Consider the following 57446-nt stretch of genomic DNA (forward strand, 5'->3'; position numbering starts at 1 on the left):
GGCGTTCCTCAAGCAGGTGCTGTGAGTTTCCAGCGTCGTGAAAAAGCCGCCCTCGGGCGGCTTTTTTGTGCCTGCCTGGCGGGGCAGCGGCTCTTGTAGGAGCGGACCTTGTCCGCGAAGTCCTCGCACCGAAAAGGAGAGCATCGCGGATAAGATCCGCTCCTACGTTGTTTGCTGGGCTCCCGCGTTCGCAGGGATGACGCAAAGCAACGCGAATCTCACCCCCGTCACTCCCGCGAATGCGGGAGCCTAAAAGACAGTTGCTCCTACGAAAGCGATGTCCTCCTTCACCTGTAGGAGCGGGCCATGCCCGCGTTTCGCGCCCATGGGGCGCTCCAACAAGGGCGCGCGCGGAGCGGCGCCGGAATGGCAATGGGACGAGGTGAATCGGCGTGCAACCGCGAACGGTTGTACGCCCTACCCCGGACGTGGCTTAGCGGGGCAGCAGCTCGATCAGGCAGCAGGCGCCGCCGACCTCGGCCTGCAGCTCGTATGCCGCGAGCTGCGCATCGCCTTCGATGCGCAGGCAGTCATAGCGACCCAGTTGCGCCAGCGAGGCGCCTTCCTGGCGCAGCTCCAGCCCTTGCGCCGCGCTGAACAGCAGCACAGTGGCTGCGGAACTGAAGAAGCGCTGCGGCTGCTCCAGCGACAACCACTGCAGACGCGCGCGATAACGCAGCGGCGAATAGATCAGGTTGAAGTCGCGAATGGCACCGCCCAGCAGGCGGCAATCCACCTCGCTGTCGCCCGAGAAGGCGAAGGCATCGAGCTGGTGCAGCGACCTGGACTGCTCGCCATCGACCGTCAGCTGCATCCCCTCACCTTCCAGCACGGTGATGACCCGCTGGTAACCGGTGAACGCGGAGAAGCCGCCATCGGCGCCGACGTCGGCAATCGACAGGCGCCAGCCGAAACCGTCCAGCCCCGCCCCGGCATCGCGGGCAATCTCCAGCGTGCTGCCGGCACCATTCTTCCAAGGCATTCGCGGATACTCGGCGGCCTTGAAGTGTTGAATCTGCGTCATGAACTGAAACGCCCCTCCAGTCGATGTCGCGAGCCCGGGTGGATCAGGCGCGCGGAAGTAACGGCCTGATTGCCAGACCAGGTGCGTCGGCGGATCAGCAGGCACGGCTCGTTGCGCTCGATCTGCAGCAGCCGGCATTCCTCCGCCTCGGCCAGTACCGCCTCGACCACGTGCTCGCCCTCGGTCAGCGGAGCAACGCGCGAAAGGTAGGCGTATGGCGTCAGGATGGTGAAATCCTGCTTGAGGTAATCGGGCGCCACCGCCGCATTCACGTAGCGGTCCTCCAACTGGACCGGCACTTCATTCTCGTAGTGCACGATCAGCGAATGGAACACCCGCTGACCATTGTGCAGGTCGAGCGCCAGCGCCCGCTCCGCACTGGGCAGCTCTTCGGCCAGGCGAATCACCTTGCAGTGATGGCGGTGGCCACGGGCGGCGATTTCATCGGCAATATTGTTCACCGCGAACAGGGCGGAACGTCCCTTCGGCTCGGCGACGAAGGTCCCGACACCCTGCATGCGCAGCAGCAGTCCATCGGCGGTCAGCTCGCGCAAGGCGCGGTTGATGGTCATGCGGCTGAAACCCAGTTCCTCGACCAGCTCGCTCTCCGACGGGACACGGTGGTGCGCCGGCCAGGCTCCGCTCTGGATCTGCTGGATGATCATCTGCTTGACCTGGGCATAGAGCGGCGCAGGCGTATCGCTGAGCTGGGCCGCCAGCGACGAGGACCTCGACGGCGTTTTAATCACGGTGATTCTCCTTGTCATCCCGAAAGCAGTTTACGCTCGATGCAAACACATGTATATGTATATACAAATAAATATGAGTTACACAGGTAACAGATTATGCCCGCTTTGATTGCACCCTGCGCGTTGCTGCCCGAGGGCTGGGCCTACGACGTGCGCCTGGAGGTCTCCGCTTCGGGCATCCTGGAGAAAATCTCCGTCGGTGGCTCCAGCGAAGGCGCCGAGCGCCTGCGCGGTCCAGTGCTGGCCGGCATGCCGAACCTCCACTCGCACGCCTTCCAACGCGCCATGGCGGGCCTGGCGGAAGTCGCCGGCAACCCCAACGATAGCTTCTGGACATGGCGCGACCTGATGTATCGCCTGGTCGGCCGCCTGTCGCCCGAGCAGGTCGGCGTGATTGCCCGCCAACTCTACATCGAGATGCTCAAGGCCGGTTACACCGGCGTCGCCGAATTCCACTACGTGCACCACGATGCCGACGGCAAGCCCTACGCCAACCCGGCGGAGCTCGCCCTGCGCGTCAGCCAGGCGGCGGCGGATGCCGGCATCGGCCTGACCCTGCTGCCGGTGCTCTACTCCCACGCCGGCTTCGGTGGCCAGGCGCCGAGCGAAGGCCAGCGCCGCTTCATCAACAGCACCGAAGGCTACCTGAAGCTGATCGACGGCCTGCGCTCGCACCTGGCGACCCAGCCGCAGCAAAGCGTCGGCCTGTGCTTCCACTCCCTGCGCGCGGTTACTCCGCAGCAGATCGCCGAGGTGCTCGGCGCCGACTCCACCGGCTGCCCGGTGCACATCCACATCGCCGAGCAGCAGAAGGAAGTCGACGACTGCCTGGCCTGGAGCGGTCGCCGTCCGTTGCAGTGGCTGTACGAGAACGTCGATGTGAACGAGCGCTGGTGCCTGGTCCACGCTACCCATGCCGAGGCCGACGAAGTGACTTCGATGGCCCGTAGTGGCGCCGTGGCTGGCCTGTGCCTGACCACCGAGGCAAACCTGGGCGACGGCATTTTCCCGGCAGTGGACTACCTCGCCCAGGGTGGCCGCTACGGCATCGGTTCGGACAGCCACGTGTCCCTGAGCGTGGTCGAGGAGCTGCGCTGGCTGGAATACGGCCAGCGCCTGCGCGACCAGCGCCGCAACCGCCTCTACGGCGCCAACCAGCCGATGGTCGGCCGCACCCTGTTCGACGGTGCCCTGGCCGGCGGCGCCCAGGCCCTCGGCCAGCCCACCGGCGCACTGACCGTCGGCAAGCGCGCCGACCTGCTGGTGCTCGATGGCGGCGACCCGTACCTGCAGACTGCCAGTGGCGACGCGATCCTCAACCGCTGGCTGTTCGCCGGCGGCGACCGCCAGGTGCGCGACGTGATGGTCGCCGGCCAGTGGCGTGTGCGCGATGGCAGGCACGCGCTTGAAGAACAGAGCGCCCGTGAATTCACCGATGTGCTGCACGAGTTGCTGAACTGACGGAAGCCCAGCTCCTGCGAAAAACAAAACGCCCTTCGGGGCGTTTTTTCGTCAGTGCCGTACGTTCTCACGCCGGCCTTGCCGACGGATCGCGGACAAAGTCCGCTCCTACGCGGGCGCTATAGTCCGTGTTTACCTGTGGTAGTAATTTCATTCGCTATGGATTTCGCGGACAAGGTCCGCTCCTACGGGAACAGGACGCTCTGCCATTGCTCTTGAAGACTTCCAGCGAAACATCCACACGCACCGGAGCGCCCCTTCAGGAGGCCGAGTGGAATCGGAGTTTCAGGGGTTGAGCGGCATGGATGCCGCGAGAGCGTCGTCGGGCCATGGATGGCCCGTCGACGCGTGCCCCTGAAACTCCGATGGAGCGAGGGCATTTTTCGCCTAAGCGAAAAACCGGATGCAGGGGCAAGACCTTTGGTTACTTTCTGTGGGGCGGCCATCCGCAGTTTGAGAAAGTGACTCGCCCGAGGGGGCGAAACGAAATATCTCAGAACATGCCAATGCGGCGCAGAAACGCAGAACAAGACGGCGGATAACGCCTTAGGCGTTATTCGCCCTACGAAGAGCAAGGGCATCGCGGAGAAGCTCCGCTCCTACGGGAGCACTACCCCAGCGCCACCTAATAAAAAACGCCCCGAGGGGCGTTTTTTATTGGCGCGCGAAACACGGTCGCATCGAACCCGGCGCCCGCTCCTGCCGGCTTACTTCAGACCCTGGGCGGAGAACAGCAGCACCTTGTCGCCAGCATACTGGATGCTGATGAAGGTCTTTTCATCACCCCAGGTGCAGCTGGAAACGCCCAGCGCGCCGGAGCACTCGGTCGGCTTGCCGAGCAGGCTCTCGACCTCGGTCTTGGTCATGCCGGTTTTGATCTTGGAATAGTTCTCCTGGTTGATCTTGCTGCAGGCAGCCAGGACGACACAGAACGCGACGAGCGCAAGGCGGCGGAAGGACATCGACAACTCCATTGTTTAGGGGGCATGCCAACAAGCTTGGCACAGGGCGACCGGATCGGCCGCCGTGTTGGAGTCAGAAACGCGAGCCGGGTTCCGTGAGGAATTGCGTTTCCTCGGCAGTAGATGGACGCCCGAGGATGGCATTGCGATGGGGGAAGCGGCCAAAGCGGGCGATCACCGCCTGGTGCTTGCGCGCATAGGCGAGATACCCGGCGAACAGGACCTTCTCACTGTCGCTGGATTCGGCCTGAAGCGCCTCATACAGCCGCACCGCCTGGTCCTGGCTGGCCAGGTCCTCGGCGTGCTCCAGCACGATGTAGACGAATACGCGCTCGACGCGCGGCAGCTTGCGATCGAACCCGGCTTCCAGCCCCTGGCGCACCAGGCGTTGGGCACGGGCGTCGCCGGCGAAGGCGCGCGGGCTGTCGCGGAAGATCATGCGCGGCAGCTGGTCGAGCAACAGGATCAGCGCCAGCCAACCCTGCGGCTCATCGACCCAATCCTGCAGGCCGCCGTCCAGGGCCTGGCGTACCAGGCCGCCGAAACGGTTCTCAGAGTCCACGTCCTGGCAGGCACTTTTGCCGAACCACAGCGCACTGCGCTGCGCCGACACCTCGACGGCGTCCAGCGCGCTGCCGAACCACCAGTCCAGCAACGGCTGCCAGGGCGTAGCGGCCATCAGCCTTCCTTGTGGTAGGCGGTGGCGCGTTCGACTTCTTCCTTGGAGCCCAGGAACACCGCGACGCGCTGGTGCAGGTTCTCCGGCTGGATATCGAGGATGCGCTGGTGGCCGTTGGTCGCGGCGCCGCCGGCCTGCTCGATGATGAAGGACATCGGGTTGGCTTCGTACATCAGGCGCAGCTTGCCCGGCTTCTCCGGCTCACGGGAGTCGCGCGGGTACATGAACACGCCGCCGCGGGTCAGGATGCGGTGCACGTCGGCCACCATGGAGGCGATCCAGCGCATGTTGTAGTTCTTGCCGAGCGGGCCTTCATTGCCAGCCAGCAGTTCGCTGACGTAGCGCTTCACCGGGGCTTCCCAGTGGCGCTCGTTGGACATGTTGATGGCGAACTCGGCGGTGCTGGTCGGAACGGTGATGTTCTCGTGGGTCAGTACGAAGCTGCCCAGCTCGCGGTCCAGGGTGAAGCCCTTCACGCCATTGCCCAGGGTCAGGATCAGCATGGTCTGCGGGCCATAGATGGCGTAGCCGGCGGCGACCTGGGTGGTGCCCGGCTGGAGGAAGGCTTCCTCACGCAGGCTGTCGTTCTGGCTCAAGTACTCGGTGGGGCAGCGCAGCACGGAGAAGATGGTGCCGACCGAGACGTTGACGTCGATGTTGGAGGAGCCGTCCAGCGGATCGAAGACCAGCAGGTAGGCGCCCTTCGGGTACTTGCCGGGGATCTGGTAGGGATGGTCCATTTCCTCGGAGGCCATGCCGGCCAGGTTACCGGCCCACTCGTTGGCTTCCAGGAGGATCTCGTTGGAGATCACGTCCAGCTTCTTCTGCACCTCACCCTGCACGTTCTCGGTGCCCATGCTGCCCAGCACGCCGCCGAGGGCGCCCTTGGACACGGCATGGCTGATTTCCTTACAGGCGCGCGCCACCACCTCGACGAGGAAGCGCAGGTCGGCCGGGGTGTTGTGACTGCGGGTCTGCTCGATCAGATAGCGGCTCAGGGTAACGCGGGACATGAAAGGCTCCGGGGAGAAGGGGAAAAATCAGGGCGCATTCTAGCGTGGAATCGGGCGCGTTGCCTCCTGCACGGTGGTCGCGCCGATTGCTTGGAACCCACCAGCCACGGGCAGTTCCCCGGACCAAAGCGCCGCTGCGGCCTTCAGCCGCGTCCCAGCTCGCCGTTGAGCGAGGCCTGGACGATCTCGACCCAGTAGCCATCGGGGTCGGCGATGAACGCGACGTTCTTCATGCCACGCGCAAGTGGCTTGACGAACGGCACGCCCAGCGCCTCGAAGCGCTCACAGGCGGCCTGGATATCCGGCACCGAAAAGCAGATGTGGCCGAAGCCGCGGGGCTCGCCATTGCCGTTGTGGTACTGGCTGTCGTCGGATTCGGTGCCCCAGTTGTGGGTCAGCTCCAGCACCGACTCACGGCCGAAGGTGTAGCGCTGGCGCTCGCCGGGGTCGTCCGGAACCGCCTGACCTTGGGTGTGGGCGAGGAAGTACAGGGAGAAGCGGCCTTCCTCGAAGTCCAGCCGACGCAACAGGCGCATGCCCAGCACGCGGGTATAGAAGTCCAGCGACGGCGCAGGATTCTTCACCCGCAACATGGTGTGGTTGAACACGTAGTCCTGGGTGACGGCTTCGGGTTCGGCGCAGACGCCCGGCTGCAGTTCGGTGGTGAAGGTCATGGCGGATCCTCGAAAAACGGACCGGCAGTGTAGTGGCGCGCGGGAATGGCGGGGTAACAGCGGGGTATTACGGCGGCAGGTACGGAGAAGCCCGGCGCACGCCGGGCTCCCCTTCCCTCTCAGGCGATCAGAAGTCCAGGCTCAACGCCAGGTTTACCCCTTGCTGCAGGTCGTCGCTGCTGTGGTGCGCGCTATAGCCGCCGCGCAGGGACAGCTCCGGCGTCAACTTCTGCGAGAAGCCCAGCGACAGGCGCTCCATGTGGCTCTGCGGGGTGTAGCCCTGCAAGGTGAAGCCGTTGGCCGGCAGGCTGGTGAAGTTCATCCCGATGTTCTGGGTGTCGTCGGCGTACTCACGCTCCACCGCCACCTCGCCGAACAGCTGGGTCTCGGCGGACAGGTCGAGCTTGCCCTGCAAGCCAGCGCCGAGGCGACGGGAGTAGCGATCCTGCTCGTCGAAGGCCAGCGACGTGGAGTGGCCGCCATTTTCGTCGTAGCTGTCCACCTTCACCCGCGCCCAGTCGGCGCTGACGAAGGGCGACAGGTGCCAGTTCTCGCCACCCTGGGCGATGTCGTAGCCGAGGCGGCCGCTCAAGGCCAGCAGGCTACCCTTGGTGTCGCCCTTTTCCTCAAGGGTGCGGTCGACGAGGGTGAACTTGCGGTTGGCCTCGTCGTAGTCGAGGTAGCCGCCGGTCACCGCGGCATCGGCCCACCAGCGGTTCTGCTGGAACTGCGCGAAGAGGCTGCCCAGGTAGCTGTTGAGCTTGTAGTCGGAGTCTTCGGCGCCGGCCTCCAGCTTCTGCCGGTAGAAGCCGGCAGCAGCGCCGACACGCCAGGCGTCGTCGAGGCGGTAGCTGCCGCCCAGGGTCAGGTTGTAGCCGAAGCCATCGCCGCTGGCGGCACTGTCCTGGTCGTCGTAGTCCAGGTGCTGGCCGCCGCCGCTGATGAAGCCACGCCACTGGCCCGTGCCCTGCCAGTTTCCCCAGTCCGCCAGCCATTGGCTGTGCAGCGTGTCCTGGAAGCCGTTATAGGTACCCAGCGCCATCTCCGGCAGCAAGGTCGCTTCCCACGGCGCGGCAAGCACCGAATAGGCGTAGTCGGCGATCAGGCGCTGGCCGGCGATGGTCGGGTGCACGCCATCGTTGAAGATCAGCTTGGTCGGGTCGGGGGTTGCGCTGTGGCGACCGTAGAGCGGGTTTTCCGGGCAGTTGTTGCCGCTGAAGCAGGTACCCACCAGGTTGGTGCCGGTGGCCAGGCCGTAGGCGCCCGGGTCGGCGAGGACCTCCTTGAGCAACCCCGGGATGTTCAGCGGGATGACGTTGGCGTTGGACGCGGCCAGCTGGTTGACCAGCTCCTCGTTGAAGATGCCCGACAGCTGGGTGCCGAAGGACTGCAACGGGGTACCGTTGGTGGCCGGGGCCAGGCCGAGGTCGGGCAGCAGCCAGACCATGATGTAGCGCGCGCCGGCGTTATGCAGCGCGTCCACGCTGTCCACCAGGCGCCCCGCCGCCGCGCGCGCGGTCGGATCGTTGGTGATGCGCAGCTGGAGGAAATCGTTGCCGCCACCGGTGAGGTAGTAGAGCGCGTTCGGATCCGCCATGCGCCCCACCAGGTAGCCATCGCGGGTCCGGGTGTCGCCCCCGGCGCTGACCACCGAGCCCCCCGGCGCGGTGATCGAGTCGTAGATCTGGTCGGTACGGTAGCCGCCCACCGCCCAGTCGTTGCCGTCCTGGGTGCCGGCGACCAGCGAGGTCGATGGGTTGAGGTCGGCGGCGGCAATGCCCAGCTTGCCGCCAAGGATCATTGGCGCGGTCGGACCGAAGGCTTCGCCGTGACCGTCCAGATAGGTCGGGCCGGTGCGGTTGGTGAAGCGCGTAGCGCCGCCGGCCGGACCACCAGCGTCGGGGAACTGGCCCGAATCGCTGAGGCTGTCGCCGAACACCACCATGGTCGAATAAGGGGAAGGGGCTGCCGAGGCCTGCGAGGCAATCGCCAATACGCAGGCCGCCGCCAACGGGGTGAGCGCCTGTCTGATCATCCTGCTACTCCGTGCTTGTTTTTATTGGGCGGACAGAACGCCCTCACATTAGCAGAGTTTCCCCAGGCAGCGCCTCTATCTCGCGGCTATCTCCGTGAACCTTGCTCAGTTCTGTGGGCGACTGCTACGCAGCAGGCTCAGCGCCATCAGCCCGAGCAGGCCGACACCGGCCAGCAGCACGGCCCACAGGCCGTAGCGCTTCCAGCGACCATCCGCCTTGGGCTCCACGCCCGGCGCCACGGCAACCTGGGTCTGCAGGCTGCCCTTCAGATGCGCCTCGCCCATCGCGGACAAGCGCTTGGCATCGAAGCCCGGCACCAGGGTGGAGAGCGGCAGGCCGCCATCGGTGGCCGACGCGCTGCCGACGGCCAACTGATAGGGCTCGCCACCGCGCGCCAGGAAGACCACTTCGGTGGCGCGCACGCCAATGCTCAGGCTCGCCGTCGAACCGCCCAGGCCGCCGCCTCGGGCATCCAGCTGCAGGCGCAGCTGGCTGACCGCAGAGCCGGGAAGCTCCAGTTCTTCCTGGGTGATCTCGCCGCCCTCGCCGGGTAAGCGATAGAGCACGCCGCGCGCCAGCGGGGTCCACTGCACGTTGCCGTCGTGACGGCCGGAGAGCGCCACCGGCGCCAGGGTATTGGCCTGCTCCAGCAGAATCCGCACACGCTCCACCGGCAGCGCCAGCGGCAGGCTCCAGCTGAAGTCGCCATTGGCATCGGCCTTGGCCGCCAGCGGCGCGGACCACAGCATGGGGATCGGTCCGGCGCTGCTGCGACTGCCGCTCAGGATGGCGCCGCTCAGCTGCGCGGCCTGCTCCGGCGACTCCCACCACAGACGCAGGTAGCGTGCCGTTTCACCAGGCAGGGCGATGGCGCTCTGCTCGATGCGCTGGCCGTTGAAATCCAGCCGCGCCAGCTGTCCCTCGCCAAAGGAGCGCCAGTGCTCGAGATCGTCGCTGGCCTCGATGCGCAGACGCTGGAAGCCGTCGGACTCGGCCTTCCAATCCAGCTGCAGACGATCCAGCGGCAAGTCACCGCTGCCGGTTTCCAGCAACCAGCCGCGCAGCACCTGCTGCGCGTCCTGGGTCGGCGCGCTCGGGGTGATCTCCAGAATGGTGCCCGTGGTGCTGCGCACCACCTTTACGCTGTCGGCGGCGGCTCGGCCGCTTTGCCCACGCAACGGGAAGATCCGCGCCTGCACCTCACTGCCCACACGGCTCTCACTGGCCGTGCCGGTACGCAGGCTGTAAGGCAGTGCCTCACCCTCGGCATTGAAGATGCGCACATCGCGCAGATCCCCATGGCGCGCCGCGAACAGCACGTCGATCGGCAATTGCAGGCGGTACCAGGGGCCCTTGCCGGCGACTTCCAGCGGCACCCGGTTGGCGAAGTCCGTCGGGACCGGCGCAGCGCTGGCGGCGGTAGCAACGAGCAGACATGCGCCGGCGATCAGGCAAAACGTATTCAGCTTCATGCAGAGGGTTGCTCCTGTTGCGGCTGCTCCTGTGAAGGAGGCGGCGGCCGGCGCGGCGGCAGCGGCGCGAAGTAGCCGACGATCAGCATCAGCACGCCGACGCCGATGAAGGAAATGATGCGTTCCAGGCTGCCGCCACTGGCGCGGTCGACGAGGAACAGCTTGATCACCACGACCACCAGCAGCACCGCGCCAACCAGCCAGAAGTCGCGGCGGCCACGCAGGTGTCCGGCGATCATCAGGCCCAGCGCGATCAGCGCCCAGACGATGGACAGCCCGGCCTGCACCAGCATGGACTGACTCAGGAAGTCGAACTCGAACGGCACGCCGCCCCAGTGATGTGCGGTACGGCAGACCGTCATGGTCAACAGGGCGAACAGCGAAGCACCCAGCACGGCCTGCACCGGCAGGCGCAGGGTGGAGTCGGCGAACCCGAGTTGCGGCAGCCCCAGGCGCGTCCACTGGAACACCGCCGCCAGCACGATCAGCATGCCCAGCTCCAGCGGGTTGAGCAGCGGCAGATAAGGCAGCGGCTCCGCCGAACCATCGCTGAACAGGTTGACCAACCAGAACCAGCCCAGCAGCACCACGGCCACCGGCACGGCGGCGATGGCGCGGTACTCGCGCTCGAACGCCGCTACCGGCCATGGCAGACGTGGGAAGCCGCCCATCAAGATCAGGTAGCAGCTCGGCACCAGCGCCCAGCCCAGCCAGCGCCAGGCGTTGTAGTGCTCGGCAAGGGCGAAGAACAGGTAGCGCAGCTCCAGCGCCGCCACCCCGAGGATCAGCCAGCAGCCCAACACATGGGCCACCTGGGCAGCCTTGCGTGGCAGCCAGGCATCGAGCCGGCGCAGTGCGAAGAAATGCACCGCGAACACCGCCAGCCAGCCAAGCCAGCCAAGCTGCGCGAGCGGGTGATATTCCAGGTTCCAGGCGCTGGCCAGCGCCACCACGGCCAGTGGCGATAGCGCCAGGCACAGCAGTGCCAGCGCGCGCCATTGCTCGCGCCGCGCCAGCAACGACCAGAGCGCCACGCTGACGGCGGCGACCAGCAGCGCCACATGCTCGCGCATCTCGGCGGGCACGAAGCGGGCGATCTCCCACAGCGCGGTCAGCGCCCACCAACCGGCGCCCCAGATCAGCAGCAACTGCGACAGTTGCTCCAGGCCCAGCCCACCCAACGCCAGATCACGTTCGTGCTCGCTGGCCCGATGCAGGCGCCAGGCGCCGACCAGCGCCGCCAGCGCCAGCACCGCGGGGGTCCAGAAGCCCATGTGCGCCAGCGGCTTCAGCCCCTCGCTGGGCAGGTCGCCGAACAGCGCCGGGCCGCCGATCAGGAACGCGCCCGCGCCAATCATCTGCAGCACCAGGCCAAAGACGAAGGCGGCGCGCTGCTGCAGTTGCAGACTCAGCCAGAGGATCAGCAGGCCGCTGCCAGCCCAGACGGCGGCCGCTGTGCGCCAAGGCAGCACGAACAACACGGCGAGGTTGATGAACGCCAGGCCCAGCAGCAGGACGACGCTCAGGCCGAGCATCAGCCGGCGGTCGTCGCGCACCAGGGAGTCGCGGGCGGCGATCAGCATGCCGGCGATCAGCGCCAGGCCGATCAGCGAGGCGGTCACCAGCCCACGCCAGCCGGAGCCGAGCACACCGCTCCCCGCCTCGGCACCGCGCAGGTGCAGGAGGAAGACCGCGCCACCGAGCAGCTGCACGGCGAAGGCGCAGGCCAGGAAGGTCCGCGAACGCAGGCGCAGGCCGGCGAACAGGGTGGCCAATCCGGCAACCGCCCAGACCATCGCAGTACCGTCGGCCCCCAGGCACAACGGCGCGATCAAGTAAAGGAAGCCCAGGCCGAAGGTCGCCAGTATGGGGCGAACGTTCGGCTCCCAGCTGCGCAACGTCAGCGGATCGGCCTTGCGCAGGTTCCAGAAGCTGAACAGCAGCGCCACGCCGAGCATCAAGGCGCCCAGCGGCGCCCCCTCGAGCAGGTGCAGCGACAGCGGATCAGAACGCAGGTCGGCGAGGAAGGCCAGCGCTGCACCGATCTGCAGCAGCAGGGCGAAAATGCGTGCCAGCGGCCGCTGTTGACGCAGGCCGAGCCAGAAGATGCCGGCGCCCTCCACTGCCCAGGCGGCGGAGGTCCAGCGTGCATCCAGGCCCAGCGGGATCGCCAGGGTGCCGAACACCACGCCCAGCGCCAGGCAGGTTTCCACCAGCAGCAAGGCGCGGCCGGCTGTGCGGCCGGCCAAGAGGCGCGCGAGGACCATGTAGAACAGGCCCAGCGCCAGGGCGCTGAACGCCGCGCCGAATTCCAGGTGCTGGATGACGCCGTATTGCAGGCCGAAGCCCACCAGCGGCGTGCCGAACAGCACGGTGCCGTCGACATAGTTGGCCTGCCGCGCCGACCAGCGCAGCAACGCCTCGCGGGAGTCGTCCTGCGGGCCGCCGGTTGCCTCATGCAGCCGGCGACGGGCGAACAGCAGACCGATGGCGACGTAGGTGAGGAAGAACAGGATCAGGAACGGCTCGGTGGTGGCGAACAACTCCGGCTTGTAGGCGCGCAGGCCCCAGGCCAGGCCGATACCGAAGGTGCCGAAGAAACCGATCAGGTTGAGCATCCGCCAGGCCTTGAACCAGGCGATGGCGAAGATGCCGGCGTTGAGCAGGGCGAAATAGCTGAACAGCGCAACGTGGTTGCCGCCGCCGGTGGACGCCAGGATCGGCGCGGCGAAACCGCCCAGCGCGGCGGCCGCGGCGAGCCCCAGGGCGTCCTGCAGAATCGCCAGGATCGCCGAGAACAGGGTCACCGCCACCAGGAGCATGAAGCCGGCCTGCGGGTCGATCAGTACCTCGCCGTGGTTCATCGCCGGGTACAGCTTGATGCCGGCGAACACCGTCAGGTACAGCACGGCGATGCCGGTACCCTGCAGGACCAGTGCATAGGCCGGGCGCCGCTGGCGCAGCCACCAGCCCAGCCCAAGCAGCGCCAGCGCGGCCGCGGCGGTGCCAATGTAGGGCCCTTGCGGCGGCATGGTCATGCCTTCGGTGGCGTAGCGCAGCAGGAAGGCCAGGCCGAGGAACAGCAGCACCACGCCGACGCGCAGCACGGTATTGCCACCCAGCAGCCAGTCGCGGGCGGCGCCGAAGGCACGGTCGAACAGCGAAGGTGCCGGCGGCTCGGGCGGCAGCGGTGGCGCGGCGGGAGCGGTCTGGGGCTGGGAAGCCTCGGCGCGCACCTGGGATTCGGTCACGGAAGGCTGGGGAGTTTCCAGCGGCTCAAGGGCCAGCTCGGACCACTCGATGCCAGGCTCGACGGGGGCCGCAGTGGCAGCAGCCGGTGCGGGCGACGGTTCGGCAACCGGCAGCTCGATGTCCCACTCCAGATCCGGCGCGGCAGAGTCAGCAACCGCTGGCGCCGCTTCGGGCGCCGGCTCAACCGGGGCCGCGGGCCTGTCGGGAGCGACATACTCGACGCTGGAGGGCGGCGCCTGCTCCGCACCGCGCTCGACTTTCTGCAACCGCTCGTACAGCGCCTGCGTGCCCTGCTCGAAGCGATCGGCGAATGCAGACAACTCCCGGCTCATCGCCGCATTGCGCCGCTGCAACGTCTGCAGTGCGATCGCCTGCCCCAGCGCGAGGCCGACTACCGCGCCCAACACCGCCCCAGTGATCGACTCGCCCGCAGCGGCGCCGATGACCAGGCCGACCAGCATGAAAATCCATTGCATGCTTTCCAATCCTTGATGCTTTGTACGAATCCATCCCGACCCGGGCGCCAGCACCCGGGAAGCTGAGTATATCGGCCGAACCCTCCGGCCCGCTCCCTACACTTTCACAGCCATGAACAATCAGACGTCACGACACTGCCATTGCGCCACGCGGAAACGAAAAAGCCGGGCATAAGCCCGGCTTTTTCTCACTGCTGGTCGAATCAGACCTTGCTGCGCTCGTAGCGCTTGCGGTCGTTCTCGTCGAGCAGCTTCTTGCGCAGACGGATGGACTTCGGAGTCACTTCCACCAGCTCGTCATCGGCGATGAATTCCAGCGCCTGCTCCAGGGTGAAGCGGATCGGCGGAACCAGGGCGATGACTTCGTCCTTGCCCGAAGCGCGCATGTTGTCGAGCTTCTTGCCTTTGGTGGGGTTGATCACCAGGTCGTTGTCGCGGCTGTTGATGCCGGCCAGCTGGCCTTCGTAGATCTCGTCGCCTGGGCCGAGGAACAGCTTGCCGCGGCTTTGCAGGGTCTCCAGCGAGTAGGTCAGCGCGGTGCCGGTGGCCATGGAGACCAGTACACCGTTCTGACGGTTGGTCACTTCGCCGGCCTTGATCGGGCCGTAGTGGCTGAAGGTCGAGGTCAGGATGCCGGTGCCCGAGGTCAGGGTCAGGAAGTTGTTACGGAAGCCGATCAGGCCACGCGCCGGGATGGTGTATTCCAGGCGCACGCGGCCCTTGCCGTCGGGGATCATGTTGGTCAGATCGCCCTTGCGCAGGCCCATCTGCTCCATCACCGAGCCCTGGTGCTGCTCTTCGATGTCGATGGTGACGTTCTCGTAGGGCTCCTGCTTCTCGCCGTCCTTCTCGATGATCACCACTTCCGGGCGGCCGACGGCCAGCTCGAAGCCTTCACGGCGCATGGTTTCGATCAGAACCGACAGGTGCAGTTCGCCACGGCCGGAGACCTTGAACTTCTCCGGGGAATCGCCTTGCTCGACGCGCAGGGCCACGTTGTGCAGCAGTTCCTTGTCCAGACGGTCCTTGATGTTGCGGCTGGTGACGAACTTGCCTTCTTTACCGGCGAACGGCGAGTCGTTGACCTGGAAGGTCATGCTCACGGTCGGCTGGTCAACGGTCAGCGGCGGGCGCGCTTCGACGTTCTGCGGGTCGCACAGGGTGTCGGAGATGTACAGCTCGTCCATGCCCGAGACGCAGACGATGTCGCCGGCTTCGGCTTCAGCGACTTCGACGCGCTGCAGGCCCGAGTGACCCATGATCTTCAGGATGCGGCCGTTGCGCTTGGAGCCGTCGTCGCTGATGGCCACGACCGGGGTGTTGGTCTTGACCTTGCCGCGGGCGATACGGCCGATGCCGATCACGCCGAGGAAGCTGTTGTAGTCCAGCTGGGAGATCTGCATCTGGAACGGACCGTCGACGTCGACTTTCGGCGCCGGAACGTGGTCGATGATCGCCTGGAACAGCGCGTCCATGTTGTCGTCCATCTTCTCGTGGTCCATGCCGGCAATGCCGTTCAGGGCACTGGCGTAGACGATCGGGAAGTCCAGCTGCTCGTCGGTGGCGCCGAGGTTGTCGAACAGATCGAAGATCTGGTCGATAACCCAGTCAGGACGCGCGCCCGGACGGTCGATCTTGTTCACCACCACGATCGGACGCAGGCCGGCCTTGAAGGCCTTCTGGGTCACGAAGCGGGTTTGCGGCATGGGGCCGTCCTGGGCGTCGACCACCAGCAGTACGGAGTCGACCATCGACATCACGCGCTCAACCTCACCGCCGAAGTCGGCGTGGCCGGGGGTGTCGACGATGTTGATGCTGTAGTCGTTCCACTTCAGGGCGGTGTTCTTCGCCAGAATGGTGATGCCACGCTCTTTTTCCTGGTCGTTGGAGTCCATCACGCGCTCGTTTTCCGCTTCTTTGCGGTCGAGGGTGCCGGACAGGCGCAGGAGCTTGTCTACAAGGGTGGTCTTGCCATGGTCGACGTGGGCGATGATGGCGATATTGCGCAGTTTTTCGATCACAGTGTCAGTCTCGATAGTGAATCTTCGGCTGCCGTTTTCGGCAGCGGGGGCCGGGCCGTGGCGCGGCGGTGCAAAAGGTCAGGGCGTGAGCCTACGCACCGAATGTGTCGGGAGGTCGGTGGCGGATGCTGCCGCCAAACAGTCCGGGCTGGCGGCGTTGGTCCGCGCCTTTATTGCGGACGGTAAACACGCACATTGGTGTGCCCTTCGTTGACCAGGTGGTGGGCGTGCAAGCGACTCATCACGCCCTTGTCGCAGTACAGGAGGTACTGGCGGTTGGGGTCCAGCTCCTTGAACTTGCTGTTGATCGCGTAGAACGGCATGGGCAGGACTTCGATACCTTCCAGCGCCAGCGGTTCATCTTCCTGGGCATCCGGGTGACGGATGTCGACCACGATCTGGCCGGGCAGCACTTCGTCGACCATTTCCACCGGCAGGTCCTTGCCCAGCTCGTCGATCACCCGATCGACGGTCATCTGGGTGGAACGCTCCAGGGCGCGGTCGAGCACGGCCATGTCGAACTTGGTTTCTTCGTGGTCGACGCGATACGGCTTGGCCTGGGTGGTCGGGTTCACCGAGATCACGCCGCAGTATTCTGGCATGTGCTTGGCGAACTCGGCGGTGCCGATCTGGGTCGCGGTGTCGATGATGTCCTGCTTGTGGCTGACGATCAGCGGGCGCAGGACCAGGGTGTCGGTCACCCGGTCGATCACCGAGAGGTTCGGCAGGGTCTGGCTGGAGACCTGGGAAATCGCCTCGCCGGTCACCAGCGCGTTCAGCTCCAGGCGCTCGGCCACACGGCTGGCGGCGCGCAGCATCATGCGCTTCAAGGTCACGCCCATGTAGCTGTCGTCGACCTTGGTGAGAATCTCGCCGACCACTTCCTCGAAGGGCACGCTGACGAACAGCACGCGCTGGGAACGACCGTACTTCTCCCACAGGTAGTGCGCCACTTCCATCACGCCCAGCTCATGGGCACGGCCACCGAGGTTGAAGAACACGAAGTGGCTGATCATGCCGCGGCGCATCATCTGGTAGGCCGCCACGGTGGAGTCGAAGCCACCGGACATCAGCACCAGCACCTGCTCCAGCGCGCCCAGCGGATAACCGCCAAGGCCTTCATGCTGGGCGTGGATGACGTACAGGCGGTCGTAGCGGATTTCCACCCGCACCTGCACTTCCGGGTTCTTCAGCGACACGCCCGCTGCGCCGCAGTGCTGGCGCAGGCCGCCGCCGACGTAGCGCTCCACGTCGATGGAAGTGAACGGGTGCTTGCCGGCGCGCTTGCAGCGCATGGAAAAGATCTTGCCCGGCAGCTTGTCGGCGAAGTGCAGCTTGCACTTCTCCAGGATGTCGTCGAAGTCGCCCAGCGGGTACTCGTGCACTTCCAGGAAGTGGCCGATGCCCGGGGTGCAGGTCAGGCGCTCGATCATCTCGCGCAGGACCTTGGGGTCGGTGACCTTGGTCTCGACGTCCAGGTTGTCCCACTCGCCTTCCACCCGCAGCTCGGGATCGAGGTCGCGGAGCACCGTGCGAATGTTCTTCGCCAGCTGGCGGATGAAGCGCTTGCGCACCGGCCGGCTCTTGATGGTGATTTCCTGGAAGACCTTGACGATGAGTTTCATGCGGACCGGGCGATTGCCATGGGACTGAAAAAAAGGGGCAAGATTATATCCGAAATTGCTCAAGACTTGAGCAGAATTCGGAGACTTTCTTTTAGGCGCACCAAAATGGACTTATGCACCACGACCGAGCACTAAAACGGTGCACAATTACCCCGCAATTCCTGGTTACGCTCGCCCAGGCCCCGTAAATCAGCGGCTCTGCACGATTGCGGGCACTGGCACGCAACTTGCTCTCTTGTGAGGCAGGTTGCCCTGGCGGACTATCCGGCCGGCATCACCCGATACTGGGGCACGAAAAAGCTCCCAGCTCTAATCCCTCCTGGAGGACAGCATGTCGTACAAGTCGCAACAACTGATCAAAGATCATGACGTGAAGTGGGTAGACCTGCGCTTCACCGACACCAAAGGCAAGCAGCATCACGTCACCATGCCGGCCCGCGACGCGCTGGACGATGACTTCTTCGAAGCTGGCAAGATGTTCGACGGTTCCTCCATCGCCGGTTGGAAAGGCATCGAAGCCTCCGACATGATCCTGCTGCCGGACGACAGCACCGCCGTGCTCGACCCGTTCACCGAAGAGCCGACCCTGATCATCGTTTGCGACATCATCGAGCCGAGCACCATGCAGGGCTACGAGCGCGACCCGCGCAACATCGCCAAGCGCGCCGAGGAATACCTGAAGTCCACCGGTATCGGTGACACCGTATTCGTAGGCCCGGAGCCGGAGTTCTTCATCTTCGACGAAGTGAAGTTCAAGTCCGACACCTCCGGCTCGATGTTCAAGATCTTCTCCGAGCAGGCTTCCTGGAACACCGACGCCGACATCGAGAGCGGCAACAAGGGCCACCGTCCGGGCCTGAAGGGCGGCTACTTCCCGGTTCCGCCGGTCGACCACGACCACGAAATCCGTACCGCCATGTGTAACGCCATGGAAGAGATGGGCCTGGTCATCGAGGTTCACCACCACGAAGTGGCCACCGCCGGCCAGAACGAGATCGGTGTGAAGTTCAACACCCTCGTTGCCAAGGCTGACGAAGTGCAGACCCTGAAGTACTGCATCCACAACGTCGCCGATGCCTACGGCAAGACCGTGACCTTCATGCCGAAGCCGCTGTACGGCGACAACGGCTCGGGCATGCACGTTCACATGTCGATCTCCAAAGACGGCAAGAACACCTTCTCCGGCGAAGGCTATGCCGGCCTGTCCGATACCGCCCTGTACTTCATCGGCGGCATCATCAAGCACGGCAAGGCCCTGAACGGCTTCACCAACCCGGCCACCAACTCCTACAAGCGTCTGGTTCCGGGCTTCGAAGCCCCGGTGATGCTGGCCTACTCGGCCCGCAACCGTTCCGCCTCGATCCGTATCCCGTACGTATCCAGCCCGAAAGCCCGCCGCATCGAAGCGCGCTTCCCGGACCCGGCTGCCAACCCCTACCTGTGCTTCGCAGCACTGCTGATGGCCGGTCTGGACGGCATCCAGAACAAGATTCACCCCGGCGATGCCGCCGACAAGAACCTGTACGACCTGCCGCCGGAAGAGGCGAAGGAAATCCCGCAGGTTTGCGGCAGCCTGAAAGAAGCGCTGGAAGAACTCGACAAGGGCCGCGCGTTCCTGACCAAGGGCGGCGTGTTCACCGACGAGTTCATCGATGCCTACATCGAGATCAAGAGCGAAGAAGAAATCAAGGTGCGCACCTTCGTGCACCCGCTGGAATACGACCTGTACTACAGCGTCTGATCCACGAATACCTATAAATAGCGTCAGCATTAAGGCCTCCTTCGGGAGGCCTTTTTTATTGCCGCGCCGCGCACCGCCTCTGTAGGAGCGAGCTTGCTCGCGAACCGCCCAGCACAGGTGCCGCCGGGGAATCTGTTCGCGAGCAAGCTCGCTCCTACGAAAAGCACCGCTGTGGCAGATTGTCGAGGCTCGCCGGCCTCAGTGCAGCGTGTAGCGAATCCCCAGTTGGCCCTCTCGGATGCTGCGGCCATAGCGCGCCGGCAGGTGCGCACTGAGCGTCTTCTGCTGGACCACACCTTCGTAGCTGCAGATTTCCCGTTGCTCGGCATCCTTGTGGTGCAGCACCCAGGTCACGCAGGTGCCATCGGCGGCGTCGATGGGCAGGTTGAAGTAGGTCGCCCCTTCCGCCGCACCAACGTGGGACGCCGCAGGCACGATGCCGCCGGGGAACGGGCGCGCTTCGAGGAAGCCGAACTGCGAGTCGTGCTGCATCAGGCTTTGGCGGGCGTACGGCCAGACCCAGGAGCGCAGGAAATACTGGTCGGCGAAGTGCTCGCAGGCCACCGGTTGAGCGAGGAAGTTATCCATCAGCGGGCGCATCGACGGCAGCGCGCCGGCACAGACGCCCCAGAGCCCGGCGAGAATCAGTTCAGTGTGAGTTGCGTAGTCACGCATTAAGTGGAAGCGTTCGCCGCCGTCGATCCACTCCTGCACGGCCTCGGCCTCACGCTGGCTGATCACCGAATCGGCGTCACGGAAGATCACCCGGTGCACGTCGGGCAGGTCGTAGGCAAGGAAGCGCCACATGGGGCCGGGAGCCTTGAGCAGCAGCGGGTCGGTGACTTCGATGACTCGTCCGCCATTGTGCAAGCGTTCGAGGACATGCGCCGGGACGCTGCCGTCGACGAAGAACACGCACTGCCAGTGGGGATAGATGGCCGGCTGTTCCAGCACGTTGAGTACCGCCGTTTCGCAGTACTTGGGGTTGGCGCCGAACAGCGAGAAGGCGATCAGGTTGTTCTCCCGCGTCTGTGCCGAAGGTGCTGGCGGCAGCGGCGCAGCGAGCACCGGATGGGCCAACACGGGTGCGCCGCCGAAACGTTCATCACGGGTATTCAGCGCGGCCAGGCCCCAGCGACGCGCTTCCTCGAGGTTCTGCTTGATGCCCCAGGCGTGCGCCAGGGCATCGTAGATCGCCAGGCCGTTGCCCTTGGCCTTCAGCGCCCGCTGCGCGTACTGGATGGTCTCATCCCACTGCTCGAGCTTGATGCTGTAGACCGCCGCATCCATCCACAGCACCGCGTGCTGCGGCGCCATGCGCAGGGCCTGCTGCGCGCATTGCAGCGCCGTGAGGTAGTCACCGCGTGCGCTGGCCGCGCTGGCCTTGTCGCCCAGCGCGGTCAACGCCACGTTGATCTGCTTCAGGTTGGCACCGCCAGTCTGGCGGGGAATCCTCGGTTTCATGATCGGCAGCACCTCGCGCAGTCACGGAATACCGGCACCGCGAACGACGCGCCGGCTCGGGCGCCGGCCGATATTCAGAGGAGGTCTGCTGGGTAGCGAAGCTGCCCGGGCGTCGTCCGGCGATTGGCGGGCACTCTAATTGGCCGACCGTAACGCCCCCATCAGAAAGAACTGATCAGCTCTACAGGGATAACTGAAGGCTACCCACCCGGGATGCCGCGCCCCGCAAGCGTCATTACTCCCGCTACAGCCCATCCGAAGACTGCCGATCCTCGTCGCGCGGACCGGACGACCGCGAAAGCTGCACGTTCAGGCGTGGCATCGACAGCTCCAGACCCGCCTTGTCCAGCCTCTGCCGCAGGCGAAGGTTGAAGGCACGCTGAACTTCCCACTGGCGGATCGGCGCGGTTTTCAGGCGGAAGCGCAGGATCGCCTGGCCGTTGTCGAAGCTCTCCACCCCCTGCATCTCCAGGGCCGACCACATGGCGCGGCTGATATTGCGGTCGCCGCGCAGGTCGCGGGTGACGTCATGGACCAGCGCCACCGCATCGTCGATCGGCATGCTGGCGGGCACCGGCCAGCGGAACATCGCGTAGCCGAACTCCCGCGAGTAGTTCTTGATGCTCTTGATCTCGCTGAACGGAATGGTGTGCACCACGCCGTCCAGGTCGCGCAGGCGCACGGTGCGGATGGTCAGGCCCTCGACGGTGCCGAGGTGGCCGCCGACATCCACGTAGTCATCGATGGACAGGGAGTCCTCGATGATGATGAACAGGCCGGTGATCAGGTCCGCCACCAGCGACTGCGCGCCGAAACCGATTGCCAGGCCGATGACGCCCGCACCCGCCAGCAGCGGGGTGACGTTCATGCCCATGTTGGCCAGGGCGACGATCAGCGCGATCACCGCGATGGTCACGAAGAGCACGTTGCGGATCAGCGGCAGCATGGTCAGCGCGCGGGTGTTGCTGCGGTTCTTGCCGCCCAGGCCAAGGCTGTGCTGGACCGCCGTGTCGGCAAGAATCCACACCAGCCAGGCCACCAGCAGGGTGGTACCGAAGCTGATCAGCTTGATGCTGATGGCCGAGCCGTCGCCCTCGGTGAAGCGGATCAGCGACATCCCCCAGACTCGCAGGCCGATCTCCAGGAACACCAGCAGATTGCCGATGTGCAGCAGGGTGTAGGCAAAGTTCTGCAGCTGTTCGACATAGGGCGCGCTGCGGCGGCTGCCGTGGCGCGAGGAGCGCAGGTGGGCACGGCGGATCAGGCCGTTGACGGTCATCGCCACCACCGCCACCAGCGCACACAGCAACGCGCGACGCAGGGCATAGGTGCTGTCGCCGGCGGTGACCACGGTGGCGAACAGGGAAATCCCCACCAGCACCAGCACCGGCAGGAACCACAGCGAGCCCACCAGTTCGACCAGGTCATGCAGGCCGCGACGCTTGATGCGGCGCTCCAGCGGCTGGTTGCGGATCAGGTGCGCGATCGGCCGGCGGAACTGCAGGACGAACAGCGCGGTGCACAGCGCCGCGAAGATATTCGCCAGCGAGCCGACGCAGAGGGAGGTGCTCTGGCCAAGGCTTTCGACCACACGTGGGTCGTGCATCACCTCGCCCAGCGACGCCAGGCTGCCGATCAGCCACAACGGGCGGAAGGCGCGACGCCGCAGGATATCCAGGGCCCGCATGCGGTGCGGCCCGCTGAGCAGCGAGAGGGAGATCACGCACAACGCGGAAAACAGCGTTCCGCACACCAGCACGTAGGCCATCACCATCGCCAGCAGCTTGCCCAGGGAACTGGGCAACACCACCGACAGGTAGAGGGTGATCAGGAAGGCCACCAGCCACGGGCCGAGCTTGCGCAAGGCAAACAGCAGCAGGTCGCGGGTCTTGGGATGTTGCGGCAGCTCGTTGGCCAGGCCGAAGCGCTCCTGCATGCGCTTCGCCACCCAGCGCAGCCCCAGGGCCACGCAGGCCCAGAGCAGGGTTACCAGGAAGAAATCGAAGAGCATCCCCGACCATTCCTGCCAGGATGGGATACGGGTCTCCAGCTCGTCGCGAGCCTGGGCGAACAGCGAGCTCCAGCGCAGCACCGGGCTGTTGGCGCCTTCGAACTGCTTCTCCAGGCTGCCCAGGGTATCGCCGATCAGGCCGAGCACACCGCCCTGCTCGTCCGCGCTCTTCTTGCTCGCATCGCGCAGCTGCTTGAGCTTCTTCAGCAAATCGGCCCGCTGCTGGTCGTTCTCCAGTGTCTTGATGACCTGGTCCAGCGACTGCTGCAATTGCGCGTCACTGACCTGGTCGCCGCCACCCGTCACACTCGCCAGGGGCCCCGGCAGCGCCGCCTGCGCGGAGCCTGCGAGCAGGCCTAAGCTCAGACAGCACAGCAGCAGGCACTGACGGAAGCAGGAACGGAGCAGGTCGGTCACGGGTACACCCCAGAAGCAGTGAAAGGAACGCTCGCCGGCATCATACAGAGGACTCGGACCGGCAATGGACTACGGCGCCGTCTGAAAGGTCCGTCGGCGAGCGGCAGCGCACACTGTGAGCTGCCATGCTGAATCACAATAGGCAACTTGCCAGCCGTCGTCGGCAATGCAAGGCTTGGCATGACTATCCGGAGATCGCCCATGCGCCTGATCCTCACCGCCCTGCTGCTCGCCACCGCGCTGCCAGCCAGTGCGCAGATCTACAAGTACACCGATGCCAACGGCAATACGGTGTTCACCAACCAGCCGCCGGGCAACGTCGGCGCGCAGCCGGTACAGTTGCCCCCGACCAATACCGTCGCCCCGCAGCCACCGGCAAACACCGACAACGGCAGCAACTCCGGCAACACTGAAGCACAGAACGCCTACTCCATCCTGGCGCTGAGCAATCTGCCCAACGACGAAGCCTTGCGCGTCAACAACGGCACCTTCGTCGTCGAGGTCGTGGTCCAGCCTCAACTGGCCATGGAGCACCAGCTGCAACTGTTGCTCGACGGCCAGCCCTACGGTGCCCCGACCCACTCCACCAGCATCACCATGGAGAACATCGACCGTGGCGATCACACCCTCGCTGTCGAAGTGTTGCAAGGCGGCCAGGTAATCCAGACCAGCGCGCCGGCCAACTTCACCCTGCAGCGCATCAGCACCAACAGCCCGCAACGGCCCCAGGTATCACCCAGGACGGGCGGCTGAGCATGCGTCTCCTGGTGACTCTCGTGTTGTCGGCCCTGCTGTCGGCGCTGGCCTGTCTGTCAGCCAGCGCCGAGGTCTACACCTACATCGACAAGGACGGCAATCGCGTCTTCACCGACCAGCCCGTGCGCGGCAACGCGCAAAAGCTGCAGCTCGCGCCGCCCAATGCCATGCCCAACCAGCCCGGCGTGCGCATGCCGCCGCCGCTGTACGCGCCCACCACGCCAGCCTTGCCGCCGGGGCCGCCGGCCTACCAGCTGCTGCGCATCCTCGTGCCGGAGCCCGACACCACCATCCGCGCCAATGATGGCACGCTGATCGTTTCCGCCACCAGCGACCCCGCCCTGCTGCCAGGACACCTCTACCGCCTGCTGCTCGATGGCAAGCCGGTGGGCCAGCCCGGTCGCAGCCCGGTGTTCCCGCTGTACAACGTCGATCGCGGTATGCACCAGCTGTCGGTAGAGATCATCGACACCCTGGGCCGTACCATCGAACAGACCCCCAACCAGCCCTTCCACATGTTCCGCATCTCGGTGGCCGAATCGGCCACGCTGGACACCTCCCGCCCGCTCAGCGCCGTCAGCCACTGACGGCCGCGTACGACTCCGCACAAACGCACCATCTCGGTGCATTGGCCTGCACCACTTTCTATACTCTCCCCATTTCAGGTCACTCCCGCCGGCCAGATCGACCGTCTGCGCGGCGCAAACCAGCGCCAGGCGCCGAAATACGCGACCTTTCAGGGTCTGGTTTGTTTCTTGCATTTTCCCGCACAGTCTTGGGACATCTCTTACGCCATGCCTACAGAAACCCAGCTCCGCCTGTTGCTCGACAACCTCACCACGGCGGTGATCCTGCTCAATGGCGAGCTGCGCCTGGAGTACATGAACCCGGCGGCGGAAATGCTCCTGGCCGTCAGCGGGCAACGCAGCCATGGCCAATTCATCAGCGAGCTGTTCACCGAATCGCCCGAAGCGCTGCACTCGCTGCGCCAGGCGGTGGAAGAGGCGCACCCCTTCACCAAGCGCGAAGCGACCCTGACCTCGCTGACCGGCCAGACCATCACCGTGGACTACGCGGTGACGCCGATCCTCAACCGCCGCGAAACCCTGTTGCTGCTGGAAGTCCACCCGCGCGACCGGCTGATGCGGATCACCAAGGAAGAGGCGCAGCTGTCCAAGCAGGAGACCACCAAGCTGCTGGTGCGCGGCCTGGCCCATGAGATCAAGAACCCGCTGGGCGGCATTCGCGGCGCGGCGCAATTGCTGTCCCGCGAACTGCCGGAAGAGTCGCTCAAGGACTACACCAACGTCATCATCGAAGAGGCCGACCGCCTGCGGAACCTGGTCGACCGCATGCTCGGCTCGAACAAGCTGCCGCAACTCTCGGTCACCAACGTCCACGAAGTGCTGGAGCGCGTCTGCAGCCTGGTGGAAGCCGAGACCCAGGGCAGCATCCCGCTGGTACGCGACTACGACCCGAGCATCCCCGACCTGCTGCTCGACCGCGAGCAGATGATCCAGGCTGTGCTCAACATCGTGCGCAACGCCATGCAGGCGATCGCCTCGCAGAACGAGCTGAAGCTCGGCCGCATCACCCTGCGCACCCGCACCCTGCGCCAGTTCACCATCGGCCACACCCGCCATCGCCTGGTGTGCAAGGTGGAGATCATCGACAGCGGCCCGGGCATCCCGGCTGAACTGCAGGACACCATCTTCTATCCCATGGTCAGTGGCCGCGCCGACGGCACCGGCCTGGGCCTTGCCATCACCCAGAACATCATCAGCCAGCACCAGGGCTTGATCGAATGCGAGAGCCACCCCGGCCACACCGTGTTCAGTCTGTTCCTGCCCCTGGAACAAGGAGTGCATTGACCATGAGCCGATCTGAGACCGTCTGGATCGTCGACGACGACCGCTCCATCCGCTGGGTACTGGAGAAAGCCCTGCAACAGGAAGGCATGACGACGGTCAGCTTCGACAGCGCCGACAGCGTGATGAGCCGCCTCGGCCGGCAGCAACCGGACGTGATCATTTCCGATATCCGCATGCCCGGCGCCAGCGGCCTGGACCTGCTGGCGCAGATCCGCGAGCTGCACCCGCGCCTGCCGGTGATCATCATGACCGCGCATTCGGATCTGGACAGCGCGGTGGCCTCCTACCAGGGCGGCGCCTTCGAATACCTGCCCAAGCCATTCGATGTCGACGAGGCCGTCTCCCTGGTCAAGCGCGCCAACCAGCACGCCCAGGAGCAACAGGGCCTGGAAGCACCAGCCAACCAGACGCGCACCCCGGAAATCATCGGCGAAGCACCGGCGATGCAGGAGGTGTTCCGCGCCATCGGCCGCCTCTCCCACTCCAACATCACCGTACTGATCAACGGCGAGTCGGGCACCGGCAAGGAACTGGTCGCCCACGCCCTGCATCGCCACAGCCCGCGCGCGACCTCGCCATTCATCGCGCTGAACATGGCCGCGATTCCGAAAGACCTGATGGAATCCGAGCTGTTCGGCCACGAGAAAGGCGCCTTCACCGGCGCAGCCAACCAGCGGCGCGGGCGCTTCGAGCAGGCCGATGGCGGCACCCTGTTCCTCGACGAGATCGGCGACATGCCGGCCGACACCCAGACCCGCCTGCTGCGCGTGCTGGCGGACGGCGAGTTCTACCGGGTCGGCGGCCACACCCCGGTGAAGGTGGACGTGCGGATCATCGCCGCCACCCACCAGAACCTGGAAAACCTGGTGCGCGAAGGCAAGTTCCGCGAAGACCTGTTCCACCGCCTGAACGTCATCCGCATCCACATCCCGCGTCTGGCCGACCGCCGCGAGGACATTCCCGCGCTGGTCCGGCACTTCCTCGCCCGCGCCGCCCAGGAACTGGCGGTGGAGCCCAAGCTGCTCAAGCCGGAAACCGAGGACTACCTGAAGCACCTCGGCTGGCCGGGCAACGTGCGCCAGTTGGAGAACACCTGCCGCTGGATCACCGTGATGGCCTCCGGCCGCGAGGTGCACATCGACGACCTGCCGCCGGAGCTGCTGACCCAGCCGCAGGACAACCTGCCCGCCGCGAACTGGGAACAGGCCCTGCGCCACTGGGCCGACCAGGCACTGGGGCGTGGCCAGTCGAACCTGCTCGACACCGCCGTGCCGGCCTTCGAGCGGATCATGATCGAGACGGCCCTGAAGCACACCGCCGGCCGCCGCCGCGATGCCGCCGTGCTGCTGGGCTGGGGCCGCAATACGCTGACCCGCAAGATCAAGGAGCTGGACATGAAGATCGACAGCCCGGACGACGAGAGTGACGACTGACCCGCTGCAACGACAAAGGGGCCGGAAGGCCCCTTTTTCATGACCGGTCGCGAATCATCGGGAGCACGGTGCCGGCTCTGGCCAATCGCGGATGGAGTCCGCTCCTACGCTCCGGGCAATCCCTGTAGGAGCGGGCCATGCCCGCGATCAGCACCCCTCGCGCGCCGTCACAAGCCAGCAACATCTATCCCCAAAACCTGTGGATAACACTGTGCACGGAACGGGGAAGGAACGTGCCACAGCCCAGAGCACGCGCGGTCTGCGGGATTGCGCGGTTTCTGTGCAGGAAATTCGCGCTTTCCCACAAGCACTGTGCGCCTAGCTGTGGATAAGCTTGGGGCAAGCCGCTGCACTCCACGCCTGGCGCGGCTTTGCGCGGATCGCTCAAAAAACGCTCAGTCCATGGCAAAGCCGTGCTGACGCCAGGCTTCGTAGACGGTCACCGCCACGGTATTGGACAGGTTCAGGCTGCGGCAGCCCGGGCGCATCGGCAGGCGCACCCGCTGCTCGGGCGGCAGCGCCTCGCGTACCTCTTCCGGCAGGCCACGGCTTTCCGGGCCGAACAGGAACGCGTCACCACGCTCGTAAGCCACCTCGTGGAACGGCTGCGAGCCTTTGGTGGTGAAAGCAAACAGGCGCGGTTGGCCGAGCTGTTCCAAGCACTCTTCCAGGCTCGCATAGCGACGCACACTGGCGTACTCGTGATAATCCAGGCCGGCGCGGCGCAGGCGCTTGTCGTCCAGCTCGAAGCCCAGCGGCTCGATCAGATGCAGGCTGCAGCCCGCATTGGCGCACAGCCTGATAATGTTGCCGGTGTTTGGAGGAATTTCCGGTTGAAAAAGGATCACGTGGAACATGCAGCGCTCCGAGCCTGAGAACGGCGGGCATTCTACCCCCGCGCAGGCGCAAATGCGGCCCAGGCCATTGCTTAAGGTTTGGGCTTCGCTGTGCGTGCTGGGCCTGCTGGTAGGTCTGATGATCGGACGTCTGGTGAATCCACCGCACGAAGGGCCCGCGCAGATACTCGCCGTAGAGCCGGCGGCGGATGGCCTGGTGCTCACGCTGGATGCTCAGCCCGTCGTACGTGCCGGCCATCTGGACGGCGCCCTGGTACTGCAGATCGACGCCAGCGCCAAGGCGCAACAGGGCCAGCTGCGGATCGGTGACGTGCCGCTGCGCTGGAACCTGGAGCCGCAAGAGCAAGCTGTGCTGCTGACGCTGCTATCCACCCGCAGACTGCAAGGCGACTGGGACAGCACCGAGGTGAAGGGCCAGTGGCGCCTGAACGTCAGGGCGCGGCCCGAATAAAAGCGGGGTTTTCCCGGCCTGCCTGGTCCGGGGCCCCGAAGCGGGGAGCAGGCCATCCACAGAACGGCCGCTGGCATAAAAGGGGGGCTTACCCGGCCTGCCTGTACCAGGACCCCCAAACCGGTTGCGAGGCCGCTGCGTCGAACGGTGCACTCGCGAGGTGTAAAAGAGGGGTTCCCCAGCCTGCCTGTACCGAGGCCCCTGAAATCGCTGTTGCCAGGGGTATTGCAGAGGGCGTGCCAAGGTTGCTCGCAAAGCGTTTCGGCCCTCTTCCCGCGCACGCTAGAAATGGCTGGAAACCGCGAGCCCATTGGCTCACAGGGATATCCACAATCTTCCGAGGCACTGCGCGACCGCGTCTGCATTGGGGACTCCACGGCGGCCTGCAGCGCCCGCCCCTGCGCCCTGCCAGTGCGCACGCACCAAACTTGGACGCCCTCCCCCTGTAGGAGCGAGCTTGCTCGCGAACCGCTTTTCGAGGTGACGACAGTGCCACGGCTGTTCGCGGGCAAGGACTAGGCGTCCCCCTCGGTCCTACGAAGAGCACCACCTCTTACCCACAGCATTCCTGAGCAACTGCAGGAACAGTCTGTGGATAAGCGTGCGGAATCGAGGCGGTACGTGGCTTGCGCGAAGCTGATCAAAATTCGACCAAGCACAAATCCCGGGCAAAGAAAAAGGCGCCCGAGGGCGCCTTTCTCATGCAGCAGCCAGGATCACTGGACCGCCGGGATCTCGCCGGAAGCCTGCATGCGGGCGATTTCCTGCGCGTACAGCGCATCGAAGTTCACCGGGGACAGCATCAGCGCCGGGAAGGAACCGCGGACAACCAGGCTGTCCAGGGTTTCGCGGGCGTACGGGAAGAGGATGTTCGGGCAGAACGCGCCGAGGGTGTGGCTCATGCTGGAAGCGTCCAGACCCTTGATCAGGAAGATACCGGCCTGCTGCACTTCAACGATGAAAGCGGTTTCCTCGTTGTTCTTCACGGTCACCGAAACGGTCAGGACCACTTCGTAGAAGTCGCCATCGAGCTGCTTCTGACGGGTGTTGAGGTCCATGGAAATGCTCGGCTGCCACTCCTGGCGGAAGATTTCCGGCGCCTTGGGCGCTTCGAAGGAGAGGTCGCGGATGTAGATGCGCTGCAGCGAGAACTGCGGATTGTTATCGTCTTGCTGGGCTGCGCCGTTGGCTTGTTCAGTCATTTCGAGACCTTCTTGTGCATCGTTTCAGGATTTTGGATCACGCCGAGAGCAGCGTATCCAGCTTGCCCGCGCGTTCCAGCGCGTAGAGATCGTCGCAGCCGCCGACGTGGGTCGCGTCGATCCAGATCTGCGGCACCGAGGTGCGACCCGCCTTGCTGGCCATTTCGGCGCGTACGCCGGGCTTGCCGTCCACCGAGATCTCCTCGTAGGCGACACCCTTGCGGTCCAGCAGGGCCTTGGCGCGGATGCAATAAGGGCACCATGCGCTGGTGTAGATCAAGATCGACGACATCTCACTTCACCAGGGGCAGGTTGTCGCCACGCCAGCTGCCGATGCCGCCGGACAGCTTGGCGGCGGTGAAACCGGCCTTCTGCAGCACACTGCACCAGGTGCCGGCGTGCTGGCCCATGCTGTCGACCACGATGATGGTCTTGGCCTTGTGTTTGTCCAGCTCGGACAGGCGTGCGTTCAGTTTGTCCGCCGGGATGTTCAGCGCATCGACGATGTGGCCGGCGGAGAACTCCTTGGTCGGGCGGATATCGAGGACCACGGCCTGCTCGGCGTTCACCAGAGCGGTCAACTCGCGGGTCGACAGAGCGCGGCCGCTCTTGCGCATTTCATGCAGGGCCAGCAGCACCAGCAGGATGACCAGGGCACCGACCAGCAGGTAGTGGTGGGTGGCGAATTCGATCAGACGAGGAAGAAACGAAGACATGCGCAGGACATCCAGACGTAAAAATGCCGGCCAGTATACACGCGCGTATCTGACGGCTGCATCCTGCGGATCATGGCGTCTGTCGGCACCAACCGGTAAAATGTCGGTCCTTTTCTGACCCCTATTCTCGGAAAGAGCCGTACCTATGACTGCAACGCGCAAACCGCTGGTCCTGATCATTCTGGACGGCTTCGGCCATAGCGATAGCCCGGAATACAACGCCATCTACGCCGCGAAGAAGCCCAACTGGGACCGTCTGCTGGCCAGCCAGCCGAACGGCCTGATCTCCGGCTCCGGCATGGACGTCGGCCTGCCCGACGGCCAGATGGGCAACTCCGAGGTTGGCCACATGAACCTGGGCGCCGGCCGCGTCGTCTACCAGGACTTCACCCGCGTCACCAAGGCGATCCGCGACGGCGAGTTCTTCCAGAACCCCGTGCTGACCGGCGCCGTGGACAAGGCAGCGAAAGCCGGCAAGGCCGTGCACATCCTCGGCCTGCTCTCCGATGGTGGCGTGCACAGCCACCAGGACCACCTGATCGCCATGGCCGAACTGGCCGCGCAGCGGGGCGCCGAGAAAATCTACCTGCACGCCTTCCTCGATGGCCGCGACACTCCGCCCAAGAGCGCCGAACCGTCGCTTGCGCTGCTCGACGACGCCTTCGCGCGCATCGGCAAGGGCCGTACCGCCAGCATCATCGGCCGCTACTTCGCCATGGACCGCGATAACCGCTGGGACCGTGTCGAAGCCGCCTACAACCTGATCACCGATGGCACCGCCGAATTCACCGCCGACTCCGCCGTGGGCGCACTGAACGCCGCCTATGAGCGCGGCGAGAGCGACGAGTTCGTCAAAGCCACCCGCATCGGCGAGCAGGTGCGCGTGGAAGACGGCGACGCCGTGGTCTTCATGAACTTCCGCGCCGACCGCGCCCGCGAACTGTCGCGCGCCTTCGTCGAGCCGGGCTTCAAGGAATTCCCGCGCCAGCGCGAGCTGCACCTGGCCGAGTACGTGATGCTGACCCAGTACGCGGCGAGCATCCCGGCGCCCAGCGCGTTCAAGCCCGAGTCGCTGGACAACGTCCTGGGCGAGTATCTGGCCAAGAACGGCAAGACCCAGCTGCGCATTGCCGAGACCGAGAAATACGCCCACGTGACCTTCTTCTTCTCCGGCGGCCGCGAAGAGCCGTTCGAGGGCGAAGAACGCATCCTCATCCCCTCGCCGAAGGTCGCCACCTATGACCTGCAGCCGGAAATGAGCGCGCCGGAAGTCACCGACAGGATCGTCGACGCCATCGAACACCAGCGCTACGACGTGATCATCGTCAACTACGCCAACGGCGACATGGTCGGCCACACCGGTGTGTTCGAAGCCGCGGTGAAAGCCGTCGAGTGCCTGGATACCTGCGTCGGTCGGATCGTCGAGGCGCTGGACAAGGTCGGTGGCGAAGCCCTGATCACCGCCGACCACGGCAACGTCGAGCAGATGGAAGACGCCATGACCGGCCAGGCGCACACCGCGCACACCTGCGAGCCGGTACCGTTCGTCTATGTCGGCAAGCGCAAGCTGAGCATCCGCGAGGGCGGCGTGCTGGCCGACGTGGCCCCGACCCTGCTGGCGCTGATGGGTCTGGAACAGCCCAAAGAGATGACTGGCAAGTCGATCGTCACCCTGCTTTGAGGCAAGGATCGTGCGGGAACGTGACCCAGCTCCCGCCGGTCAGAGGAAACGCCCCAGGCTACGCGGCCTTGGGGCGTTTTTTTTAGCGCCCACCACGGGCATACTAGGCCCGTCCAGAATTCAGGTGCCCGCCGCCCAATGCCTCGCGCCCTCCTCCCGCTGCTGCTGATCTGCCTCCTGAGCCCGCTCGCGGCCGTTGCCGACGAACGCGCCGACACCCAGCGTCAGCTGGAGCAGACGCAGAAAGACATCAACGAGCTGAAGAAGAACCTGAAGAACATCCAGGACGAAAAGTCCGGGGTGCAGAAGCAGCTCAAATCCACCGAGACCCAGATGGGCGACCTGGAAAAGCAGATCCAGCAGATCCAGGACGAGATGAAGAAGAACGAGGAAGAGCTGCAGCGCCTCGATTCGGAGAAAAAAAAACTCCAGGGCGCACGCCTTGAACAGCAGCGCCTGATCGCCATCCAGGCGCGCGCCGCCTACCAGAGTGGCCGTGAGGAATACCTCAAGCTGCTGCTGAACCAGGAACACCCCGAGAAGTTCAGCCGCACCCTCACCTACTACGAGTACATCAACAAGGCCCGCCTGGATCAGCTCAGCGCGTTCAACGAGACCCTGAGCCAGCTCAACGCTGTCGAGCAGGACATCACCGCGCAGAAGAACCAGCAGGTCGAGCAGCAGAACGCGCTGGAATCACGCCGCGAGGAACTGGCCGACGCCCGCAAGGCGCGCCAGGCGGCCCTGGCCAAGCTCGACGGCGACCTCAAGGACAGCAATGGCAAGCTCAAGGACCGCGAGCAGAGCCAGGAAGACCTGAACAAGGTCTTGAAGACCATCGAGGAAACCCTGGCCCGCCAGGCCCGCGAAGCCGAGGAAGCTCGCCAGCGTGCCCTGGCCGCCGAACGCGAGCGCGCCAAGCGCGAACGCGAGCTGGCCGAGCGTAGCGAGAAGCCCGAAACCCCGAGCAAACCCCGCGCCGACTACAGTGGCCCGCTGGTTTCCAGCGGCGAAGGCTTTGGCGGTGCATTCAGCGCTACCAAGGGCAAGCTGCCCTGGCCGGTCAACGGCCGCGTGCTGGCGCGCTTCGGCAGCCCGCGCGGCGACGACCCCCGCGCCACCTGGGACGGCGTGCTGATCGGCGCCCAGGCCGGCAGCACGGTACGCGCCGTCCATGGCGGCCGCGTGGTGTTCGCCGACTGGCTGCGCGGCTCCGGCCTGCTGGTCATTCTCGACCACGGTGGTGGCTACCTCAGCCTTTATGGGCATAATCAAAGTCTTCTGAAGGACGCCGGCGACACCGTCAAAGCAGGCGACCCCATCGCGACCGTAGGTGCCAGCGGTGGGCAGAGCACCCCGGCGGTATACTTTGCCATTCGCCATCAGGGCCGCCCGGCGGACCCTTCTACCTGGTGTCGCACGCAGGGATAAGCGGCGGACACGCCTTAGGAGCCCCAAACATGTCGCAAGCTTTCCGTCTCACCACCCTGGCCCTGGCGCTGCTGCTCGGCGTCGGTGCGGCACAGGCCGCCGGCGCCCCGGCCGCAGCAGCCCCGGCGGCCCCTGTGGCCAACGGCAAGGAGGCTCCGCTGCCGCTCGATGAGCTGCGCACCTTCGCCGAGGTCCTGGACCGGGTGAAGGCCGCCTACGTCGAGCCGGTGGACGACAAGACCCTGATCGAGAACGCCATCAAAGGCATGCTCAGCAACCTCGACCCGCACTCCGCCTACCTGGGCCCGGAAGAATTCGCCGAGCTGCAGGAAAGCACCAGCGGCGAGTTCGGCGGCCTGGGCATCGAGGTCGGCAGCGAAGACGGCTTCGTCAAGGTGATCTCGCCGATCGACGACACCCCCGCGGCCAAGGCCGGCATCCAGCCGGGCGACCTGATCGTCAAGATCGACGGCAAGCCGACCAAGGGCCAGTCGATGAACGAGGCGGTGGACAGCATGCGCGGCAAGGCCGGCTCGCCGATCACCCTGACCATCGTGCGCGGCGGCGGCAAGCCGTTCGACGTCGAACTCAAGCGCGCCATCATCAAGGTGAAGAGCGTGAAGAGCCAGATGCTCGAACCGGGCTACGGCTACCTGCGCATCACCCAGTTCCAGGTCAACACCGGCGAGGAAACCGTCAAGGCGCTGACCAGCCTGCGCATGGAAAACAAGGGCCGGCTCAAGGGCCTGGTGCTGGACCTGCGCAACAACCCCGGCGGCGTGCTGCAGTCGGCGGTGGAAGTGGCCGACGCCTTCCTCACCAAGGGGCTGATCGTCTACACCAAGGGCCGCATTCCGAACTCCGAGCTGCGCTTCTCCGCCGACCCGGCCGACCCGAGCGACGGCGTGCCGCTGGTGGTGCTGATCAACGGCGGCAGCGCCTCGGCGGCGGAAATCGTCGCCGGCGCCCTGCAGGACCAGAAGCGCGCGATCCTCATGGGCACCGACAGCTTCGGCAAGGGCTCGGTACAGACCGTGCTGCCGCTGAACAACGACCGCGCCCTGAAGCTCACCACCGCGCTGTACTACACCCCCAACGGCCGCTCCATCCAGGCCCAGGGCATCACCCCGGACATCGAGGTGGAACGCGCCAAGGTCACCCGTGAGCAGAGCGATTTCGATGGGTTCAAGGAAGCCGACCTGCAGGGGCACCTGGCCAACGGCAACGGTGGCAAGGACCGACCGACGGCCCCTGGCAAGCGCCCGGAAGACCGTCCGCAGGAGAGCGATTACCAACTCGGCCAGGCCCTCAGCCTGCTGAAAGGACTCAGCGTCAGCCGCGGCAACAAGTGATCGATGCGCTGGGCTCGGCTGCTGTTCGGCCTCAGCCTTGGCGCATTGCTGTGCCAACCGGCGGTATCGGCGCCGCCGGACGGCGCGAGGCCGCTGGTCAGCATCGTCATCGACGACCTCGGGCAGAACCTGGCGCGCGATCGCCAGGTGCTCGAGCTCTCCCCCGCCATCGCCCTGGCGATCATTCCCGACACGCCCCACGCCGCCGAACTGGCCCGCGAAGCGCACCAGCGCGGGCGCACCGTGATGCTGCACATGCCAATGGACCCGGCAGGCGGCGCGTTTGCCTGGCGTCCTGAGCTGAGCCAGGAAGAACGCGCCCGCCGTCTCGACGCGGCGCTGGCGACGGTGCCCTACGCCCAGGGCCTGAACAACCACGAAGGCAGCCGCATGACCGCCGACCGCCCGGCCATGGCCTGGCTCGCCGCGGAACTGCAGCGCCGCCACCTGTTCCTGCTCGACAGCCGCACCAGCGCCGCCACCGTGGCCGCCGCCGAGGCGCAGAAGATCGGCCTGGCGAGCCTTTCGCGGGATGTGTTCCTCGACGACGACCCAAGCGAAGCCGCGGTGATGGAGCAGATGCAGCGCGGCCTGAAACTGGCGCGCAAGCAGGGCACCGTGGTGATGATCGGCCACCCGAAGCCGGCGACCCTGGCGGTGCTCAGGCGTGTACTGCCAACCTTGAAGGCCCAGGGCTTCGAACTGGTGAAGCCTACGCTGCTGATCGGCGAACGCGCCAACCGCGCCATGCAGGGGCATGGGCGGGATGGGACCTACCGGTAAACAACGAGAGGATGCGGTTCGCGAGCAAGCTCGCTCCTACAGAGAGCAGCGAGCCTGCTTTTCGTAGGACCGAGAGTCATTGCTCGCGAACATCAGGAGTCCGGGCGGCGACCGGCCGGCCTTCCTTACAGGTAGTTGTTGGTCGCCTGCTCGATGAAGCCGTCGGCGCGCATCGAGTCCAGCGCCTTCTGCAAACGCTGCACCACCTCATCCGGCGTGTCCTTGTTCAGCGCCAGGTAGAGCTGGTCCTCGTTGAAGCGCAGGACGGTCTGCAGGCCGGAAACGCCCTCCTGCTTGGCCAGGTAGCGGCCGACCGGATCAGTGGTGGCCCACAGGTCGATCTGGCCCGAGGTCAGCTTCTTCACGTTTTCCTGGTCACGCAGCGCGTTGATCACCGGGATGCCCTGTTTCTCCAGGCCCTCGCTCACCGCGTCGTTCTTGTAGGCGCCGATCTTGTACTTGGCGCCCGCCTCCTTGATGTCCTTCACGGCGATCTTGCTACCCGCCGGCGCCAGCAGCACCCAGTTGGTCTTGGCGATCGGGCCGACCCACTTGAACAGCGGAACGCGCTCCGGGGTGTAGGCGGTGGAGAACAGGCCGTAGTCGGGCTTGTCGAGGGTCAGCTTGTACAGGCGGTCCCAGGGGAAGCGCAGGCTCAGGCTGTACTGGATGCCGGCGCGCTTGAACATCTCGCGGACGATATCGGTGCTGATGCCATCGATGCTCTCGTCACGGGCGAAGTTCTTGTCATCCACCGCCATGTTGAACGGCGGGAAGTTCTCCGTGAGCAGCACCATCTTGTAATCGGCGGGCACTTCGGCGCGGGCCGCAGCGGCCCCCAACAGCAGGCCCAGGGACAGGGTCTTGGTAAGGACTTTCAGCATGGTCATACCGCTCGCATGGTTATCGTTATTGGCTTGCGGCATCCCTGCGGAGGGACGGAATACTGGACTCGTCTGCCTTCCATGGCATGGTCGGCGCCAGAGCTGGCCGGCGCCCTGTTGCATTCACGGGCCGTGAGGTTGGTCAGCCCGCGGGTCTTACAGGTAACTGTTGAGCACATCGTCGACGAAACCTTCGGCGCGCATCTTGTCCAGGGCGGCCTGCAGCTTCTGCACCACGTCGTCGGGGGTCTCGCGGTTCAGGGCCAGGAACAGCTGGTCGCTGTTGAAGCGCAGTACGGTCTTCAGGCCGGTGACGCCGACCTGCTTGGCCAGGTAGCGGCCCGCCGGATCGCCGCTCGCCCACAGGTCGATCTTGCCTTCCTGCAGCTTGCCGGCGTTCTCCTGGTCGCGCAGCGCCAGCACCGGCTCGAAGCCGTGCTTGGCCAGGTATTCGGCCATGGCGTCGCCCTTGTAGGCACCGACGCTGTACTTCTTGGCCTCTTCCAGATTGTTCAGGGTGATCTTGCTGTCAGCCTTGGCCAGCAGGACCCAGTCGTCCGGACCGATCGGGCCGACCCACTTGAACAGGCTCTCGCGCTCGGGCAGGCGGGCGGTGACGAATACGCCGTAGCCGGGCTTCTCCAGCGCCAGCTTGTAGATTCGGTCCCAGGGGAAGCGCAGGGTCAGGGTGTACGGAACGCCGGCCCGCTTGAACATCTCCTTGACGATGTCGACGGCGATCCCGTCGATGTTGTCTTCCTGGGCGAAGTTCTTGCCATTGATGGCCATGTTGTACGGCGGGAAGTTTTCGGTCAGCAGCACCATGCTGTAGCCCGAGCCTTCCGTCTCCGCCTTTGCCGCGCTGGCGAGCAGCAGACCGCAGCCAATCCATGCAAGCAGAATGCGCTTCAGCATCTGGGAATTCCTGAGTGTGACAATTCTGAGAAGGCGCAGAGCTTACTCGGAGAATTGGCGCCAAGAAACCCTGGGCAGATGGCAATCACACATCTAAAAGCCATCACAGCGACCAGTGGCATCGGCCGTTCGGGGATCGCAGGCGAAAGGGCCTGCGGCGACTGGGCGCAGGCCCCCAGGGGCCGGGAGAACCCCGGCCCGGAGGAACGTCAGCGAACGACGATACCGCGGCTGGCCAGGTAGGCCTTGGCCTCCGGCACGCTGTACTCGCCGAAGTGGAAGATGCTGGCGGCCAGCACCGCATCCGCCTTGCCCTCGATGATGCCGTCGGCCAGGTGCTGCAGGTTGCCGACGCCGCCGGAAGCGATCACCGGAACGTTCACCGCCTCGCTGATGGCGCGGGTCACGCCCAGGTCATAGCCGCTCTTCACGCCGTCCTGGTCCATGCTGGTCAGCAGGATCTCGCCGGCGCCAAGGCCTTCCATCCTCTTCGCCCACTCCACCGCGTCCAGCCCGGTGGGCTTGCGGCCTCCGTGGGTGAAGATTTCCCAGCGCGGAGCTTCGCCCGGCGCCGAGACCTTCTTGGCGTCGATGGCGACCACGATGCACTGCGAGCCGAAGCGCGCGGCGGCTTCGCCGACGAACTCCGGGGTGAACACTGCGGCGGTGTTGATCGAGACCTTGTCCGCACCGGCATTGAGCAGGTTGCGGATGTCCTGCACGGTGCGTACGCCGCCGCCCACGGTCAGCGGGATGAACACCTGGCTGGCCATGCGCTCGACGGTATGCAGGGTGGTGTCGCGGCCATCGACGCTTGCGGTGATGTCGAGGAAGGTGATCTCGTCCGCACCCTGCTCGTCGTAGCGACGGGCGATTTCCACCGGGTCGCCGGCGTCGCGGATGTTCTCGAACTTGACGCCCTTCACCACGCGGCCGTTGTCCACGTCGAGGCAGGGAATGATGCGTTTAGCCAGTGCCATAGCAATGCTCTCGTAGGATGGGTGGAGCGCAGCGATACCCATGCTGCCAAACCACCCCAGGTCCTGATTGCCGGGTTACGCCGCCTCGCGGCGCGCCCAGCCTGCGTTCAGATCAGCCTTTGAAGCTGTCGCACAGCGCCTGTGCTTCGGCGACGTCCAGGGTGCCTTCGTAGATCGCGCGGCCGGTGATGGCGCCGACGATGCCCGGGGTGCGGGCGTCCAGCAGCTTCTGGATGTCACCCAGGTTGTGGATGCCGCCCGAAGCGATCACCGGGATGCGCGTGGCGTTGGCCAGGGCGGCGGTGGCTTCGACGTTGCAGCCCTGCATCATGCCGTCCTTGGAGATGTCGGTGTAGACGATGGCGGAGACGCCGTCGGCCTCGAAGCGCTTGGCCAGGTCGATCACCTGCACTTCGCTCACCTCGGCCCAGCCGTCGGTGGCGACGAAGCCGTCTTTGGCGTCCAGGCCGACGATCACCTTGCCGGGGAAGGCGCGGCAGGCTTCGCCGACGAATTCCGGCTGCTTGACTGCCTTGGTGCCGATGATCACGTAGCTGACGCCGGCGCGGACGTAGTGCTCGATGGTCTCCAGCGAGCGGATGCCGCCGCCGATCTGGATCGGCAGGTTCGGGTAGCGCTTGGCGATGGCGGTGACCACTTCACCGTTGACCGGCTTGCCTTCGAAGGCGCCGTTCAGGTCCACCAGGTGCAGACGGCGGCAGCCGCCCTCCACCCACTTGGCGGCCATGGACACCGGGTCGTCGGAGAACACCGTGGCGTCTTCCATCAGGCCCTGGCGCAGGCGCACGCAGGCGCCGTCTTTCAGATCGATTGCGGGGATGATCAGCATGGGTTGAACCTGCTCGAATCCAAAGATGAATGGGGTCGGGTCAGCTCTTCTCGAGCGCCCACAAGTCGCTTTCGATGCTCTCGAACCGGTCTTTCAGGTGAGATTGCACGTCGAAGATCGCCTTGTTGTAGAACAGCGGGCCGAACTCGCGCAGGAAGAAGTCCAGCGCCTCTTCGGCCTCGAAGGAACCGACATCCAGCTCGAAGCGATCCTCGAGGAAGCGCTGGATCGCCCGCGCCGCACCCTGGCGCTGGGCGCCGTCGAGTTCGAGGATCGCCGGCTTGTCCTTCTGGCGGGCCATGGCTTACCAGCGCCCATCCCAGGCGGCGAAGTTCTGCAGCAGCTGCAGGCCATGGGTATGGCTCTTCTCCGGGTGGAACTGCACGGCGAAGCGCGAGCCATCGGCCAATGCGGCGGCGAAATCACGTCCGTAGTGGCCGCGACCGACCACCTGGCGCGGGTTGCCCGCCTCGATGTAGTAGCTGTGCACGAAATAGAAGCGCGCGTTGTTCGGAATGTCGTGCCACAGCGGGTGATCCACGCTCTGCGCCACTTCGTTCCAGCCCATGTGCGGCACCTTCAGGTGTTCGCCGTCTTCGTGCAGGTCCTTGCCGAAGAAACGCACCTTGCCGGGGAACAGGCCGATGCAGTCGACGCCGTCGTTCTCTTCGCTGTGGTCCAGCAGCGCCTGCATACCGACGCAGATGCCGAGGAAGGGGCGGTCCTGGCTGACTTCACGCACCAGACTGTCGAAGCCCAGGCGCTTGATCTCGGCCATGCAGTCGCGGATCGCGCCGACGCCGGGGAATACCACGCGGTCGGCCTCGCGGATCACGCTGGCGTCGCTGGTCACCAGCACGCGCCCGGCGCCCACGCGCTCCAGCGCCTTGGACACCGAGTGCAGATTGCCCATGCCGTAGTCGATGACGGCTACCGTCTGCATTACAGGCACCCTTTGGTGGACGGCATCTGGCCGGCCATGCGCTCGTCCAGCTCGATGGCCATGCGCAACGCGCGGCCGAAGGCCTTGAACACCGTCTCGATCTGGTGGTGGGTGTTGTGCCCGCGCAGGTTATCGATGTGCAGGGTCACCTGGGCGTGGTTGACGAAGCCCTGGAAGAATTCCATGAACAGGTCAACATCGAAGCCGCCGACGCTGGCGCGGGTGAACGGTACGTGCATCTGCAGGCCGGGGCGGCCGGAGAAGTCGATGACCACGCGCGACAGCGCCTCGTCCAGCGGCACGTAGGCATGGCCGTAGCGGCGGATGCCCTTCTTGTCGCCGATGGCCTTGGCGAAGGCCTGGCCGAGGGTGATGCCGATGTCTTCGACGGTATGGTGGTCGTCGATATGCAGGTCGCCCTTGCACTCGATGTCCAGGTCGATCAGGCCGTGGCGGGCGATCTGGTCCATCATGTGCTCGAGGAAGGGAACCCCGGTATCGAAACGGGCCTTGCCCGTTCCATCCAGGTCGATGGAAACCTTGATCTGGGTTTCCAGGGTGTCGCGCGCGACGGATGCCTTGCGTTCGGCCATCACCAGCTCCACAGCTAACACTGCACGTAATTATAAGAAGGGGCAGCATTATAGGCGCGCCAGGTCCGGCGCGGCTATGGGCGGTGGTCGGAGCTGGCCGATCGACAGCGCTTTTCCCTACACTGCCGGTCCGCCGCCGAGGAATCGTCCATGCCCGTCATCGTCCAGCACCTGACCCAACCCAGCGACCAGGACCGCCAGGACCTGCTGAAGATCTACGCCGACGCCCCGCAGTGGCTGCTGGCGCCCTTCGCCACTCCCGACGCCCTGGTGGAACAGGGGCTGCGCGAGGGTCGTCTGCTGACCGGCCGCTTCAACGACCGCCTGCTGGGCGCTGCCTGGGTCGAGCGCGACGCGGACACCTGGCGCCTGTCGCGCCTGTGCGTTCGCCGGGTCACCCGTGAACGTGGCGTGGCAAGGCGGCTGCTGGAGGAAGCCCAGCGCCTGGCCATCCTGCAAGGCGCCGCGCTGCGCCTGAGCGCGCCGGCCGACCAGCCGGAAGCCGCAGCCTTCGCCGAACGCCTCGGGCTCACATTGCTTCCGGCGTGATATCGCTGCCAATCTGCGACCGGCTCGGCAGGACAGCCACCCCGGGGAACCGTACGCCACCCCCTGGTTCAAACCGGGCAGAACCCGTGCCTTTCACCCTCGACTGGGGTAAAGGTGCGTCGTTGATATACTTTCCCGCTACTCCACCCGCCGTCTGAACAAGGACCCGTCATGAAAGCGTTCGGCAAAATCCTCGGCATTGTTGTCCTGGGCCTGCTGCTGCTTATCGTCGCCGCCGGCTTCGTGCTGACCCACTTCTTCGATCCGAACGACTACAAGGACGAGATCCGCCAACTGGCCCGGGACAAGGCCAACGTCGAGCTGAACCTCAAGGGCGATATCGGATGGAGCCTGTTCCCCTGGCTGGGCCTGGAGCTCCACGACACCAGCGTGGCCACCCTGCAGGCGCCCACCCAGCCGTTCGCCGACGTGCAGCTGCTGGGTATGTCGGTCCGCGTATTGCCGCTGCTGCGCAAGGAACTGCAGATGAGCGACATACGCGTCGAAGGCCTGAACCTCAGCCTGAACCGCGATAAAAATGGCGTCGGCAACTGGGAAAACATCGGCAAGCCCGCCCAACCGGCCAGCGGCGCCACCGCCGCCCCGCAACCGGCGCCCGCCCCAAGCGAACCGGCCAAGCCGGCCGCCACAGCAGCGCACCAGCCGATGAAGCTCGACATCGACAGCCTGACGGTGAAGAACGCCCGCATCGACTATGCGGACGCCCAGAGCGACAAGAACTACACGGTCGAAGGCATCGAGCTGACCACCGGCGCCATCCACGAGGGGAGCAACATCCCGGTCAAGTTCAGCGCCTACCTGGGCAGCAACCAGCCGGTGATCCGCGCCCGCACCGAACTGACCGGCAACCTGCGCTTCGACCGCGCGCTCAAGCGCTATTCGCTGGAAGACACCAAGCTTTCCGGCGAGATCTCCGGCGACCCGTTCCAGGGCAAGACCGCCAGCTACAGCGCCCAGGGCCAGCTGGTGCTCGACCAGGCGGCCCAAATCGCCGAGTGGAACGGCCTGAAGGTCACCGTCAACCAGCTCCGTGCCCTCGGCGAGATCAAGGCCCGCGAGCTGGACAAGGAACCGAAGCTCGACGGCGGCCTGTCGCTGGCGCCGTTCAACCTGCGCGAATTCCTCAACGGCATCGGCCAGACCCTGCCGGAGATGGCCGACGCCAACACCCTGACCAAGCTGGAGCTGTCCACCCGCCTGGCCGGTACCCGCAACAGCCTGGACCTTGGCGACATCAAGCTGAAGCTCGACGACAGCAACTTCAGCGGCAACCTCGGCATCGCCGACCTCAGCAAGCAGGCCATCCACGCCCAGCTGAACGGCGACCGCCTGGACCTCGACCGCTACCTGCCGGCCAAAGCCGCCAAGGCCCAGGAGGCCACCAGCGCCGCGCGCAAGGCCGAGGTCGAGGCCACCACCAACAGCGCCCTGCAGGGCGACACCCCGCTGCCCAACGCGCCGACCCAGCACGCCTGGAGCGACGCGCCGATGCTGCCGGTAGCCAAGCTGCGCACCCTCGACCTGGACATCGCCCTGCAACTCGGCCAGCTGACCCTCGACAAGCTGCCGATCGAGAACGCCAGCCTCAAGCTGCACGGCCAGGACGGCCTGCTCACCCTCGACGACATGCGCGGCGAGCTCTACGACGGCAAGTTCAACGCCACCGCCAGCCTCGACGTACGCCAGGACGTACCGCTGCTCAAGGCGCAGAAGCACATCAGCAACGTTCCGGTGGATCGCCTGCTCGAATCCCAGGGCCAGAAGCCGCCCGTGAAGGGCCTGCTCGACCTGGATGCGGACATCACCACCCAGGGCGCCAGCCAGAAGGCCTGGATCGACAACCTCAATGGCACCGCGCACTTCGTCCTGACCCAGGGCGTACTGCTCAATGCCAACCTGGAACAGCAACTCTGCCAGGGCATCGCCACCCTCAACCGCAAGGCCCTCGAAGGGACCCACGGTGGGAAGGACACACCGTTCCGCGAATTGCAGGGCAACCTGGTGTTCAAGAACGGCGTGGCCAGCAACCCGGACCTGAAGGCGAGCATCCCCGGCCTGACGGTCAAGGGTAATGGCGACATCGACCTGCGCGTGCTGGGCATGGATTACCGCATCGGCGTGATCATCGAAGGCGACAAGAGCGACATGCCCGACCCTGCGTGCCAGGTGAACAAGCGGCTCGTCGGCATCGAATGGCCGCTGCACTGCCGCGGCCCGCTGGAGCTGGGCGCCAAGGCCTGCCGCCTGGACAAGGACGGTCTGGGCAAGATCGCCGGGCAACTGGCCGGCGACCGGCTGAACGAAAAACTCGAAGAGAAGTTCGGCGACAAGGTCAGTCCCGAGCTCAAAGACGCACTCAAAGGGCTGCTCAAGAAGAAATGACCCCGGAACGTTTCAATTCGGCGGTGCTCGACTGGTTCGACCACCATGGCCGCCATGACTTGCCCTGGCAGCAGAACATCACGCCCTACCGGGTGTGGATCTCGGAAATCATGCTGCAGCAGACCCAGGTAGCCACTGTGATGGGCTACTACGACCGCTTCATGGGCGCACTGCCGACGGTGGCGGACCTCGCCAACGCGCCGGAAGACGAAGTGCTGCACCTGTGGACGGGCCTGGGCTACTACACCCGCGCGCGCAACCTGCACAAGACCGCGAAGCTGGTGATGGAGCGCCACGGCGGCGAATTCCCCCGCGATGCCGAGCAGCTCGCCGAGCTGCCTGGTATCGGCCGCTCCACCGCCGGCGCCATCGCCAGCATCTCCATGGGCCTGCGCGCGCCGATCCTCGACGGCAACGTCAAGCGCGTGCTGGCGCGCTACCTGGCCTGCGATGGCTATCCGGGCGAGCCCAAGGTGGCCAGGCAACTGTGGGACGCCGCCGAACGCTTCACCCCGCACGACCGGGTCAACCACTACACCCAAGCGATGATGGACCTGGGCGCCACCCTCTGCACCCGCAGCAAGCCGAGCTGCCTGCTCTGCCCGCTGCGCGAGGGCTGCCGTGCGCACCTGCTGGGACGCGAGAGCGACTTCCCGGTGCCCAAGCCGCGCAAGGAACTGCCGCGCAAGCGCACTCTGATGCCGATCCTGGCCAACCGCGAGGGCGACATCCTGCTTTATCGCCGCCCGTCGACCGGCCTCTGGGGAGGACTGTGGAGCTTCCCCGAACTGGACGACCTGGCCGCTCTCGATCCACTGGCCCAGCGCCACGCCCTGCGCCTGGGCGAACGCCGCGAGCTGCCCGGCGTGACCCACACCTTCAGCCACTTCCAGCTGGCCATCGAGCCCTGGCTGGTGCGCGTCGAGGACGCAGCCCCCGCCGTGGCCGAGGCCGACTGGCTCTGGTATAACCTCGCCACCCCGCCGCGGCTCGGCCTTGCCGCCCCGGTGAAAAAGCTGCTCAAACGAGCCGCCGACGTGTTGAATGCAGGAGAAATGTCATGACCCGACTGGTGATGTGCCGCAAGTACAAAGAAGAGCTGCCCGGCCTCGATCGCGCGCCCTATCCCGGAGCCAAGGGCCAGGACATCTTCGAGCACGTCTCGAAGAAGGCCTGGGAAGAGTGGCAGAAGCACCAGACCATGCTGATCAACGAGCGTCGTCTGAACATGATGAATGCCGAGGATCGCAAGTTCCTCAGCGCCGAAATGGACAAGTTCCTTTCCGGCGAGGAATACGCGCAGGCCGAGGGCTACGTCCCGCCCAGCGCGTAAGCTTCGGTATTATTTGAAAAATTTTTCGTGGCACGCTTGACACCCCTCCCGAAAACCCGTTTAATGCGCGCCACGTTGCCCAGGTAGCTCAGTTGGTAGAGCAGGGGATTGAAAATCCCCGTGTCGGCGGTTCGATTCCGTCCCTGGGCACCACCTTTCACTTTCAGGTGGTGCCAGCATTACCTGAAAGTCTCAAGAAGCCCGCCTAGTGCGGGCTTTTTGTTGTCCGCGCTTTTCACCTCCCTGCAATCCGGGGGAACCGGATGGGACCACCTCGGTCATCAGCGATATTCCAGAGCCACGGAGCCCTGTTCAGGCGATGGCCTGGATCTTTTCCCAGACGCGGCCTGGCTCGGGAACATCGAGGCTGAAAGTCGAGCTGAAGATATCCGCAAGATGCTCCGCACCCGTGATGCGCTGCTCGCTGACGCTGCCTGCCGTTACGCGGCGCAGGCAATCGTTCTTCAGGGCGACATAGCCATCCGCGGTATGCCGCAGGATCGCCAGCGCGCTTGTGAACGGCGAGCCGGGATCCTTCATCAGCCAGTCACGCGAAGCGGCAATGGCGGTTTCGTCGCTGTGATCGGGGCGGAAGTCGAAGCTGTGCGCGAGTCCATTCGCATGGTTATTGAAGCGCAACCAACCGTCGTCCGTGGGCCGGATCGAAAAATCGAAGCCGCGCTGGCTGATCGGCCCGACGGCAAGCGGCACAGGTTCGACGATGGCATCCGCCAGGCCCACCTCGGCAAGGTAAGGCCGGTCGAGATCGACGCGCAGCGTCAGATGATTGCCGATGGCGATGTCGCCGATCAGTTCACGGTTGACGCCGCCGCACAGGCGGGTGACGCGAAAACCGAGCGCGGCGAGCGCCGCGCCGAACAGACCATTCATCTCATAGCACCAGCCGCCGCGCCCGCCCTCCACCATTTTGGCGAAGGCGACGGCCGGAACGATCGAGGACGGCCATCCCATGAAGGCATCCAGCGCCTCCCAGGTGAAGGCCATGAGATGGGCTCGATGAAGTTTCGCCAGGCCGTCGGCATCGAGAGACACCGGCTGGCCGACCCCGATCCTTGCGAGATAGGCGTCCAGTTGGCTGGACGTCAGGGGCATTCCATTTTCGCTTGAAGAGTTGCAATTCATATTCCGACCTCCTTTCGATGGACCGTTTTCGAGGTTTCAGCGCAATCGGCGGGTACAGATCACGCGACGGACTGAGTGTTTGCGCAAGCCACCCTTGCGAAGTCCTCGATCTCTGCGACGAGCCGCGCCGGCCCCGGACCTTCTTCGGCGATAGCACGCCCAAGCGCCAACGCCCGCTCGGAAAAGCTCGTGTCGGAAAGGACGTGCCGCACGGCCTCGCCGAACATTTGCGGGGGTATCGATGGATCGAGGCGCAGGCCCGCCCCGTGATATTCCACGCGCGCGGCGTTGTCGTTCTGATCACGCCCCATTGGCAGGATGACGAGAGGGACGCCGTGGTGCAGCGAGCGCATGACCGTGCCGTGCCCGCCGTGGGTAACCACGGCACGGGCCCTGGTCAGAATTTCATCATGTGCTGCGCCGGGAAGAATGGTGACATTCGCCGGCGCTTGCAGGCGAAGTCCCTCGAGCGCCTTGCCAAGCGTGACGACAACCTGGACCGACTCCCCGGCCAAACCGGATATCACCCGCTGGAGCACATCGGCCTGCCCCTGATTGGTGGTGCTGAACGATACGAGCACGAGCGGCCGCATCTCGCGCACTGGCGGACTCGCCCAACGCTCCTTGGCCCAGCTCGGCAACTCCAGCAGCGGCCCCACATAGCGCACATAGTCCGGCAGGCGCTCGGTGGGGAAGTCGAAGCGGCTGCTGGTGGCCAGGAGATGGCGGCCGGCGCGCAAGGGCTGTTCGTGGACATGGGCCAGCGGCGCGACGCCAAAATGAGCGCGGGCAGCGTTGAGACCCGGCAGGAAGCCGTCCCATACTTGCTCGACCCGCGCCGAAACTTCCGCATCGCGCACCCGCTCCGCGACCGACCGGGCGGGCTGAAAGCCCGGACCGAACGGAGGATGCCCAGGGAGAGGCCAGAGCGAGATGTTGCTTGCGAGGAGGGCCGTCGGAACTCTCGCCACTTCGCCCGCAAGCATGCTGCCGAACAGCAGATCCGAGCCCAGAATGAGATCGGACGGCTCCGCTGCCAACGCTTCGAGAATATCCTCGGCATAGGATTGCGCGGGGCCGACGAAGATCCGCTCACACCCTCTTTGGAAGCCGGCCAGGGAATCGACAGCTTCCCAATCTCGCACGAAGCAGCTTTCGGGTGAGCGATCAGGACGGTTCGGGGCGCGCTTCCATGGCAGGAATCGAGCGCCCGCCTCGATCGCCTCCGCTCGCATCGTGTCGTCGGCAACAAGGCGCACGTCATGCCCACGGCCGGCGAGGGCTCGGACGGCAGCAAGCGTCGGCGGCACGTTGCCACCGCCCTCCCAGCCGACTATCAGGACGCGTAGACGCGGCCCCGCATCTGTCACCTTTATCATTGCCTTGGTCCTTTCTCGATGGAGAGCGGATCAGTTCGTCTCATCCTCACGCAGCAGGCGCTCAATCGCCTGCGTCATGAGCCGGCGAGTCTCCGTCGCCGAATGTCCCTGCGCCCGACGCAGCAGATGCCAGATCCAAACATCGGTCTGGGCCAGCAACTGCGCGAGCCGATCCTTGCGAGCCTGGTCGTCGAGCCTGTCGAGCCAGACCCTGAACATGTCTTCGATCCACTCGCGATGGCCTTTACGACCACGATCGAGGACGGCAGCGAATTCGGGAATGCGGGCTTCCTGCCCGAGTGTCCGCACGAGGATGTCGCCGGTGCGCTCATAGTCGTCCGTCAGGAACGCGACGATGTCGGCCACGCTTTCGGCGGGCGTGCCCCAGCGCTGGGCTCGGATCGAGGCATCCATCCGGGTCGCCATGGCGCTGAGCACACCGACCTTGCTGCCGAAACGCCGTATCACGGTTTGTCGGGTGGTACGGGCGGCGGCGGCGATGTCGTCGAGGGTGACTTCATCGAACCAACGCTCTGCGAGGAGCGCGATCAACGCGTCGACGATCTGTCGCTCGGTATCCTGAACCGCATCGGCACGCGCCGACTGGCGATAGTCTCGAGGAGGCATGCTGTCACCCTTATTTCGTATTACTCAATGTAACGCGAAATCCAGAGGGTCAACACGAGACACGATGAGCGGAGTTGCAATGTCAGCCACCTCAAAGCCCCTGAAGTCGTGAGAACTCAGGGGCTATTCAGTTCCCGCCCGTACCAGCCGCTCCCCACCCCGGAATATCCGCACGATTCGTGTCGAATGATTGCCGAACTACACTGTCTACTGGCACGTAGCACGTCGTTCTTTCAGAATCATGACAAACTGGTCGATTCCCGCTTGCTTGGCGGGATACCTTCCGGGCGTTCGATGTTTGGTAACGGAGTCACTGTGCGCGCACTCATTCGCTGGTGGAATTCACGGGGCAATCTGGCCACCCTGTCTGCCCTCTTCCTGCTGGTTCCCCTGATCGGTCGCTATATCCTTGGCTGGGGCACCCCGCTGGGCTACCTGTCCGATCTCGCGCTCGGCACACTGCTCGTGGTGGCGCTGCACAACCGCCGCCTGTTCATCGCCATTCCGGTCATGCTGATCTGGGCGCTGTCGGTGATCGGCACCGCCGAACTGGTCAGCGCCGTCGGCCGCATGCCCGCGCCGGAAGACCTGCACTTCCTCGCCGACCCGACCTTCGTCGCCAACTCCACCGAGGGCGGCGGCCTCAACCATTTGCACCTGGCCATCGCCATCGGCGTCGGCATCCTGCTCTGCGCCCTGCTCTGGCGCCGCCGCGAGCAACCACTGCCGCGCTACGCCTATGCGTTGCCGGCCACGCTGCTGGCCGGCCACTTCGGCCTGCAGTACCTGCAGCCCAGCGATGCGGAGATGTGGAAGCAGTTCAACCTGCCGCACCAACTGGTCTCCCGCGCCATCACCAGCGGTGAAATCGCTTACCAGGACTGGCGCGACCGCGACCAGCCGGAGGTCAGACCCAACGTTACCGGCCTCACCCAGCACGACCTCAACGGCACTCCGCTGCTGCCCGGCCGTGGCCAGGCGAAGAACGTGCTGATCATCACCATGGAAGGCATTCCCGGAGCCTACGTCGCCACCAACCGTGCTGCGCTGAGCAGCAGCTACGAAGAATCGATGATGCCCAAGCTCAGCACCTGGGCCGAGCGGGCGATGACCACCCCGGACTACGTGGTGCACAGCCACCAGACCATCCGCGGCCTCTACGCCTTGCTCTGCGGTGACTACAGCAAGCTGGACAACGGCACGCCCAAGGGTGTCGAGCTGCTGGGCAACCCGACCCGCGCCGCCGAGTGCCTGCCGGCGCAGATGCACCAGGCCGGCTTCAGCACCCACTTCCTGCAGGGTGCCGGGCTGCGCTTCATGGCCAAGGACAAGATCATGCCGGCCATGGGCTTCGACAAGACCATGGGCCGCGACTGGTTCAAGAAAAAGCCCTACCTGGAATTCGCCTGGGGCATGGATGACAAGGCCTTCTTCGAAGGCGCGCTGGACTATGTCGGCCAGCTGCGCCAGAAGAAGGAGCCGTGGATGCTCACCCTGCTGACCGTCGGCACCCACCAGCCCTACTCGGCCACACCGGAATACCTGGCCAAGTACCCAACGCCACGCAAGGCCGCCGTTGCCTACCTGGACGACGCCATGGACGCCTTCCTCAAGGGACTGGAAGAAAAAGGCGTGCTCAAGGACACCCTGGTAATCGTCACCTCCGACGAATCCCACGGCATCGACAACGTGCGCCTCGCCTCGGCCTGGGGCCTGAACCTGGTGTTCGCACCGGAGCAGGCCGCGCTGCCACCGGTGAAGGCCGGCGTGTATGGCCACGTCGACATGGAGTCGTCGATCCTCGACTACTTCGGCATCAAGGCACCGCAGGATATCGCCGGCCGTTCGCTGTTCCGCGAATACGAGACGGGCCGGGAAATGGTCTCCTTCACCAACGGTATGCAGCGCTACCACGACGGCAAGAACACCTTCATCGAGTGCGACTTCCAGCAGGTGTGCCGGCGCTACAAGAGCGATGGTTTCATCGCCGACAGCGCCAAGTTCGAGGGCCGCTTCAGCGGTCGCGACGCACGCCTGATGACCGCCCGCGCCGACATCCTCGACCAGTCGGTGGTCAACGCCCAGTCGGCACGCGAATACCAGTTCGCCACCCGCGAACACATCCGCCTGAAGCCGCAGGTCACCAACGAGTACACCGACAACCTGATCGGCGCCCAGTACCTGGAATTCCCGGCCAACTCGCGGACCACGGTGAGCCTGAAGATCCGTGCGGTCCAGATGGACAGCAATGGCGCGCGCATCCAGCTCAAGACCCGCTCGTTCGAGCAGCCGGTGCCGATCCCGATGCCGGAGTTCCCGCTGGTGAAGCGCGACCAGCCGCTGGCGGTTTCGTTCTCCTTCGACAACGAGGAGGCGCGCAAGGCGTTCTCCTTCCACCTGCTGGCTGAAGGCAAGGGCATCATCGAGATCACCGACTTCCACGTCACCACCGAGCCACGCAAGTCGCCGATCAATGCCAGCGAGCCGGGCGCGACCGGTCTGGCCGACGGCAAGGTGCTGCCGATTCCGCGCCTCTCCGGCCACCCGAACCTGATGGCCAGCCAGCCCGCGGAATCCCAGGACGACGTGTCCCCCGCCGACGTCATCGAAGAGCCGGCACCGCAGCTGCGCCAGATGATGCAGTGAACACGACTGGCGGCCCGCCCGGGCCGCCAGTCTTTCCCCCTTGCGCGGAAGCTGGCACTATCGCGCCCCCGCAACGGAATGCCCTCTCCGCCCCGCGAGTTCAGCCCAGGCGACACCACACTGTGGCAATGCGACAACTTGCCGCAATCCCGAGGAACTGCGAGGGATGAGCGCTTGGCGCCCCCTGGGACGCGTGTTAGCTTGCCCCTCGCCAGGATGGCCCCGATTCTGCAGTACCCCACTGCGAGAGCGTCCTAATAACAATAGAGGAGCCCCCTATGGCCGAGGCCATACCCGCACTGGAAATCCGTAATCTGCACAAGCGTTACGGTGACCTGGAAGTGCTCAAAGGCATTTCCCTGACGGCCCGCGACGGCGATGTGATTTCCATCCTCGGCTCCTCCGGTTCCGGCAAATCCACGTTCCTGCGCTGCATCAACCTGCTGGAGAACCCGCACCAGGGCCAGATCCTGGTCGCCGGTGAAGAGCTCAAGCTGAAGAAGGCCAAGGACGGATCGCTGGTCGCCGCCGACAACAAGCAGATCAACCGTCTGCGCAGCGAGCTGGGCTTCGTCTTCCAGAACTTCAACCTCTGGCCACACCTGAGCATCCTCGACAACATCATCGAGGCGCCGCGCCGCGTACTGGGCAAGACCCGCGCCGAAGCCACCGAGATCGCCGAAGCCTTGCTGGCCAAGGTCGGCATCGCCGACAAGCGCCACAGCTTCCCCTCCCAGCTTTCCGGCGGCCAGCAGCAGCGCGCCGCCATCGCCCGCACCCTGGCGATGCAGCCCAAGGTCATTCTCTTCGACGAGCCGACGTCCGCACTCGACCCGGAAATGGTCCAGGAAGTGCTGAACGTGATCCGCGCGCTCGCCGAGGAAGGCCGCACCATGCTGCTGGTCACTCACGAAATGAACTTTGCCCGCCAGGTTTCCAGCGAGGTGGTGTTCCTCCACCAGGGTCTGGTGGAAGAGCAGGGCACGCCGCAGCAGGTCTTCGAGAACCCGCAATCGGCACGCTGCAAACAATTCATGTCCAGCCACCGCTAACGGAGCATCACTGCATGAACAACTATAAGAAGATCATCCTGGCTGTCGCGGCCACCCTGGCCATTGGGGGCAACGCCATTGCCGCAGAGAAACTGCGCATCGGCACCGAGGGTGCCTACCCACCCTTCAACGGCATCGATGCCAGCGGCCAGGTCATCGGCTTCGACATCGACATCGCCAAGGCCCTGTGCGCCAAGATGAAGACCGAGTGCGACGTCGTCACCTCCGACTGGGACGGCATCATCCCCGCGCTGAACGCCAAGAAGTTCGACTTCATCGTCGCTTCCATGTCGATCACCGATGAGCGCAAGCAGGCGGTGGACTTCACCAGCCCTTACTACACCAACAAGCTGCAGTTCGTGGCACCCAAGTCGACCGACTTCAAGACCGACAAGGGCTACCTGAAAGGCAAGGTGATCGGTGCTCAGCGCGCGACCGTTGCGGGTACCTGGCTGGAGGACAACATGTCCGACACCGTCACCATCAAGCTGTACGACACTCAGGAAAACGCCTACCTCGACCTGTCCTCGGGCCGCCTCGACGGCGTACTGGCCGACAAATTCGTGCAGTACGACTGGCTCAAGAGCGACGCTGGCAAGGACTTCGAATTCAAGGGCGAACCGGTGTTCGACAACGACAAGATCGGTATCGCCGTGCGCAAGGGTGACCCGCTGCGCGACAAGCTGAACGCCGCTCTGAAGGAAATCGTCGACGACGGTACCTACAAGAAGATCAACGAAAAGTACTTCCCCTTCAGCATCTACTGATGCACGTGCCGTGCCGCCCGGACTCGGGCGGCGCGTGCCCTCAGGCGTGATTCCCCATGATTTTCGACCTGCACGGCTTTGGCGATCAGCTGATCGCCGGCACCTGGATGACGCTCAAGCTCTCGCTCGCCGCAGTCTGTGTCGGACTGGTCCTCGGTCTGCTGGGCGCGGTAGCCAAGACGTCCAAGAACTCCTTCCTGCGCATGCTCGGCGGTTTCTACACCACCGTGGTGCGTGGCGTACCCGAGACCCTCTGGGTACTGATGATCTACTTCGGCACCGTGACCGGACTGAACGCGCTGGGTGACCTGTTCGGCCACCCCGAATTCGCCCTGTCGCCCTTCGCCGCCGGTACCTGCGCCCTGGGCCTGTGCTTCGGCGCCTACGCCACCGAAGTGTTCCGTGGCGCACTGCTGGCCATTCCCAAGGGGCATCGCGAAGCCGGCCAGGCCCTGGGGCTTTCCGCCCCGCGCATCTTCTGGCGCGTGGTGCTGCCGCAAGTGTGGCGCGTGGCATTGCCAGGTCTGGGCAACCTCTACCTGATCCTCCTGAAGGACACTGCCCTGGTCTCGCTGATCAGCCTCGACGAAATCATGCGCAAGGCCAGCGTCGCATCCAACGCGACCAAGGAACCCTTCACCTTCTACATGGTGGCCGCACTGATCTACCTGGGTCTGACCATCTTCGTGATGGCCGCCCTGCATTACCTTGAGCGCCGCGCCGGCCGTGGCTTCGTGAGGAACGAGCTATGACCGATTTCGAGCTGATTCTCAAGTGGATGCCGAAGATGCTCCAGGGCGTGGAACTGACCCTGGAGTTGCTGGCCATCGCCGTGGTCGCCGGCTTGTGCCTGGCGGTGCCGCTGGGCATCGCCCGTGCCTCGCGGCACTGGTACGTACGCGCGGTGCCCTACGCCTACGTCTTCTTCTTCCGCGGCACACCGCTGCTGCTGCAGCTGGCCCTGGTCTACTACGGCCTGGCGCAGTTCGAGGCGGTGCGCAAGAGCAGTCTCTGGCCCTACCTGCGCGACCCTTACTGGTGCGCGCTGCTGACCATGACCCTGCACACGGCGGCCTATATCGCGGAAATCCTCCGCGGCGCCATCCACGCGATCCCGGTCGGTGAAGTGGAAGCTGCTCGCGCGCTGGGCATGTCGCGGCGTCAGGCGCTGCTGCACATCATCCTGCCGCGCGCCGCACGCATCGCCCTGCCGGCCTACAGCAACGAGGTGATCCTCATGCTCAAGGCCAGCGCCGTGGTGTACACCGTGACCCTGTTCGACATCATGGGCATGACCCGCACGATCATCGCGCGCACCTACGAAGCCATGCTGTTCTTCTGCCTGGCCGGTGTGTTCTACCTGGTGATCACGCTGGTACTGACCCGCGTATTCCGCCTGGTCGAACACTGGCTGCGCGTGGACATGATGCAGGGCCGCTGACCGGCGCGCCCTCCTGCCCACGGGGCCGCTATAATGCGCGCCCCGTGGCTTCATCCCGCTTCACACCGTGCACTCCGACAACACTCCCCTGACCGGCTCCGATCTGATCCAGCGCTTCCAGGCACTGGACGGCTTCCTGCTGGAATATCAGGCGTTGTGGCGCCCGAAACCGTTCACGCAACTGGAGCTGCCGTGGGAGCGCGACTACCCGGAACTGGCTGCCTGGCTGCGCAATCGCAGCCTCGAAAACGCCGACGCGGCGCACAACGCACCCGAACATCTGGACGCCCCGGCGCCCTTCCCGGCACTGGCTGCCACAGCCGCACAGCTCTCAGCCGTGGGCGACTTGCCGGTGGCCCCTCTGGGCAAGCTGCCAAACCAACTGACCGTCGACGTTCCCGGCCGCAAGTGGCAGCAGATCGAAGCCTTCGCCAGCCGCCTGGATTTCGCCCAGCCGCCGCGCCAATGGCTCGACTGGTGCGCCGGCAAGGGGCATCTGGGCCGCCTGTTGGCTCGGGACGGAAAACCGCTGCTCAGCCTGGAGTTCGACGCCGCCCTGGTGGGCGACGGCCAGCGCATGAGCGACCGGCTTCAATTGAACGCCCGCCACCGCCAGCAGGATGTGCTCGCAGCCGAGGCCGGCGAGCACTTGCAAACCGAGCACACCGCCGTCGCCCTGCACGCCTGCGGCGACCTGCACGTGCGGCTACTGCAACTGGCCAGCGAGCGTGGTTGCCGCCAACTGGCCGTCGCACCCTGCTGTTACAACCGTATCGACAGCGACCACTACCGCCCCCTGTCCAACGCTGCGCAAGGCTCGGCGCTGCTTCTGTCGCGTGACGACCTGCGCCTGCCACTGGCCGAAACCGTCACCGCCGGGGCGCGCGTACGCCGGCTGCGGGACAGCTCCATGGCGCGCCGCCTGGCATTCGATCTGCTGCAACGGGATCTGCGGGGCATCGACGACTACCTGCCAATACCTTCGGTCCCTCCGGCGTGGCTCGACAAACCCTTTGCCGACTACTGCCGTGACCTGGCCGCCCTGAAGGGCCTGCCATCGCCCGCCGAGCGCGACTGGTCGACCCTGGAGGCGCAAAGCTGGAAGCGCCTGGCCGTGGTGCGCAACCTGGAACTGGTGCGCGGATTGTTCCGTCGCCCGCTGGAACTGTGGCTGCTGCTCGATCGGGCACTTTTTCTCCAGGAACGCGGTTATGACGTCACCCTCGGCAGCTTCTGCAACCCACGTATGACCCCTCGCAACCTGCTCCTGCTGGCGGAACGTATCTGAGACGGGAGTTCCAGACGTCCATCCACAGCATCTGTGGATAACTCTGTTGAAATCAGTGAGAAAAATCGCGCTCACGCCCAGCCCAGACGGCAGCGCTGCATCTTGTCCGTTTTCCGAACTTTTTCTTAAATCCTTTAAAAACAATCAATTAGAAAAAGCCGTGATGGACATCACAACGAAGTGTTCGATTTCTTCCGACAAACGCAGGGGACTGTGCATAAAGCCCCGGCTCTCGCGCCCAGCGCTGGCGGGACTTGTTGCTTCGGACACATCAATTGCGATTCATGGAATTGATTGTTCCTTCCTGACGACAATCAGCCCTTGTCAATCGCTGCCTAAGCAGTAATATTTCGAAATATATCCCTGCCTAGACAGCTATTAGTCTTGCCATGAATCACTACGACGTCGCGGATTTTCCCTTCAAGGGCTCCATCGGCCACCTCCTGGGGGCCGGCGCGCTCCTCAAGGATCGCCTGCTGGATAAGCATCTGGCGCATCTGGACATCACCGCGGCCCAGTTCAAGGTGCTGTTCTTCATCGGCCACGACCGCGCCAATACCCCGGCAGAGCTGTGCCGCGAACTCTCCATCGACAGTGGCTCGATGACGCGGATGCTCGATCGCCTGGCACGCAAGGACCTACTGGTGCGCGAGCCTTGCCAGCACGACCGGCGCAGCGTGCGCCTGCACCTGAGCGCCGCTGGCCAGGCGGTGAACGACCAAGCGCCGCAGATCGCCGTGGCGGCGATGAACGAGCTGGTCGGCAGCCTGTCCCGCGAAGAGCTGCGCACCCTGACCGGCTTGCTCGACAAGATTCTGTGCGCTCACGGCGTCGAGACCAGCGGGCCGGCGCAGGAGAACAAAGCATGATCCCCACGCGCATTGCCCGCCTGCCGGCCTGCGTGCTCGGCGCCATACTGAGCCTCACCGGTTGCGTCAGCTCCTCGGGATTGCTGCCCAGCGGCCAGGCCACCGCCCCCGCCAGCCTGAAGGCAGGCACCACCCTCGACGGCACAGCCTTGTCCCCCGCCGCCTGGCCCAGCCAACACTGGTGGACCAGCCTGGGCGACCCGCAACTGGACAGCCTGATCGACGAAGCCCTGCGCGGCACACCGGACCTGGATATCGCCAGCGCCCGCGCTCGCCAGGCCGTCGCCGCCGCCCAGGTGCAGGACGCTGATCGCCTGCCCAGCGTGAAAGGCACCGCCAGCTACGCCGGCATCCGCGCTCCCGAAAGCGTCCTGCCGCCACCCACCGGCGGCCGCTACACGGCGGTCAAGTACCTGTCGCTGGGTTTCAGCTATGACCTGGACCTGTGGGGCGGCAAGCGCGCCGCCTGGGAAGCTGCCCTGGGCCAGGCCAACGCCGCCGAGGTCGACCGCCAGGCCGCATCGATCACCCTGTCGACCAACGTTGCCCGCGCCTACAGCAACCTGGCCCACGCCTTCGTCGTCCGCGATCTCGCCCATGACGAGCTGGATCGCTCGCAGCACCTCTACCAGCTCAGCCAGAAGCGCATGGACGCAGGCCTGGACAGCAAGGTCCAGTTGCAGCAGACGCAGACCCAGGTCGCCAGCGCGAAACAACAGCTGGCCGCCGCGGAGCAGGAAATCGCCAGCGACCGTATCGCCCTGGCCGTGCTGCTGGGCCAAGGCCCTGACCGCGGGCAGAGCTTGCAGCGTCCGCAGGTACTCAAGCCGGGCGCACTGGCATTGCCCTCGAACCTGCCTGCCGAACTGCTCGGACGCCGTCCAGACATCGTCGCCGCGCGCTGGCGCGTCGAGGCAAGCTCCAAGGATATCCAGTCGGCCAAGACCGAGTTCTACCCGAACCTCAACCTGGGGGCGATGGTGGGACTGGCCGCGATGCACACCGAGGACCTACTGAAGGCGCCGAGCCGCTTCTTCCAGATCGCCCCGGCGATTTCCCTGCCGATCTTCGACGGCGGCCGCCTGCGCGCGAACCTTGCCGGAAGGGACGCCGACTACGACCTGGCCGTCGCCCAGTACAACAAGACCCTGGTCAATGCCCTCGGCGAAGTCAC

52 protein-coding genes and 1 tRNA gene (2 of these 53 running past the window's edge) are annotated in these 57446 nt (G+C 65.2%); 26 read left to right on the forward strand and 27 right to left on the reverse strand.

Annotated features, from left to right (window positions below; translation table 11 throughout):
• Nucleotides 1-25, forward strand: partial view of an amino acid ABC transporter ATP-binding protein gene (locus tag GA645_RS26125; protein WP_152226887.1) — the 3' portion only. The gene continues 710 nt to the left of window position 1, outside the view; only the last 25 of its 735 coding nucleotides appear in the window; its start codon lies off the left edge, out of view; its stop codon occupies nt 23-25.
• A 408-nt stretch (nt 26-433) separates the two neighbouring features.
• On the opposite strand, the gene GA645_RS26130 is transcribed toward GA645_RS26125, so the two are convergent.
• Together GA645_RS26130 and hutC are read right to left on the reverse strand one after the other, a co-directional pair.
• Nucleotides 434-1024, reverse strand: a complete 591-nt coding sequence (locus GA645_RS26130) for a HutD family protein (RefSeq protein WP_152226889.1) — start codon at nt 1022-1024, stop codon at nt 434-436.
• Nucleotides 1021-1689: a histidine utilization repressor gene (gene hutC, locus GA645_RS26135; RefSeq protein ID WP_372239818.1), complete on the reverse strand. Its 669-nt coding sequence runs from the start codon at nt 1687-1689 to the stop codon at nt 1021-1023. The genes GA645_RS26130 and hutC overlap by 4 nt, the downstream gene beginning before the upstream one ends.
• A 180-nt stretch (nt 1690-1869) precedes the next feature.
• Between hutC and GA645_RS26140 the strand changes: the two genes are divergently transcribed.
• Nucleotides 1870-3234: a formimidoylglutamate deiminase gene (locus GA645_RS26140; protein WP_152226893.1), complete on the forward strand. Its 1365-nt coding sequence runs from the start codon at nt 1870-1872 to the stop codon at nt 3232-3234.
• 707 nt (nt 3235-3941) lie between these two features.
• On the opposite strand, the gene bamE is transcribed toward GA645_RS26140, so the two are convergent.
• From bamE to thiI, 9 genes are all read right to left on the reverse strand, one after another.
• The gene (bamE, locus tag GA645_RS26145; protein WP_152226895.1) at nt 3942-4196 is read right to left on the reverse strand and encodes an outer membrane protein assembly factor BamE; all 255 of its coding nucleotides are present in this window, start codon (nt 4194-4196) and stop codon (nt 3942-3944) included.
• 73 nt (nt 4197-4269) lie between these two features.
• Nucleotides 4270-4875, reverse strand: a complete 606-nt coding sequence (locus GA645_RS26150) for a DUF924 family protein (RefSeq protein ID WP_152226897.1) — start codon at nt 4873-4875, stop codon at nt 4270-4272.
• Complete coding sequence (locus tag GA645_RS26155; RefSeq protein WP_152226899.1) at nt 4875-5888, reverse strand: class 1 fructose-bisphosphatase; 1014 nt, start codon at nt 5886-5888, stop codon at nt 4875-4877. Before GA645_RS26155 ends, GA645_RS26150 begins: the two co-directional genes overlap by 1 nt.
• Nucleotides 5889-6031: 143 nt before the next feature.
• On the reverse strand, nt 6032-6562 hold the full coding sequence (gene gloA / locus GA645_RS26160) for a lactoylglutathione lyase (protein WP_152226901.1): 531 nt from the start codon (nt 6560-6562) through the stop codon (nt 6032-6034).
• A 127-nt stretch (nt 6563-6689) separates the two neighbouring features.
• Nucleotides 6690-8597, reverse strand: coding sequence for an esterase EstP (estP, locus tag GA645_RS26165; protein WP_152226903.1), 1908 nt, complete (start codon nt 8595-8597; stop codon nt 6690-6692).
• Nucleotides 8598-8702: 105 nt separating this feature from the next.
• The gene (locus tag GA645_RS26170) at nt 8703-10070 is read right to left on the reverse strand and encodes a DUF3999 domain-containing protein (protein ID WP_152226905.1); all 1368 of its coding nucleotides are present in this window, start codon (nt 10068-10070) and stop codon (nt 8703-8705) included.
• Nucleotides 10067-13798, reverse strand: coding sequence for a DUF2339 domain-containing protein (locus GA645_RS26175; RefSeq protein WP_152226906.1), 3732 nt, complete (start codon nt 13796-13798; stop codon nt 10067-10069). The genes GA645_RS26170 and GA645_RS26175 overlap by 4 nt, the downstream gene beginning before the upstream one ends.
• A gap of 203 nt (nt 13799-14001) precedes the next feature.
• Nucleotides 14002-15819 (reverse strand): translational GTPase TypA, encoded by a 1818-nt coding sequence (typA, locus tag GA645_RS26180; protein ID WP_152226908.1) that lies wholly within the window; start codon nt 15817-15819, stop codon nt 14002-14004.
• Between the two features lie 170 nt (nt 15820-15989).
• Entirely contained in the window at nt 15990-17444 is a 1455-nt protein-coding gene (gene thiI, locus GA645_RS26185) for a tRNA uracil 4-sulfurtransferase ThiI (RefSeq protein ID WP_152226910.1), read from the reverse strand.
• A gap of 331 nt (nt 17445-17775) precedes the next feature.
• Between thiI and glnA the strand changes: the two genes are divergently transcribed.
• Nucleotides 17776-19185 carry a glutamate--ammonia ligase gene (gene glnA, locus GA645_RS26195; RefSeq protein ID WP_152226912.1) on the forward strand — a complete coding sequence of 470 codons (1410 nt, stop codon included), beginning with the start codon at nt 17776-17778 and terminating at the stop codon, nt 19183-19185.
• A 198-nt stretch (nt 19186-19383) separates the two neighbouring features.
• On the opposite strand, the gene GA645_RS26200 is transcribed toward glnA, so the two are convergent.
• Complete coding sequence (locus GA645_RS26200; protein ID WP_256676027.1) at nt 19384-20649, reverse strand: tetratricopeptide repeat protein; 1266 nt, start codon at nt 20647-20649, stop codon at nt 19384-19386.
• A gap of 244 nt (nt 20650-20893) precedes the next feature.
• Entirely contained in the window at nt 20894-23077 is a 2184-nt protein-coding gene (locus GA645_RS26205; RefSeq protein ID WP_152226914.1) for a mechanosensitive ion channel domain-containing protein, read from the reverse strand.
• Between the two features lie 201 nt (nt 23078-23278).
• Here GA645_RS26205 and GA645_RS26210 point away from each other — a divergent pair, with 201 nt between their 5' ends.
• From GA645_RS26210 to ntrC, 4 genes are all read left to right on the forward strand, one after another.
• Complete coding sequence (locus GA645_RS26210) at nt 23279-23830, forward strand: DUF4124 domain-containing protein (protein ID WP_152226916.1); 552 nt, start codon at nt 23279-23281, stop codon at nt 23828-23830.
• An 11-nt stretch (nt 23831-23841) separates the two neighbouring features.
• The gene (locus GA645_RS26215) at nt 23842-24420 is read left to right on the forward strand and encodes a DUF4124 domain-containing protein (protein ID WP_256676214.1); all 579 of its coding nucleotides are present in this window, start codon (nt 23842-23844) and stop codon (nt 24418-24420) included.
• 207 nt (nt 24421-24627) lie between these two features.
• Complete coding sequence (gene glnL, locus GA645_RS26220; protein WP_152226920.1) at nt 24628-25704, forward strand: nitrogen regulation protein NR(II); 1077 nt, start codon at nt 24628-24630, stop codon at nt 25702-25704.
• 2 nt (nt 25705-25706) lie between these two features.
• The gene (gene ntrC, locus GA645_RS26225; RefSeq protein WP_152226922.1) at nt 25707-27137 is read left to right on the forward strand and encodes a two-component system response regulator NtrC; all 1431 of its coding nucleotides are present in this window, start codon (nt 25707-25709) and stop codon (nt 27135-27137) included.
• 395 nt (nt 27138-27532) lie between these two features.
• On the opposite strand, the gene trmL is transcribed toward ntrC, so the two are convergent.
• A complete protein-coding gene (trmL, locus tag GA645_RS26230; RefSeq protein ID WP_152226924.1) occupies nt 27533-27994 on the reverse strand; it encodes a tRNA (uridine(34)/cytosine(34)/5-carboxymethylaminomethyluridine(34)-2'-O)-methyltransferase TrmL in 462 nt (153 codons plus the stop codon).
• A gap of 118 nt (nt 27995-28112) precedes the next feature.
• Here trmL and GA645_RS26235 point away from each other — a divergent pair, with 118 nt between their 5' ends.
• The gene (locus GA645_RS26235; protein ID WP_256676028.1) at nt 28113-28445 is read left to right on the forward strand and encodes a hypothetical protein; all 333 of its coding nucleotides are present in this window, start codon (nt 28113-28115) and stop codon (nt 28443-28445) included.
• A 716-nt stretch (nt 28446-29161) separates the two neighbouring features.
• Here the strand turns inward: GA645_RS26235 and secB are convergent.
• From secB to GA645_RS26250, 3 genes are read right to left on the reverse strand one after another with little or no spacing between them, the layout of a single operon-like run.
• Nucleotides 29162-29647, reverse strand: a complete 486-nt coding sequence (secB, locus tag GA645_RS26240) for a protein-export chaperone SecB (protein ID WP_152226928.1) — start codon at nt 29645-29647, stop codon at nt 29162-29164.
• A 37-nt stretch (nt 29648-29684) separates the two neighbouring features.
• A complete protein-coding gene (gene grxC, locus GA645_RS26245; protein WP_152226930.1) occupies nt 29685-29939 on the reverse strand; it encodes a glutaredoxin 3 in 255 nt (84 codons plus the stop codon).
• Between the two features lies 1 nt (nt 29940).
• A complete protein-coding gene (locus tag GA645_RS26250; protein ID WP_152226932.1) occupies nt 29941-30363 on the reverse strand; it encodes a rhodanese-like domain-containing protein in 423 nt (140 codons plus the stop codon).
• Nucleotides 30364-30508: 145 nt separating this feature from the next.
• Between GA645_RS26250 and gpmI the strand changes: the two genes are divergently transcribed.
• The 4 genes from gpmI (at nt 30509) to GA645_RS26270 (ending at nt 35610) form a co-directional block, all read left to right on the forward strand.
• Nucleotides 30509-32044 carry a 2,3-bisphosphoglycerate-independent phosphoglycerate mutase gene (gene gpmI, locus GA645_RS26255; RefSeq protein WP_152226934.1) on the forward strand — a complete coding sequence of 512 codons (1536 nt, stop codon included), beginning with the start codon at nt 30509-30511 and terminating at the stop codon, nt 32042-32044.
• 138 nt (nt 32045-32182) lie between these two features.
• Nucleotides 32183-33475, forward strand: coding sequence for a murein hydrolase activator EnvC (locus GA645_RS26260; protein WP_152226936.1), 1293 nt, complete (start codon nt 32183-32185; stop codon nt 33473-33475).
• A 29-nt stretch (nt 33476-33504) separates the two neighbouring features.
• On the forward strand, nt 33505-34827 hold the full coding sequence (locus GA645_RS26265) for a S41 family peptidase (RefSeq protein ID WP_152226938.1): 1323 nt from the start codon (nt 33505-33507) through the stop codon (nt 34825-34827).
• Nucleotides 34828-34830: 3 nt separating this feature from the next.
• Complete coding sequence (locus GA645_RS26270; protein WP_152226940.1) at nt 34831-35610, forward strand: divergent polysaccharide deacetylase family protein; 780 nt, start codon at nt 34831-34833, stop codon at nt 35608-35610.
• Nucleotides 35611-35735: 125 nt separating this feature from the next.
• On the opposite strand, the gene GA645_RS26275 is transcribed toward GA645_RS26270, so the two are convergent.
• The 7 genes from GA645_RS26275 to hisB all read right to left on the reverse strand — a co-directional run bounded on the left by GA645_RS26275 (nt 35736) and on the right by hisB (nt 40775).
• Nucleotides 35736-36494 carry an ABC transporter substrate-binding protein gene (locus GA645_RS26275; protein ID WP_152226942.1) on the reverse strand — a complete coding sequence of 253 codons (759 nt, stop codon included), beginning with the start codon at nt 36492-36494 and terminating at the stop codon, nt 35736-35738.
• A 156-nt stretch (nt 36495-36650) separates the two neighbouring features.
• Nucleotides 36651-37409, reverse strand: a complete 759-nt coding sequence (locus tag GA645_RS26280) for a substrate-binding periplasmic protein (RefSeq protein WP_372239773.1) — start codon at nt 37407-37409, stop codon at nt 36651-36653.
• 209 nt (nt 37410-37618) lie between these two features.
• Nucleotides 37619-38389: an imidazole glycerol phosphate synthase subunit HisF gene (gene hisF, locus GA645_RS26285; protein WP_152226944.1), complete on the reverse strand. Its 771-nt coding sequence runs from the start codon at nt 38387-38389 to the stop codon at nt 37619-37621.
• 112 nt (nt 38390-38501) lie between these two features.
• Nucleotides 38502-39239 (reverse strand): 1-(5-phosphoribosyl)-5-[(5-phosphoribosylamino)methylideneamino]imidazole-4-carboxamide isomerase, encoded by a 738-nt coding sequence (hisA, locus tag GA645_RS26290; RefSeq protein ID WP_088420217.1) that lies wholly within the window; start codon nt 39237-39239, stop codon nt 38502-38504.
• A 40-nt stretch (nt 39240-39279) separates the two neighbouring features.
• The gene (locus GA645_RS26295; protein WP_152226946.1) at nt 39280-39540 is read right to left on the reverse strand and encodes a DUF2164 domain-containing protein; all 261 of its coding nucleotides are present in this window, start codon (nt 39538-39540) and stop codon (nt 39280-39282) included.
• A 3-nt stretch (nt 39541-39543) separates the two neighbouring features.
• Nucleotides 39544-40182, reverse strand: coding sequence for an imidazole glycerol phosphate synthase subunit HisH (gene hisH / locus GA645_RS26300; protein WP_152226948.1), 639 nt, complete (start codon nt 40180-40182; stop codon nt 39544-39546).
• Nucleotides 40182-40775, reverse strand: a complete 594-nt coding sequence (hisB, locus tag GA645_RS26305; protein ID WP_152226950.1) for an imidazoleglycerol-phosphate dehydratase HisB — start codon at nt 40773-40775, stop codon at nt 40182-40184. The genes hisH and hisB overlap by 1 nt, the downstream gene beginning before the upstream one ends.
• Before the next feature lie 150 nt (nt 40776-40925).
• Here hisB and GA645_RS26310 point away from each other — a divergent pair, with 150 nt between their 5' ends.
• From GA645_RS26310 to GA645_RS26330, 5 genes are all read left to right on the forward strand, one after another.
• Nucleotides 40926-41324, forward strand: a complete 399-nt coding sequence (locus GA645_RS26310; protein WP_152226952.1) for an acetyl-CoA sensor PanZ family protein — start codon at nt 40926-40928, stop codon at nt 41322-41324.
• Between the two features lie 171 nt (nt 41325-41495).
• The gene (locus GA645_RS26315; protein WP_152226954.1) at nt 41496-43727 is read left to right on the forward strand and encodes an AsmA family protein; all 2232 of its coding nucleotides are present in this window, start codon (nt 41496-41498) and stop codon (nt 43725-43727) included.
• Complete coding sequence (mutY, locus tag GA645_RS26320) at nt 43724-44791, forward strand: A/G-specific adenine glycosylase (protein ID WP_152226957.1); 1068 nt, start codon at nt 43724-43726, stop codon at nt 44789-44791. The genes GA645_RS26315 and mutY overlap by 4 nt, the downstream gene beginning before the upstream one ends.
• Nucleotides 44788-45060: an oxidative damage protection protein gene (locus tag GA645_RS26325; protein WP_152226959.1), complete on the forward strand. Its 273-nt coding sequence runs from the start codon at nt 44788-44790 to the stop codon at nt 45058-45060. The genes mutY and GA645_RS26325 overlap by 4 nt, the downstream gene beginning before the upstream one ends.
• A 77-nt stretch (nt 45061-45137) precedes the next feature.
• Nucleotides 45138-45213, forward strand: a tRNA-Phe gene (locus GA645_RS26330).
• A 159-nt stretch (nt 45214-45372) separates the two neighbouring features.
• Here GA645_RS26330 and GA645_RS26335 read toward each other — a convergent pair.
• The 3 genes from GA645_RS26335 to GA645_RS26345 form a co-directional block, all read right to left on the reverse strand.
• Nucleotides 45373-46173 (reverse strand): arylamine N-acetyltransferase, encoded by an 801-nt coding sequence (locus GA645_RS26335; protein WP_218572342.1) that lies wholly within the window; start codon nt 46171-46173, stop codon nt 45373-45375.
• 89 nt (nt 46174-46262) lie between these two features.
• On the reverse strand, nt 46263-47582 hold the full coding sequence (locus tag GA645_RS26340; RefSeq protein ID WP_152226963.1) for a glycosyltransferase: 1320 nt from the start codon (nt 47580-47582) through the stop codon (nt 46263-46265).
• A gap of 30 nt (nt 47583-47612) precedes the next feature.
• Complete coding sequence (locus GA645_RS26345; RefSeq protein WP_152226965.1) at nt 47613-48209, reverse strand: TetR/AcrR family transcriptional regulator; 597 nt, start codon at nt 48207-48209, stop codon at nt 47613-47615.
• 315 nt (nt 48210-48524) lie between these two features.
• Here GA645_RS26345 and GA645_RS26350 point away from each other — a divergent pair, with 315 nt between their 5' ends.
• The 9 genes from GA645_RS26350 to GA645_RS26385 all read left to right on the forward strand — a co-directional run.
• A complete protein-coding gene (locus GA645_RS26350; protein ID WP_152226967.1) occupies nt 48525-50855 on the forward strand; it encodes an LTA synthase family protein in 2331 nt (776 codons plus the stop codon).
• 278 nt (nt 50856-51133) lie between these two features.
• Complete coding sequence (locus tag GA645_RS26355; RefSeq protein WP_152226969.1) at nt 51134-51907, forward strand: ABC transporter ATP-binding protein; 774 nt, start codon at nt 51134-51136, stop codon at nt 51905-51907.
• A gap of 14 nt (nt 51908-51921) precedes the next feature.
• Nucleotides 51922-52674: an ABC transporter substrate-binding protein gene (locus GA645_RS26360; RefSeq protein WP_152226972.1), complete on the forward strand. Its 753-nt coding sequence runs from the start codon at nt 51922-51924 to the stop codon at nt 52672-52674.
• Nucleotides 52675-52730: 56 nt separating this feature from the next.
• Complete coding sequence (locus tag GA645_RS26365) at nt 52731-53426, forward strand: ABC transporter permease (RefSeq protein WP_152226974.1); 696 nt, start codon at nt 52731-52733, stop codon at nt 53424-53426.
• A complete protein-coding gene (locus GA645_RS26370) occupies nt 53423-54115 on the forward strand; it encodes an ABC transporter permease (protein ID WP_152226975.1) in 693 nt (230 codons plus the stop codon). Before GA645_RS26365 ends, GA645_RS26370 begins: the two co-directional genes overlap by 4 nt.
• A 67-nt stretch (nt 54116-54182) precedes the next feature.
• Nucleotides 54183-55403, forward strand: coding sequence for a methyltransferase (locus tag GA645_RS26375; RefSeq protein WP_152226977.1), 1221 nt, complete (start codon nt 54183-54185; stop codon nt 55401-55403).
• Nucleotides 55404-55449: 46 nt separating this feature from the next.
• Nucleotides 55450-55749: a hypothetical protein gene (locus GA645_RS28920; RefSeq protein WP_218572343.1), complete on the forward strand. Its 300-nt coding sequence runs from the start codon at nt 55450-55452 to the stop codon at nt 55747-55749.
• A gap of 43 nt (nt 55750-55792) precedes the next feature.
• Complete coding sequence (locus GA645_RS26380) at nt 55793-56272, forward strand: MarR family winged helix-turn-helix transcriptional regulator (protein ID WP_152226979.1); 480 nt, start codon at nt 55793-55795, stop codon at nt 56270-56272.
• Nucleotides 56269-57446, forward strand: the 5' portion of a protein-coding gene (locus GA645_RS26385) for an efflux transporter outer membrane subunit (protein WP_152226981.1). The gene runs 304 nt beyond the window's last position; only the first 1178 of its 1482 coding nucleotides appear in the window; its start codon is at nt 56269-56271; its stop codon lies beyond the right edge, outside the window. Before GA645_RS26380 ends, GA645_RS26385 begins: the two co-directional genes overlap by 4 nt.

This window comes from Pseudomonas sp. SCB32 (genome assembly GCF_009189165.1).
GTDB lineage: Bacteria > Pseudomonadota > Gammaproteobacteria > Pseudomonadales > Pseudomonadaceae > Pseudomonas.

Coding starts and splice junctions, on each gene's coding strand:
- GA645_RS26130 (WP_152226889.1), bottom strand. CDS start 1,024: ATGACGCAGATTCAACACTTCAAGGCCGCCGAGTATCCGCGAATGCCT.
- hutC (WP_372239818.1), bottom strand. CDS start 1,689: ATGATCATCCAGCAGATCCAGAGCGGAGCCTGGCCGGCGCACCACCGT.
- GA645_RS26140 (WP_152226893.1), top strand. CDS start 1,870: ATGCCCGCTTTGATTGCACCCTGCGCGTTGCTGCCCGAGGGCTGGGCC.
- bamE (WP_152226895.1), bottom strand. CDS start 4,196: ATGTCCTTCCGCCGCCTTGCGCTCGTCGCGTTCTGTGTCGTCCTGGCT.
- GA645_RS26150 (WP_152226897.1), bottom strand. CDS start 4,875: ATGGCCGCTACGCCCTGGCAGCCGTTGCTGGACTGGTGGTTCGGCAGC.
- GA645_RS26155 (WP_152226899.1), bottom strand. CDS start 5,888: ATGTCCCGCGTTACCCTGAGCCGCTATCTGATCGAGCAGACCCGCAGT.
- gloA (WP_152226901.1), bottom strand. CDS start 6,562: ATGACCTTCACCACCGAACTGCAGCCGGGCGTCTGCGCCGAACCCGAA.
- estP (WP_152226903.1), bottom strand. CDS start 8,597: ATGATCAGACAGGCGCTCACCCCGTTGGCGGCGGCCTGCGTATTGGCG.
- GA645_RS26170 (WP_152226905.1), bottom strand. CDS start 10,070: ATGAAGCTGAATACGTTTTGCCTGATCGCCGGCGCATGTCTGCTCGTT.
- GA645_RS26175 (WP_152226906.1), bottom strand. CDS start 13,798: ATGCAATGGATTTTCATGCTGGTCGGCCTGGTCATCGGCGCCGCTGCG.
- thiI (WP_152226910.1), bottom strand. CDS start 17,444: ATGAAACTCATCGTCAAGGTCTTCCAGGAAATCACCATCAAGAGCCGG.
- glnA (WP_152226912.1), top strand. CDS start 17,776: ATGTCGTACAAGTCGCAACAACTGATCAAAGATCATGACGTGAAGTGG.
- GA645_RS26200 (WP_256676027.1), bottom strand. CDS start 20,649: ATGAAACCGAGGATTCCCCGCCAGACTGGCGGTGCCAACCTGAAGCAG.
- GA645_RS26210 (WP_152226916.1), top strand. CDS start 23,279: ATGCGCCTGATCCTCACCGCCCTGCTGCTCGCCACCGCGCTGCCAGCC.
- glnL (WP_152226920.1), top strand. CDS start 24,628: ATGCCTACAGAAACCCAGCTCCGCCTGTTGCTCGACAACCTCACCACG.
- ntrC (WP_152226922.1), top strand. CDS start 25,707: ATGAGCCGATCTGAGACCGTCTGGATCGTCGACGACGACCGCTCCATC.
- trmL (WP_152226924.1), bottom strand. CDS start 27,994: ATGTTCCACGTGATCCTTTTTCAACCGGAAATTCCTCCAAACACCGGC.
- GA645_RS26235 (WP_256676028.1), top strand. CDS start 28,113: ATGATCGGACGTCTGGTGAATCCACCGCACGAAGGGCCCGCGCAGATA.
- secB (WP_152226928.1), bottom strand. CDS start 29,647: ATGACTGAACAAGCCAACGGCGCAGCCCAGCAAGACGATAACAATCCG.
- grxC (WP_152226930.1), bottom strand. CDS start 29,939: ATGTCGTCGATCTTGATCTACACCAGCGCATGGTGCCCTTATTGCATC.
- GA645_RS26250 (WP_152226932.1), bottom strand. CDS start 30,363: ATGTCTTCGTTTCTTCCTCGTCTGATCGAATTCGCCACCCACCACTAC.
- gpmI (WP_152226934.1), top strand. CDS start 30,509: ATGACTGCAACGCGCAAACCGCTGGTCCTGATCATTCTGGACGGCTTC.
- GA645_RS26260 (WP_152226936.1), top strand. CDS start 32,183: ATGCCTCGCGCCCTCCTCCCGCTGCTGCTGATCTGCCTCCTGAGCCCG.
- GA645_RS26265 (WP_152226938.1), top strand. CDS start 33,505: ATGTCGCAAGCTTTCCGTCTCACCACCCTGGCCCTGGCGCTGCTGCTC.
- GA645_RS26270 (WP_152226940.1), top strand. CDS start 34,831: ATGCGCTGGGCTCGGCTGCTGTTCGGCCTCAGCCTTGGCGCATTGCTG.
- GA645_RS26275 (WP_152226942.1), bottom strand. CDS start 36,494: ATGCTGAAAGTCCTTACCAAGACCCTGTCCCTGGGCCTGCTGTTGGGG.
- GA645_RS26280 (WP_372239773.1), bottom strand. CDS start 37,409: ATGCTGAAGCGCATTCTGCTTGCATGGATTGGCTGCGGTCTGCTGCTC.
- hisF (WP_152226944.1), bottom strand. CDS start 38,389: ATGGCACTGGCTAAACGCATCATTCCCTGCCTCGACGTGGACAACGGC.
- hisA (WP_088420217.1), bottom strand. CDS start 39,239: ATGCTGATCATCCCCGCAATCGATCTGAAAGACGGCGCCTGCGTGCGC.
- GA645_RS26295 (WP_152226946.1), bottom strand. CDS start 39,540: ATGGCCCGCCAGAAGGACAAGCCGGCGATCCTCGAACTCGACGGCGCC.
- hisH (WP_152226948.1), bottom strand. CDS start 40,182: ATGCAGACGGTAGCCGTCATCGACTACGGCATGGGCAATCTGCACTCG.
- hisB (WP_152226950.1), bottom strand. CDS start 40,775: ATGGCCGAACGCAAGGCATCCGTCGCGCGCGACACCCTGGAAACCCAG.
- GA645_RS26310 (WP_152226952.1), top strand. CDS start 40,926: ATGCCCGTCATCGTCCAGCACCTGACCCAACCCAGCGACCAGGACCGC.
- GA645_RS26315 (WP_152226954.1), top strand. CDS start 41,496: ATGAAAGCGTTCGGCAAAATCCTCGGCATTGTTGTCCTGGGCCTGCTG.
- mutY (WP_152226957.1), top strand. CDS start 43,724: ATGACCCCGGAACGTTTCAATTCGGCGGTGCTCGACTGGTTCGACCAC.
- GA645_RS26325 (WP_152226959.1), top strand. CDS start 44,788: ATGACCCGACTGGTGATGTGCCGCAAGTACAAAGAAGAGCTGCCCGGC.
- GA645_RS26335 (WP_218572342.1), bottom strand. CDS start 46,173: ATGCCCCTGACGTCCAGCCAACTGGACGCCTATCTCGCAAGGATCGGG.
- GA645_RS26340 (WP_152226963.1), bottom strand. CDS start 47,582: ATGATAAAGGTGACAGATGCGGGGCCGCGTCTACGCGTCCTGATAGTC.
- GA645_RS26345 (WP_152226965.1), bottom strand. CDS start 48,209: ATGCCTCCTCGAGACTATCGCCAGTCGGCGCGTGCCGATGCGGTTCAG.
- GA645_RS26355 (WP_152226969.1), top strand. CDS start 51,134: ATGGCCGAGGCCATACCCGCACTGGAAATCCGTAATCTGCACAAGCGT.
- GA645_RS26360 (WP_152226972.1), top strand. CDS start 51,922: ATGAACAACTATAAGAAGATCATCCTGGCTGTCGCGGCCACCCTGGCC.
- GA645_RS26365 (WP_152226974.1), top strand. CDS start 52,731: ATGATTTTCGACCTGCACGGCTTTGGCGATCAGCTGATCGCCGGCACC.
- GA645_RS26370 (WP_152226975.1), top strand. CDS start 53,423: ATGACCGATTTCGAGCTGATTCTCAAGTGGATGCCGAAGATGCTCCAG.
- GA645_RS26380 (WP_152226979.1), top strand. CDS start 55,793: ATGAATCACTACGACGTCGCGGATTTTCCCTTCAAGGGCTCCATCGGC.